The 56,069-nt window shown below is 55.8% G+C and carries 59 protein-coding genes, 2 pseudogenes and 1 riboswitch (1 of these 62 cut by a window edge); of the genes and pseudogenes, 25 read left to right on the forward strand and 36 right to left on the reverse strand.

The window, feature by feature from the left end:
- From QRD42_RS15995 to QRD42_RS16005, 3 genes are all read right to left on the reverse strand, one after another.
- Entirely contained in the window at positions 1–447 is a 447-nt protein-coding gene (locus QRD42_RS15995; RefSeq protein ID WP_318363721.1) for a YcgN family cysteine cluster protein, read from the reverse strand.
- Between the two features lie 94 nt (positions 448–541).
- Positions 542–1,201 (reverse strand): fumarylacetoacetate hydrolase family protein, encoded by a 660-nt coding sequence (locus QRD42_RS16000; protein WP_072568729.1) that lies wholly within the window; start codon positions 1,199–1,201, stop codon positions 542–544.
- A gap of 37 nt (positions 1,202–1,238) precedes the next feature.
- Positions 1,239–1,514: a YcgL domain-containing protein gene (locus tag QRD42_RS16005; protein WP_072568730.1), complete on the reverse strand. Its 276-nt coding sequence runs from the start codon at positions 1,512–1,514 to the stop codon at positions 1,239–1,241.
- Between the two features lie 122 nt (positions 1,515–1,636).
- On the opposite strand from QRD42_RS16005, the gene minC reads away from it, so the two are divergent.
- The 3 genes from minC to minE are packed head-to-tail and all read left to right on the forward strand — an operon-like array spanning position 1,637 to position 3,444.
- Positions 1,637–2,338: a septum site-determining protein MinC gene (gene minC / locus QRD42_RS16010; RefSeq protein ID WP_072568731.1), complete on the forward strand. Its 702-nt coding sequence runs from the start codon at positions 1,637–1,639 to the stop codon at positions 2,336–2,338.
- A 23-nt stretch (positions 2,339–2,361) separates the two neighbouring features.
- Complete coding sequence (minD, locus tag QRD42_RS16015; protein WP_072568732.1) at positions 2,362–3,174, forward strand: septum site-determining protein MinD; 813 nt, start codon at positions 2,362–2,364, stop codon at positions 3,172–3,174.
- A 3-nt stretch (positions 3,175–3,177) separates the two neighbouring features.
- Positions 3,178–3,444 carry a cell division topological specificity factor MinE gene (gene minE, locus QRD42_RS16020; RefSeq protein ID WP_072568733.1) on the forward strand — a complete coding sequence of 89 codons (267 nt, stop codon included), beginning with the start codon at positions 3,178–3,180 and terminating at the stop codon, positions 3,442–3,444.
- Positions 3,445–3,551: 107 nt separating this feature from the next.
- On the opposite strand, the gene rnd is transcribed toward minE, so the two are convergent.
- The 5 genes from rnd to QRD42_RS16045 all read right to left on the reverse strand — a co-directional run bounded on the left by rnd (position 3,552) and on the right by QRD42_RS16045 (position 9,933).
- Positions 3,552–4,679, reverse strand: a complete 1,128-nt coding sequence (rnd, locus tag QRD42_RS16025) for a ribonuclease D (RefSeq protein ID WP_318364248.1) — start codon at positions 4,677–4,679, stop codon at positions 3,552–3,554.
- 69 nt (positions 4,680–4,748) lie between these two features.
- The gene (fadD, locus tag QRD42_RS16030; RefSeq protein ID WP_321987606.1) at positions 4,749–6,434 is read right to left on the reverse strand and encodes a long-chain-fatty-acid--CoA ligase FadD; all 1,686 of its coding nucleotides are present in this window, start codon (positions 6,432–6,434) and stop codon (positions 4,749–4,751) included.
- Positions 6,435–6,638: 204 nt separating this feature from the next.
- A complete protein-coding gene (locus QRD42_RS16035; protein ID WP_318364246.1) occupies positions 6,639–7,220 on the reverse strand; it encodes a Slp family lipoprotein in 582 nt (193 codons plus the stop codon).
- A gap of 37 nt (positions 7,221–7,257) precedes the next feature.
- Positions 7,258–7,953: a tRNA (adenosine(37)-N6)-threonylcarbamoyltransferase complex dimerization subunit type 1 TsaB gene (tsaB, locus tag QRD42_RS16040; protein WP_321987607.1), complete on the reverse strand. Its 696-nt coding sequence runs from the start codon at positions 7,951–7,953 to the stop codon at positions 7,258–7,260.
- Between the two features lie 54 nt (positions 7,954–8,007).
- A complete protein-coding gene (locus QRD42_RS16045; RefSeq protein WP_072568738.1) occupies positions 8,008–9,933 on the reverse strand; it encodes an ATP-dependent DNA helicase in 1,926 nt (641 codons plus the stop codon).
- Between the two features lie 124 nt (positions 9,934–10,057).
- Between QRD42_RS16045 and QRD42_RS16050 the strand changes: the two genes are divergently transcribed.
- Positions 10,058–10,402 carry a RidA family protein gene (locus QRD42_RS16050; RefSeq protein ID WP_072568739.1) on the forward strand — a complete coding sequence of 115 codons (345 nt, stop codon included), beginning with the start codon at positions 10,058–10,060 and terminating at the stop codon, positions 10,400–10,402.
- Positions 10,403–10,408: 6 nt separating this feature from the next.
- On the opposite strand, the gene QRD42_RS16055 is transcribed toward QRD42_RS16050, so the two are convergent.
- Positions 10,409–10,594: a YoaH family protein gene (locus QRD42_RS16055; RefSeq protein WP_318364244.1), complete on the reverse strand. Its 186-nt coding sequence runs from the start codon at positions 10,592–10,594 to the stop codon at positions 10,409–10,411.
- 82 nt (positions 10,595–10,676) lie between these two features.
- Here QRD42_RS16055 and pabB point away from each other — a divergent pair, with 82 nt between their 5' ends.
- The 4 genes from pabB to QRD42_RS16075 all read left to right on the forward strand — a co-directional run bounded on the left by pabB (position 10,677) and on the right by QRD42_RS16075 (position 15,901).
- The gene (gene pabB / locus QRD42_RS16060; RefSeq protein WP_321987608.1) at positions 10,677–12,038 is read left to right on the forward strand and encodes an aminodeoxychorismate synthase component 1; all 1,362 of its coding nucleotides are present in this window, start codon (positions 10,677–10,679) and stop codon (positions 12,036–12,038) included.
- Positions 12,039–12,040: 2 nt separating this feature from the next.
- Positions 12,041–12,619, forward strand: coding sequence for a CoA pyrophosphatase (locus tag QRD42_RS16065; protein WP_072568742.1), 579 nt, complete (start codon positions 12,041–12,043; stop codon positions 12,617–12,619).
- Positions 12,620–12,803: 184 nt separating this feature from the next.
- Positions 12,804–14,168 carry an L-serine ammonia-lyase gene (gene sdaA / locus QRD42_RS16070; RefSeq protein WP_072568743.1) on the forward strand — a complete coding sequence of 455 codons (1,365 nt, stop codon included), beginning with the start codon at positions 12,804–12,806 and terminating at the stop codon, positions 14,166–14,168.
- 134 nt (positions 14,169–14,302) lie between these two features.
- Entirely contained in the window at positions 14,303–15,901 is a 1,599-nt protein-coding gene (locus QRD42_RS16075) for an EAL domain-containing protein (RefSeq protein ID WP_072568744.1), read from the forward strand.
- A 2-nt stretch (positions 15,902–15,903) separates the two neighbouring features.
- On the opposite strand, the gene yoaE is transcribed toward QRD42_RS16075, so the two are convergent.
- Positions 15,904–17,463, reverse strand: a complete 1,560-nt coding sequence (gene yoaE, locus QRD42_RS16080) for a CNNM family cation transport protein YoaE (protein ID WP_072568745.1) — start codon at positions 17,461–17,463, stop codon at positions 15,904–15,906.
- Positions 17,451–17,657, reverse strand: coding sequence for a protein YoaL (locus tag QRD42_RS19620; protein ID WP_072568746.1), 207 nt, complete (start codon positions 17,655–17,657; stop codon positions 17,451–17,453). The genes yoaE and QRD42_RS19620 overlap by 13 nt, the downstream gene beginning before the upstream one ends.
- A 259-nt stretch (positions 17,658–17,916) precedes the next feature.
- Here QRD42_RS19620 and manX point away from each other — a divergent pair, with 259 nt between their 5' ends.
- The 5 genes from manX (at position 17,917) to mntP (ending at position 22,068) form a co-directional block, all read left to right on the forward strand.
- Complete coding sequence (gene manX / locus QRD42_RS16085) at positions 17,917–18,882, forward strand: PTS mannose transporter subunit IIAB (protein WP_321987609.1); 966 nt, start codon at positions 17,917–17,919, stop codon at positions 18,880–18,882.
- Between the two features lie 59 nt (positions 18,883–18,941).
- Positions 18,942–19,742, forward strand: coding sequence for a PTS mannose/fructose/sorbose transporter subunit IIC (locus QRD42_RS16090; protein ID WP_072568748.1), 801 nt, complete (start codon positions 18,942–18,944; stop codon positions 19,740–19,742).
- Between the two features lie 12 nt (positions 19,743–19,754).
- Positions 19,755–20,606, forward strand: a complete 852-nt coding sequence (locus QRD42_RS16095) for a PTS mannose transporter subunit IID (RefSeq protein WP_072568749.1) — start codon at positions 19,755–19,757, stop codon at positions 20,604–20,606.
- A gap of 52 nt (positions 20,607–20,658) precedes the next feature.
- On the forward strand, positions 20,659–21,117 hold the full coding sequence (locus tag QRD42_RS16100) for a DUF986 family protein (protein WP_321987610.1): 459 nt from the start codon (positions 20,659–20,661) through the stop codon (positions 21,115–21,117).
- 197 nt (positions 21,118–21,314) lie between these two features.
- A riboswitch (yybP-ykoY riboswitch) is annotated at positions 21,315–21,424 on the forward strand.
- Positions 21,425–21,504: 80 nt separating this feature from the next.
- The gene (gene mntP / locus QRD42_RS16105) at positions 21,505–22,068 is read left to right on the forward strand and encodes a manganese efflux pump MntP (protein WP_318374306.1); all 564 of its coding nucleotides are present in this window, start codon (positions 21,505–21,507) and stop codon (positions 22,066–22,068) included.
- On the opposite strand, the gene rlmA is transcribed toward mntP, so the two are convergent.
- The 7 genes and pseudogenes from rlmA to mgrB all read right to left on the reverse strand — a co-directional run bounded on the left by rlmA (position 22,065) and on the right by mgrB (position 27,295).
- Positions 22,065–22,880 carry a 23S rRNA (guanine(745)-N(1))-methyltransferase gene (rlmA, locus tag QRD42_RS16110; protein ID WP_321987611.1) on the reverse strand — a complete coding sequence of 272 codons (816 nt, stop codon included), beginning with the start codon at positions 22,878–22,880 and terminating at the stop codon, positions 22,065–22,067. The genes mntP and rlmA overlap by 4 nt on opposite strands.
- 62 nt (positions 22,881–22,942) lie before the next feature.
- The gene (ftsI, locus tag QRD42_RS16115; protein WP_321987612.1) at positions 22,943–24,682 is read right to left on the reverse strand and encodes a peptidoglycan glycosyltransferase FtsI; all 1,740 of its coding nucleotides are present in this window, start codon (positions 24,680–24,682) and stop codon (positions 22,943–22,945) included.
- 211 nt (positions 24,683–24,893) lie between these two features.
- Positions 24,894–25,103 (reverse strand): transcription antiterminator/RNA stability regulator CspE, encoded by a 210-nt coding sequence (gene cspE / locus QRD42_RS16120; protein ID WP_001062678.1) that lies wholly within the window; start codon positions 25,101–25,103, stop codon positions 24,894–24,896.
- A 12-nt stretch (positions 25,104–25,115) separates the two neighbouring features.
- Positions 25,116–25,260, reverse strand: a pseudogene (locus tag QRD42_RS16125) (DUF2627 domain-containing protein).
- Positions 25,261–25,767: 507 nt separating this feature from the next.
- On the reverse strand, positions 25,768–26,772 hold the full coding sequence (locus QRD42_RS16130) for an MBL fold metallo-hydrolase (protein ID WP_321987613.1): 1,005 nt from the start codon (positions 26,770–26,772) through the stop codon (positions 25,768–25,770).
- A gap of 20 nt (positions 26,773–26,792) precedes the next feature.
- Positions 26,793–27,077, reverse strand: coding sequence for a YebO family protein (locus tag QRD42_RS16135; protein ID WP_318364237.1), 285 nt, complete (start codon positions 27,075–27,077; stop codon positions 26,793–26,795).
- 74 nt (positions 27,078–27,151) lie between these two features.
- Positions 27,152–27,295, reverse strand: a complete 144-nt coding sequence (gene mgrB, locus QRD42_RS16140) for a PhoP/PhoQ regulator MgrB (protein ID WP_072568757.1) — start codon at positions 27,293–27,295, stop codon at positions 27,152–27,154.
- Positions 27,296–27,451: 156 nt separating this feature from the next.
- On the opposite strand from mgrB, the gene QRD42_RS16145 reads away from it, so the two are divergent.
- Positions 27,452–27,685: a YobH family protein gene (locus tag QRD42_RS16145; protein ID WP_072568758.1), complete on the forward strand. Its 234-nt coding sequence runs from the start codon at positions 27,452–27,454 to the stop codon at positions 27,683–27,685.
- A gap of 43 nt (positions 27,686–27,728) precedes the next feature.
- Here the strand turns inward: QRD42_RS16145 and kdgR are convergent, their stop codons facing one another.
- The 5 genes from kdgR to QRD42_RS16170 all read right to left on the reverse strand — a co-directional run bounded on the left by kdgR (position 27,729) and on the right by QRD42_RS16170 (position 33,136).
- A complete protein-coding gene (gene kdgR, locus QRD42_RS16150; RefSeq protein WP_318364236.1) occupies positions 27,729–28,520 on the reverse strand; it encodes a DNA-binding transcriptional regulator KdgR in 792 nt (263 codons plus the stop codon).
- Positions 28,521–28,703: 183 nt separating this feature from the next.
- Positions 28,704–29,585, reverse strand: coding sequence for a protease HtpX (htpX, locus tag QRD42_RS16155; protein ID WP_318373672.1), 882 nt, complete (start codon positions 29,583–29,585; stop codon positions 28,704–28,706).
- Positions 29,586–29,777: 192 nt separating this feature from the next.
- On the reverse strand, positions 29,778–31,826 hold the full coding sequence (gene prc / locus QRD42_RS16160; RefSeq protein ID WP_321987614.1) for a carboxy terminal-processing peptidase: 2,049 nt from the start codon (positions 31,824–31,826) through the stop codon (positions 29,778–29,780).
- A gap of 19 nt (positions 31,827–31,845) precedes the next feature.
- Complete coding sequence (proQ, locus tag QRD42_RS16165; protein WP_318364235.1) at positions 31,846–32,541, reverse strand: RNA chaperone ProQ; 696 nt, start codon at positions 32,539–32,541, stop codon at positions 31,846–31,848.
- A gap of 97 nt (positions 32,542–32,638) precedes the next feature.
- Positions 32,639–33,136, reverse strand: coding sequence for a GAF domain-containing protein (locus QRD42_RS16170; RefSeq protein WP_072568763.1), 498 nt, complete (start codon positions 33,134–33,136; stop codon positions 32,639–32,641).
- A 130-nt stretch (positions 33,137–33,266) separates the two neighbouring features.
- Between QRD42_RS16170 and yebS the strand changes: the two genes are divergently transcribed.
- From yebS to QRD42_RS16205, 7 genes are all read left to right on the forward strand, one after another.
- Positions 33,267–34,550, forward strand: a complete 1,284-nt coding sequence (gene yebS, locus QRD42_RS16175; protein WP_318376853.1) for a membrane integrity lipid transport subunit YebS — start codon at positions 33,267–33,269, stop codon at positions 34,548–34,550.
- Positions 34,519–37,152 (forward strand): PqiB family protein, encoded by a 2,634-nt coding sequence (locus tag QRD42_RS16180; RefSeq protein WP_072568765.1) that lies wholly within the window; start codon positions 34,519–34,521, stop codon positions 37,150–37,152. The genes yebS and QRD42_RS16180 overlap by 32 nt, the downstream gene beginning before the upstream one ends.
- Before the next feature lie 78 nt (positions 37,153–37,230).
- Positions 37,231–38,670, forward strand: a complete 1,440-nt coding sequence (gene rsmF / locus QRD42_RS16185; protein ID WP_321987615.1) for a 16S rRNA (cytosine(1407)-C(5))-methyltransferase RsmF — start codon at positions 37,231–37,233, stop codon at positions 38,668–38,670.
- A 112-nt stretch (positions 38,671–38,782) separates the two neighbouring features.
- A complete protein-coding gene (locus QRD42_RS16190) occupies positions 38,783–39,022 on the forward strand; it encodes a YebV family protein (RefSeq protein WP_088218761.1) in 240 nt (79 codons plus the stop codon).
- A 102-nt stretch (positions 39,023–39,124) separates the two neighbouring features.
- A complete protein-coding gene (locus QRD42_RS16195) occupies positions 39,125–39,316 on the forward strand; it encodes a YebW family protein (protein WP_072568768.1) in 192 nt (63 codons plus the stop codon).
- A 206-nt stretch (positions 39,317–39,522) separates the two neighbouring features.
- Positions 39,523–40,467 carry a VirK/YbjX family protein gene (locus QRD42_RS16200; protein WP_321987616.1) on the forward strand — a complete coding sequence of 315 codons (945 nt, stop codon included), beginning with the start codon at positions 39,523–39,525 and terminating at the stop codon, positions 40,465–40,467.
- Positions 40,468–40,553: 86 nt separating this feature from the next.
- The gene (locus QRD42_RS16205) at positions 40,554–40,994 is read left to right on the forward strand and encodes a hypothetical protein (RefSeq protein WP_072568770.1); all 441 of its coding nucleotides are present in this window, start codon (positions 40,554–40,556) and stop codon (positions 40,992–40,994) included.
- A 40-nt stretch (positions 40,995–41,034) separates the two neighbouring features.
- Here the strand turns inward: QRD42_RS16205 and QRD42_RS16210 are convergent, their stop codons facing one another.
- From QRD42_RS16210 to yobA, 4 genes are all read right to left on the reverse strand, one after another.
- Positions 41,035–41,931: a diguanylate cyclase gene (locus QRD42_RS16210; protein WP_321987617.1), complete on the reverse strand. Its 897-nt coding sequence runs from the start codon at positions 41,929–41,931 to the stop codon at positions 41,035–41,037.
- Between the two features lie 513 nt (positions 41,932–42,444).
- On the reverse strand, positions 42,445–42,786 hold the full coding sequence (locus tag QRD42_RS16215; RefSeq protein ID WP_321988778.1) for a YebY family protein: 342 nt from the start codon (positions 42,784–42,786) through the stop codon (positions 42,445–42,447).
- 13 nt (positions 42,787–42,799) lie between these two features.
- Positions 42,800–43,669, reverse strand: coding sequence for a copper homeostasis membrane protein CopD (copD, locus tag QRD42_RS16220; protein ID WP_321987618.1), 870 nt, complete (start codon positions 43,667–43,669; stop codon positions 42,800–42,802).
- 3 nt (positions 43,670–43,672) lie between these two features.
- Positions 43,673–44,047 carry a CopC domain-containing protein YobA gene (gene yobA / locus QRD42_RS16225; protein WP_415877718.1) on the reverse strand — a complete coding sequence of 125 codons (375 nt, stop codon included), beginning with the start codon at positions 44,045–44,047 and terminating at the stop codon, positions 43,673–43,675.
- Positions 44,048–44,183: 136 nt separating this feature from the next.
- Between yobA and QRD42_RS16230 the strand changes: the two genes are divergently transcribed.
- On the forward strand, positions 44,184–44,414 hold the full coding sequence (locus QRD42_RS16230) for a DNA polymerase III subunit theta (protein WP_072568775.1): 231 nt from the start codon (positions 44,184–44,186) through the stop codon (positions 44,412–44,414).
- 29 nt (positions 44,415–44,443) lie between these two features.
- Positions 44,444–45,106, forward strand: coding sequence for an exodeoxyribonuclease X (exoX, locus tag QRD42_RS16235; RefSeq protein ID WP_321987619.1), 663 nt, complete (start codon positions 44,444–44,446; stop codon positions 45,104–45,106).
- Here the strand turns inward: exoX and ptrB are convergent.
- From ptrB to QRD42_RS16265, 6 genes and pseudogenes are all read right to left on the reverse strand, one after another.
- Positions 45,093–47,159, reverse strand: coding sequence for an oligopeptidase B (gene ptrB, locus QRD42_RS16240; RefSeq protein ID WP_321987620.1), 2,067 nt, complete (start codon positions 47,157–47,159; stop codon positions 45,093–45,095). The genes exoX and ptrB overlap by 14 nt on opposite strands.
- A gap of 87 nt (positions 47,160–47,246) precedes the next feature.
- On the reverse strand, positions 47,247–47,903 hold the full coding sequence (locus tag QRD42_RS16245) for a tellurite resistance TerB family protein (protein ID WP_321987621.1): 657 nt from the start codon (positions 47,901–47,903) through the stop codon (positions 47,247–47,249).
- 96 nt (positions 47,904–47,999) lie between these two features.
- Positions 48,000–48,347 carry a protein YebF gene (yebF, locus tag QRD42_RS16250; protein ID WP_318376845.1) on the reverse strand — a complete coding sequence of 116 codons (348 nt, stop codon included), beginning with the start codon at positions 48,345–48,347 and terminating at the stop codon, positions 48,000–48,002.
- A gap of 64 nt (positions 48,348–48,411) precedes the next feature.
- Positions 48,412–48,714, reverse strand: a complete 303-nt coding sequence (locus QRD42_RS16255; RefSeq protein ID WP_072568780.1) for a YebG family protein — start codon at positions 48,712–48,714, stop codon at positions 48,412–48,414.
- Between the two features lie 98 nt (positions 48,715–48,812).
- A pseudogene (locus QRD42_RS16260) lies at positions 48,813–49,859 on the reverse strand (NAD(P)-dependent alcohol dehydrogenase).
- A gap of 111 nt (positions 49,860–49,970) precedes the next feature.
- A complete protein-coding gene (locus QRD42_RS16265; RefSeq protein ID WP_083580930.1) occupies positions 49,971–50,372 on the reverse strand; it encodes a cupin domain-containing protein in 402 nt (133 codons plus the stop codon).
- Positions 50,373–50,472: 100 nt separating this feature from the next.
- On the opposite strand from QRD42_RS16265, the gene QRD42_RS16270 reads away from it, so the two are divergent.
- Together QRD42_RS16270 and purT are read left to right on the forward strand one after the other, a co-directional pair.
- Complete coding sequence (locus tag QRD42_RS16270) at positions 50,473–51,366, forward strand: LysR family transcriptional regulator (protein ID WP_321987622.1); 894 nt, start codon at positions 50,473–50,475, stop codon at positions 51,364–51,366.
- A 56-nt stretch (positions 51,367–51,422) separates the two neighbouring features.
- Entirely contained in the window at positions 51,423–52,601 is a 1,179-nt protein-coding gene (gene purT / locus QRD42_RS16275) for a formate-dependent phosphoribosylglycinamide formyltransferase (RefSeq protein ID WP_072568784.1), read from the forward strand.
- Positions 52,602–52,647: 46 nt separating this feature from the next.
- Here purT and kdgA read toward each other — a convergent pair whose 3' ends face one another.
- The 3 genes from kdgA to zwf form a co-directional block, all read right to left on the reverse strand.
- On the reverse strand, positions 52,648–53,289 hold the full coding sequence (gene kdgA / locus QRD42_RS16280) for a bifunctional 4-hydroxy-2-oxoglutarate aldolase/2-dehydro-3-deoxy-phosphogluconate aldolase (RefSeq protein WP_072568785.1): 642 nt from the start codon (positions 53,287–53,289) through the stop codon (positions 52,648–52,650).
- 39 nt (positions 53,290–53,328) lie between these two features.
- Entirely contained in the window at positions 53,329–55,140 is a 1,812-nt protein-coding gene (edd, locus tag QRD42_RS16285; RefSeq protein ID WP_321987623.1) for a phosphogluconate dehydratase, read from the reverse strand.
- 212 nt (positions 55,141–55,352) lie between these two features.
- Positions 55,353–56,069, reverse strand: partial view of a glucose-6-phosphate dehydrogenase gene (gene zwf / locus QRD42_RS16290; protein WP_072568787.1) — the final stretch only. It continues 759 nt past the right edge of the window; 717 of the gene's 1,476 nt are visible here — the last part of the coding sequence; its start codon lies beyond the right edge, outside the window; it ends in the stop codon at positions 55,353–55,355.

Genomic DNA, 56,069 nt, shown 5'->3' on the forward strand with positions numbered 1-56,069 from the left:
TTAATCCGCCCACTCCGGCTTATTCAATATATGATCCTGCCAGTCATTCACTTCTGACTCTTTAACCGCAATGTGACGCACGGAGATGCGTTCGGCGTGCATTGCGGCTTTCGAGCCGGTGCGCAGCGGGTGCCAGACCGGCAGGTTCTTCCCTTCGGCGAGGAGTCGATAGGCGCAGCTCGGCGGCAGCCACTCGAAGGTCGGCAGGTTATCGCGGGTCAGCTTGATGCAGTCCGGTTCAAATTCGAAACGGCGCTCATAGTTGCGGCACTGACAGGTTTTGATATTCAGTTGGCGACAGGCGACGTTGGTGAAATAGATTTCATCCGTGTCTTCGTCCATCAGTTTATGCAGGCAGCACTGCCCGCAGCCATCACACAGCGATTCCCACTCGGCGTCGGTCATCTGCTCAAGTGTTTTGCTTTGCCAGAAAGGAGTGTCAGTCATAAGCGGATCCGCCAGTAGGAAATCAAGCTGCACCTTATAACCAGTCAGGCTCGTTGATGCAAGCTTTGCCGCCCTTGCGGACGGCATTTCGCATTTAAAGTACGCGGGTATTGATGGTTAACCCGTTGAGGCTCACTTCCAGCGCATCGCCGCTGTGCAGCGGGCCGACGCCTTCCGGCGTGCCGGTGAGGATAATATCCCCGGCGCGTAAGGTGAAAAACCGGCTCATGTAGGCGATGAGCGGCACGATTTTGTGGATCATGTCGGCCGTCGTTCCCTGCTGGCGCACGTCACCGTTTACTTTCAGGCTGAGCGGGGTGTTTTGCGGATCGCCCTGGAATTCTGCCGCCGGGATAAAACCGGAAATCGGGCAGGAATTATCAAAGCCTTTCGCTTTTTCCCACGGCTGCCCCGCTTTCTTCATCTGCCCCTGAATATCACGCAATGTCAGATCGAGCGCCACGCCGTACCCGGCGATCGCCTGTTCGACGTGCGCTTCGCTCGCCTGACGCAGCGTGGCGCCAATCAGCACTGCCAGTTCAACTTCATGATGCACCGATCCCAGTCCCTGCGGCAGCGCCAGCGGCTGGCGCAGATCGCAGAGCGCGGTTTCCGGTTTGATAAACAGCACCGGTTCCGTCGGGGTGGCGCTGCCCATCTCCTGGATGTGCTTTGCGTAATTGCTGCCGACGCAGACAACTTTACTGACCGGCATTTCCAGCAGTGCGCCCTGCCAGTGATGATGTTGATACATGAGTTCCCCCTGAGTAACACCCTGAACGCGTAAGAAATTAACCTTTTCCGTTGCTCGCCAGATGTTGTTTCAGCAAATCTTCCGGCGGCGGTGGCAACTGCAAATAATAGCCCTGCGTCTTCAGCGCCTCTTTCACTTTTTCCAGATCGGCGTTGACCAGTTTTTTACGCCCGTCGAGGGGTAAGAGCATCGCCAGTTGCGGTTTACCGAACCCCTGCATCAGGGCTTCAGGCACGCGGGAAAAATCGTCTTTTTTTTCAACGTAAAGGTAGGTCTGTTCACGCCGTGGGCTTTTGTAGATCACACAAAACATTCTTTTGCTCTTATTTGTCGGGAGGTCACTTGCCTCAATATAATCCTGACTATAACATGCCTTCTGGTCTTCGGAATATTACCCGCAGTACGGGTGATAATAGCAAATTGAGTAAGGTCAGGATGTCAAACACGCCCATCGAGCTAAAAGGCAGTAGCTTCACCTTATCAGTGGTTCATTTGCATGATGCAAAGCCCGAGGTTATTCGTCAGGCGTTGAAAGACAAAATCGCTCAGGCTCCCGCGTTTTTACAACATGCGCCGGTTGTGATTAACGTCGCTGATGTGGAAGGCAATATTTCCTGGGCCACGCTGCAAAAGGTGATCGCCAGTACCGGTTTGCGCGTGGTGGGGATCAGCGGCTGCAAAGATGCCGCCCTGAAAGCCGAAATCGAACAAGCAGGCCTGCCGTTACTGACGGAAGGCAAGGAGCAGGCGGTACGTCAGGCCCCTGCCCCCGTTGCAGTGGTGGAAGAACCTGCTGTTGCGCCCCACACCATTTCACGGTTGATAGATACGCCGGTGCGTTCCGGGCAACGTATTTATGCACCTAACTCTGATTTGATTGTTACCAGTCATGTCAGCGCAGGTGCAGAACTGATTGCCGATGGCAATATTCATATCTACGGCATGATGCGTGGACGCGCGCTGGCAGGTGCCAGCGGCGATCGTGAGGCGCAAATTTTCTGTACCCATCTCACCGCGGAACTGGTTTCTATCGCGGGGGAATACTGGCTGAGCGAGAACATCCCGGCCGAATTTTATGGCAAAGCGGCGCGTCTGTTGATTGCAGATAACGCTTTGACTGTTCAACCATTGAACTAAGCCCTTTTTAACAAGGAACTCCTATGGCACGCATTATTGTTGTTACTTCGGGTAAAGGGGGCGTCGGCAAGACCACCTCCAGCGCGGCCATCGCGACAGGTTTAGCCCAGAAGGGAAAGAAAACCGTCGTTATCGATTTTGATATCGGCCTGCGTAACCTTGATTTGATCATGGGTTGCGAACGCCGCGTTGTATACGATTTCGTTAACGTTATTCAGGGCGATGCGACGTTAAATCAGGCACTTATCAAGGATAAGCGTACTGAAAACCTGTTCATCCTGCCGGCATCGCAGACGCGTGATAAAGACGCGCTGACCCGTGAAGGCGTGGAAAAAGTGCTCGACGATCTGCAGAAAATGGACTTCGATTTTATCGTCTGTGATTCACCGGCAGGTATCGAAACCGGCGCGCTGATGGCGCTTTATTTCGCTGATGAAGCCATTATCACCACCAACCCGGAAGTCTCTTCCGTGCGCGACTCTGACCGTATTCTGGGCATTCTGGCGTCAAAATCGCGCCGTGCGGAACAGGGCAAGGAGCCAATCAAGGAGCATTTGTTGCTGACCCGCTACAATCCGGGCCGCGTCAGCAAAGGCGATATGTTGAGCATGGAAGACGTGCTGGAAATTCTGCGTATCAAGCTGGTTGGCGTGATCCCGGAAGACCAGTCGGTGCTGCGCGCCTCCAACCAGGGCGAGCCGGTGATCCTGGATGCCGCGTCAGACGCGGGCAAGGCCTATGCAGATACGGTGGAACGTCTGTTGGGAGAAGATCGTCCTTTCCGCTTCATAGAAGAAGAGAAGAAAGGTTTCCTCAAACGCCTGTTCGGAGGATAAATTATGGCTTTACTCGACTTTTTTCTCTCACGAAAGAAAAGTACCGCCAACATCGCGAAAGAACGTTTACAGATTATCGTTGCCGAGCGTCGCCGTAGCGATGCTGAACCTCACTACTTACCGCAGCTGAGAAAGGACATTCTCGAAGTCATTTGCCGCTATGTGCAGATCGATCCGGAAATGGTCTCGGTGCAACTGGAACAGCGTGATGGCGATATTTCTATTCTGGAGCTGAACGTGACGCTACCGGAAACAGAAGACAGTAAATAAATCTCTCTTACTGGTTAAAATATCAGAGATAAAAAAGGCAGCCTTAACGCTGCCTTTTTATTTATCTGCCAAAAAACCCTGTAATTAATTACAGGGGTAATGAAAGATCACCGCGGATATTCTTTTAGCAGCACGTTAAGTTTTGGCGCCATTAAATCGCCGCGCCAGCCGGAAATTAATTCAGGCTGCACGCTTTGCGGTTTTAACTGCCAGTGCCAGTTGAGCAGCTGATTAATCTGGCGACGGGAAGCCAGCAGTTCGGCGCTGACGCCGCTTTCCGTACTGACCTCCTGTACCAGCGCTTTGATGGCTTTAAACGCCTTGCGGTAGCCCGGCATATCCACCAGATTCACCAGCGGCTCAGGCAGCGCCTCCTCCGGCAATTCCTGCGCTTTCGCCACCAGCGCCAGCAGGGTTTTACCGTGGAAGCGGATCTCGCTGCCTGACAAGCCAATGCTGTCCAGCTCGCCCATGCTACCGGGCATATAACGCGCCACGGCCCACAGGTGCTCTTCACGTACCACGAAGTTTACCGCCAGATCGCGCTCACGCGCTTTACGCAGACGCCAGTCCGCCAGCAGACGCAGACAGGCCAGCTGACGGGTGCGCAGCTGCCAGGCGTTGCTGATGTCGCGCCATGCCTCCTCAGGGGCCAGCACTTCCTGGCGGCGCTGCTGCATCAGGCGGCACTCGTCCAGCGCGGCGGGCAGCCAGCCTGCGGTTTCGGCTTCCGCCATCAGTTTGTGGGCGATGGGTAACAGGTACCAGACATCCGCCGCCGCATAGATGCACTGACGCTCCGTTAACGGACGCGCCAGCCAGTCAGTGCGGGATTCGCTTTTATCCAGCGCCGTGCCGGTATACTCCTCTACCATCGCGGCAAAGCCCCATGACATCGGGCGTCCGCTGAAGGCAGCGAGGATCTGCGTGTCGATCAGCGGTTCCGGCAGTTCGCCAAAGACGTTGAGGAACACTTCCAGATCTTCGCTACCCGCATGCAGGAATTTGGTGATGCTGCGATCCTGTAACAGCGCGCGGAACGGCGTCCAGTCGGTGATGGTCAGCGGATCGATCAGCGATACCTGCTCGCCGTCAAACACCTGGATCAGGCCAAGCTGCGGATAGTAGGTACGGGTACGGACAAATTCGGTATCAAGGGCGATAGCGGGAAACGCGCGCGCGGCGTCGCTCATGGCGGCCAGCGCGTCGTTGGTGGTGATCATCTGGTAATTCAAATCGGGTTCTCTCAGGTTTGCGCCCATAAAAAACGCCGGCTAACCGGCGTCGGGCGACTTACTCAAAGCTCAGACTTTATTGTCCACTTTGGCGCGGGCTTCGTCACGCAATTCTCGTCGCAAAATCTTGCCAACGTTGGATTTCGGCAGTTCATCGCGGAATTCCACCAGTTTTGGCACTTTGTAGCCGGTAAGCTGACGACGGCAGAAGGTTATCAGCGCCTCACCGGTGAGCGCCGGATCTTTCCTGACCACAAAGAGTTTGACCGTTTCACCGCTGTTGCCGGAGGGTACTCCCACCGCCGCCACTTCCAGCACGCCGGGATGCTGCATGACCACGTCTTCAATTTCGTTAGGGTAAACGTTGAAGCCGGAGACCAGGATCATATCTTTTTTACGATCGACAATACGCAGGAAGCCTTCGTCGTCCATCACCGCAATGTCGCCGGTGAGTAACCAGCCGTCTTTGAGGATCTGATCGGTATCGGCAGGACGCTGCCAGTAACCAAGCATCACCTGCGGGCCTTTAATGCACAGCTCGCCAGGCTGACCGTGCTCGACTTCGTTGCCTTCATCGTCGATCAGTTTGGCTTCGGTGGACGGCACCGGCAGACCAATGCTGCCGCTGTGATAGTCAATATCGTGCGGGTTGACGCTCACCAGCGGCGAGCACTCGGTCAGCCCGTAGCCTTCAAGCAGGTATTGTCCGGTCAGCTTCACCCAGCGCTCGGCCACCGCCTGTTGTACCGGCATGCCGCCGCCCGCGGAGAGATGCAGTGAGGAGAAGTCCAGCTGCTGGAACTCTTTGTTATTGAGCAGCGCGTTAAACAGCGTATTGACGCCGGTCATCGCGGTGAAAGGATATTTCGCCAGCTCTTTCACCAGCCCCGGAATATCACGCGGGTTGGTGATCAGCAGGTTCTGGCCGCCCAGCTCGATAAACAGCAGGCAGTTCATGGTCAGCGCAAAGATGTGGTAGAGCGGCAGCGCGGTCACCACCAGCTCTTTACCGCGATGCAGCAGCGGGCCGTAGGTGGCATTCACCTGTTCGAGGTTGGCGAGCATATTGCGGTGCGTCAGCATTGCGCCTTTCGCCACGCCGGTGGTGCCGCCGGTGTACTGTAAAAACGCCAGATCGTCAGTCACTACTTCCGGCTTGATGTACTGCATCCGGTAGCCGTTGTGCAGCGCCTGACGAAACGAAATCGCATCCGGCAGGTGATATTTCGGCACCAGCTTTTTGATGTATTTGACCACGAAGTTCACCAGCGTGCCCTTCGCCGGGGAGAGCTGATCGCCCATACGCGTCAGGATCACGTGCTGAACCTGGGTTTTTTCCACCACTTTTTCCAGCGTGTGGGCAAAGTTGGAGACGATAACAATCGCCGCCGCGCCGCTGTCATTAAGCTGATGCTCCAGCTCGCGCGGGGTGTACAGCGGGTTAACGTTCACCACCACCATACCGGCGCGCAGAATGCCGAACAGCGCCACCGGATATTGCAGCAGGTTAGGCATCATCAGCGCCACGCGATCGCCCTTCTTCAGCCCCAGCCCCTGCTGGAGATAGGCGGCAAACGCCCGGCTACGCTCTTCGAGTTTGCGGAAGGTCATCACCTCCCCCATATTCACGAAGGCAGGTTGATCGGCATAACGCGCCGTAGAGTGTTCAAACAGCTCTAGCAGTGACTGGTAGCGGTCGGGGTTGATCTCTGCTGGCACATCGGCGGGATAACGGTTAAGCCAAACCTTCTTCAATGCATCACCTCTGAAATGAGTATTTGTCGTCATCGCAACCCCGGATAATAAACAAGTCGTTAACATTATATTAACTCAGCGTACCAGTTTAATAATTAAACGGATTTAAGGTTGCGAAGCGCGTCACTATTTATTTTTCTTATGATCCTGAAAACGCAGAAACAGCGGACCGGCCGCTGTTTCTTTTGTTTCATTAACAGGAGTTTACTCGGTTACTATGGTCTGAACCTGCGCCGGCCCGGGATTGTACCAGCCGCCATAGCCGTAGCGCCACGGGTGAGGCCCTGGACCCCAGAACCACGGGTCGATGGGCTGCGGCGGCATCATCACCTGCTGGGTAATACGCCAGCGTTTATAGCCGTTCGCCTGCATCACCATATATTTATACGGCGTGTCGCCGACTTTGCCTTCGGCGGTGCCGGTAATCGGCCCGACGACGGTGACCAGCTGACCGCGGAAGTCGACCGGATCGAGGAAGCCGCTGACATCGGCATAAATACGTCCGCGTGACGGCTCGCCCAGCACCGGACGGGCAGCGCTGTCCAGCGGCACGGCGGCGATCTCAAGGCGGGTTTTGCCCTGCTCGTTTTTCACGTCGATCACTTTGCCGCCAAAACGCGCTTCCTGGCCCACATAGAGCTGCGGCGCGTTCATCACCCGCACCAGATCCTGCTGCGGCGTCGGGCTGGTGCCCTTAATGGCATCCGGTACGCTGACGCAACCGCTCAGGGCGACGGCCACCAGCGCGGCGACCGCGCCGCGTACAACTCGTTTATTCAGTGCCATGTTGCGACTCCCGTTATGAACATCCTGTATCTAAGATTCACTCGCGGCCAGGAAGTTTCTTCCATGCCACTTCGTTTCGCAAATAAACAGGTTCGGCGGTATCGGCGGTCACGGTGTTGCCCGCCGCCAGCAGCTGGCAGGCCAGCGGTAGCATATCTTCAGCTGCCGGCAGCAGAATGTCGCCGTCCGTCAGCGTGAGATCGCAGCCTTGCGCCAGATCCGGCCAGGCGGGCCAGCCGGTGCCCACGGTAGCCCAGGCGCCGTCCAGCTGCGCCAGACGCGCACGCACGGCTTCCGGTTTCAGGACGGCTTCCGTCTCTTCGCCGTGCCAGACGCCCTGCGCATCGCGCTCGTACTGCGCCCAGTAGACTTCACCCATGCGGGCGTCGATGGCAGCCAGCACGCGGGTGGCCCCGGTTTTACGGTAAGCGCCCTGCGCCATGGTGGCGAGGGTGGAGACGCCGATCATCGGCAGCTCTGCCCCCAGCGCCAGCCCCTGGGCAATGCCGATGCCGATACGCACGCCGGTGAAACTTCCTGGTCCGCGGCCAAAGGCCAGCGCGTCAAGATCGCGCAGCGTCACGCCGCCTTCGTTCAGGATCTGCTGAACCAGCGGCAGAATGCGCTGAGTGTGCTCACGCGGGCAGAGTTCAAAATGGGCATGGGTGGTGTCGTTTTGCTGTAGCGCAACTGAACAGGCTTCAGTTGCGGTATCGATAGCCAGAATTCGCATGGGTCTTCGCGCGCTCTCTTTAATAAATGGCGCGCATAATATCACAGACTGCGATTACTGTGTCGGCGGGACGGCGAGAAAGCGCACGGCGCGGGAGATGTCGCGGGTGCGCGGCGTCGGCGGCAGGCTGGCGAGGAAGGTCGCGCCATAGGGCCGCATCACCAGCCGGTTATCGCAGATCACCAGCACGCCGCGATCGTCAATATCGCGGATCAGGCGGCCGACGCCCTGTTTCAGGGTGATCACCGCATCCGGCAGCTGGACTTCATCGAAGGGATCGCCGCCGCGCAGACGGCAGTCTTCCATGCGCGCTTTCAGCAGCGGATCGTCCGGGGAAGTAAACGGCAGTTTGTCGATGATCACCAGCGACAGCGTGTCGCCACGCACGTCCACCCCTTCCCAGAAACTGCTGGTCGCCACCAGCAGCGCATTACCGGCGGTGACGAACTGCTGCAACAGCTGCCCTTTGCTGGTTTCGCCCTGCAACAGCACCGGCAGCGTCAGGGTGGCGCGGAACTGTTCCGCCAGATCGCGCATCATGGCGTGTGAGGTGCAGAGCATAAAGCAGCGGCCATTGTTCGCTTCGATCAATGGCCGCAGCATCGCCGCCAGTTGCCGCGCCGCGCCCGGTTGATTGGTCTGCGGCAGATTGCGCGGTACGCACAGCAGCGCCTGACGGGCATAGTCAAACGGGCTCGGCAGCAGCAGCGAGTGCGCCTCTTCAATGCCCAGCCGGGCGGTGAAGTGGTGCAGATCATCATTCACCGACAGGGTGGCGGAGGTAAAGACCCAGCTGCCCGGCTTCTGCGCCATCACTTCTTTGAATTTATCGGCTACCGACAGCGGCGTCAGCGCGAGGGTGAAGTGCCGCGAGGTACATTCGTACCAGTAGCTGTAGCCGGGCTGGTTGATCTCTTTCAGGCGTTTTAAGCGCGCGCGGTACAGGGTGGCGCGTTCAAAGGCGGCATCCAGCAGGGCTGAACGCCCGAGGGAGAGTTTTGCCACGTCGTAGCACAGCTCAAGGGTGTCATCGAGCAGCAAAAAAGCGCGCTGAATGTGGCTGTCCGCCAGCAGTTCGCGCAGATTCCCGCGATAGCCCGGCTCGCCGAGCTGCAACCGAAAATCCTGGGCGCTCTGCGCCAGCCGGTCGGCGCATTTTTGCAGCTGCTGGGTGTCGCGCAGTTCGGTGCGATAGGCGATGGTGAAATCTTTTGCCAGGTCGAGCAGCTGACGGCTGGAAAGGGACTGACCAAAATACTGGCTGGCGATATCCGGCAACTGGTGCGCTTCGTCGAAAATCATCACCTCGGCTTCGGGGATCAGTTCGCCAAAGCCGCTGTCTTTCACCACCATATCCGCCAGGAACAGGTGATGGTTAACCACCACCACGTCGGCATCCATGGCTTTTTTACGCGCCTTCACCACAAAACAGTCTTTGTACTGCGGGCAGTCGCTGCCGAGGCAGTTATCGTTGGTGCTGGTGACCAGCGGCCAGGCGGGAGAGTCTTCCGCCACGCTGGCGCAGGTGCTGATATCGCCGTCGACGGTCTGGTTTGACCATGAGCGCAGCAGAATAACGTCGCTCAGGGTCTGCACGGGTAGATCGCCCCCCGCCAGCGCCTGCTGTTCCAGACGTTCGATGCACAGATAGTTGGAGCGGCCTTTCAGCAGCGCCAGTTTCCCGCTGTACTCCAGCGCGCGGGAGACGGTGGGCAAATCGCGGCTGTAGAGCTGATCCTGGAGCGCTTTCGATCCGGTAGAGATAATGACTTTTTTCCCGGCGCGCAGCGCGGGGGCAAGATAGGCGTATGTTTTCCCGGTGCCGGTTCCCGCTTCCACCACCAGCGGCTGCGTTTTCGCGATGGCCTCAGCCACAGCCTGCGCCATCTGCCGCTGCGGTTCACGCGGGTTAAATCCCGGTATCGCTTTTGCTAACTGACCGTCGATCGCAAAATCGTCCGTCTCACTGTTTTTCGCCACACTACCCCCTGGTTAAATCGCCAGTGATTATGTCAGGGGCGATGGCTTTTAGCCAGCCGAAGTCGTGACAGGGTAAAAACTCTGTGGCAGTCTTGGCGCGCCAATGAAAAATAAGGAGATGGTCATGACAATCGTGCGAATTGATGCCGCAGCCCGCTGGTCTGATGCGGTGATCCACAATCAGACGCTGTACTACACCGGCGTGCCGGAGAATTTGCAGGCGGATGCCTTTGAACAAACCGCCAACACGTTGGCGCAGATTGATGCGATGCTGATAAGCCAGGGCAGCGACAAATCACGCATTCTGGACGCCACCATTTTTCTGGCGGACAGTAAGGATTTTGCGGCAATGAATAAGGCGTGGGATGCGTGGGTGGTTGCGGGTCATGCGCCGGTGCGCTGTACAGTGCAGGCCACGCTGATGAACCCGCAATATAAAGTGGAAATTAAAATTATCGCCGCCGTTTAAAGGCGATTATTCTTCCTCATCTTCTTCGTCAAAGCGTGCCAGAACCCGTTCGCCTTTATGGCTGGCGCGCAGTTCCGCAGCAACCAGGGCAATGGCTTCGCCGCTGCTCATGCCTTCAGCCATCAACGTATGAATGCGATCGACGGCCTCTTGTTGTTGCTCGTGCGTAAGGGAAGGTAAACCTGCAAACATAGTGAACTCCTGCTAAATTGTTCGCGCTGATCAAACATGCTACCCCATAAGCCGGTTACCGGATAGCAAAGAGTCTGGATTAATGAAGACGTTATCACCCGCCGTTATTTCGCTGCCGTGGCGCCCCGACGCTGCCAGCCACTGGTTTACCCCACTCAACACGCAGCCATGGGCCATGCTGTTGCATTCCGGCCATGCGGAGCATGCCCATAACCGTTTTGATATTCTGGTGGCGCAGCCCTGCTGCACGCTGGTGACGCACGGCGACAATACCACCGTGACCCGCGAGGGTGTCAGTACAGCCTCCACAGCGGATCCGCTGGCGCTGTTACAGTCTGAGCTGGACGCCATGCAGCTTGCCCCGCCCTGCGATCCTGATTTGCCGTTTACCGGCGGCGCGCTGGGTCTGTTTGGTTATGACCTGGGTCGCCGCTTTGAAACGCTGCCATCGCAGGCCGAACAGGATCTTCCCCTGCCGGATTTGGCCGTCGGGCTGTACGACTGGGCGCTGATTGTCGATCATCATCAGCAAAAAGTCACCCTGCTCAGCTATGGCGATATAGCGCAACGTCTGGCCTGGCTGGAAGCGCAGCGGGCCGAAGAGACGCAATCGTTTAGCTTAACCTCGCCCTGGCGCTCAAATATAACCCGCGAGCAGTATGGCGAGAAGTTTCGCGCGGTGCAGGCGTTTTTACACAGCGGCGACTGCTATCAGGTTAACCTTGCCCAGCGCTTTCAGGCACATTACCGCGGCGATGAGTGGCAGGCGTTTATGCAGCTGAACCGCGCCAACCGTGCGCCGTTCAGTGCGTTTCTGCGTCTGCCGCAGGGGGCGGTGCTCAGCCTGTCGCCGGAGCGCTTTATTCAGCTGGCTAACGGCACCATCCAGACCCGCCCCATCAAAGGTACGCTGCCGCGGTTGAGCGATGCGCAGGCGGATGCTCATCAGGCCGCGCGGCTGGCGCAGTCGCCCAAAGATCGCGCCGAAAACCTGATGATTGTCGATCTGATGCGCAACGATCTGGGCCGCGTCGCCGAACCGGGATCCGTACGCGTGCCGGAGCTATTCGTCGTCGAGCCGTTCCCGGCAGTGCATCATCTGGTGAGCACCATTACTGCCCGCCTCCCCGCCTCACGCAACGCCTGCGATGTGCTGCGCGCAGCCTTTCCGGGCGGCTCGATCACCGGCGCGCCGAAAGTGCGGGCGATGGAAATTATCGATGCGCTGGAGCCGCACCGCCGTAACGCCTGGTGCGGCAGCATCGGCTATATCAGTCTGTGCGGCAATATGGACACCAGCATCACTATTCGCACCCTGAGCGCCTGTAACGGGCAGCTATACTGTTCGGCGGGCGGCGGCATCGTCGCCGACAGCGAGGAGCAGGCGGAATATCAGGAAACCTTTGATAAGGTTAATCGTATTCTGCATCAACTGGAGAGCTGATTTTGGATTTACAGGCGTTGACACTGGATGATTTTCTATCGCGATTTCAACTTTTACGTCCGCAGGCGAGCCGCGCGTCGCTGAATGCCAGGCAGGCGGCGGTGCTGATCCCGGTGGTTCGCCGGGAACAGCCCGGTCTGTTGCTGACCCAGCGTTCGGCGCAGTTGCGTAAACATGCCGGTCAGGTGGCCTTCCCCGGCGGCGCGGTGGACAGCAGCGATGCGTCGCTCATCGCCGCCGCCCTGCGTGAGGCGCAGGAAGAAGTGGCGATCCCGCCGGAGACGGTGGAGGTGATCGGCGTGCTGCCGCCGGTGGACAGCGTGACGGGATTTCAGGTGACGCCGGTGGTCGGCATTATCCCCCCTGACCTGCACTATCACGCCAGTGAAGATGAAGTGGCGGCGGTTTTTGAGATGCCGCTGGCGGAAGCTCTGCGTCTGGGGCGCTATCATCCTTTAGACATCCATCGTCGCGGCAACGATCACCGCGTATGGCTGTCGTGGTATGAGCACTATTTCGTCTGGGGGATGACGGCGGGTATCATTCGTGAACTGGCGTTGCAGATTGGCATCAAACCCTGAATATTCTTTATGCAATAACCCTTCTGCCAGGAGTGGGATCCGCGTCTCGCCATTAGAAAATTAATGTTCACGCATTAATTTAATTCATGCGAATACTCCAGCCGATCCCGCAGTTCCCTCATACACTATGCGCAATTATTACATCGTTATCGGAAAGTCCGGTAACCCTGTCAGGAGTGTTAATGTGATTAGTCTATTCGACATGTTTAAGGTGGGGATTGGTCCCTCATCTTCCCACACTGTAGGCCCGATGAAGGCCGGCAAACAGTTCGTCGATGACCTGGTCGAAAAGGGATTGCTTGAGAGCGTAACCCGCGTGGCGGTTGACGTGTACGGTTCGCTGTCACTGACCGGTAAAGGTCACCATACGGACATCGCCATTATTATGGGTCTGGCGGGCAATGCGCCGGCCACCGTCGATATTGACGCCATTCCGGCGTTTATCCGCGACGTTGAAACCCGCGGTCGTCTGCTGCTGGCGCAGGGTCGTCATGAGGTGGATTTCCCGAAAGATAACGGCATGCGCTTCCAGAGCAATAACCTGCCGCTGCATGAAAACGCCATGCAGATCCATGCCTATAACGGCGACACCACCGTTTACAGCAAAACCTACTATTCCATCGGCGGCGGTTTTATCGTCGACGAAGAGCATTTCGGCAAAGAAGCCAGCAATGAAGTGAGCGTGCCTTATCCGTTCACCTCGGCAAAAGAGATGCTTGATTACTGCCATGAAACCGGCCTGTCGTTATCTGGCATGGTAATGCAGAACGAACTGGCGCTGCACAGCAAGCAGGAGATCGAAGATTACTTCGCTGATGTCTGGCAGACCATGCGCGCCTGTATCGATCGCGGCATGAACACCGAAGGCGTGCTGCCTGGCCCGCTGCGCGTGCCGCGTCGCGCCTCGGCGCTGCGCCGCCTGCTGGTGGCCAGCGATAAGCTGTCCAGCGATCCGATGAACGTTATCGACTGGGTGAATATGTTTGCCCTGGCGGTAAACGAAGAAAACGCCGCTGGCGGCCGTGTGGTCACAGCGCCCACTAACGGCGCATGCGGTATCGTTCCGGCGGTGCTGGCCTACTACGATCACTTTATTGAGCCGGTGACGCCGGATATTTATATCCGTTACTTTATGGCGTCCGGTGCGATCGGCGCGCTGTACAAGATGAATGCCTCTATTTCCGGCGCGGAAGTGGGCTGTCAGGGCGAAGTGGGCGTGGCCTGTTCAATGGCGGCGGCCGGTCTGGCGGAACTGCTGGGCGCAAGCCCGGAGCAGGTGTGCGTGGCGGCCGAAATCGGCATGGAGCATAACCTGGGTCTGACCTGCGATCCGGTGGCCGGTCAGGTACAGGTGCCGTGCATTGAGCGTAACGCCATCGCCTCGGTGAAAGCGATCAACGCTTCACGCATGGCGATGCGCCGTACCAGCGCGCCGCGCGTGTCGCTGGATAAGGTTATTGAAACCATGTACGAAACCGGTAAAGACATGAACGCCAAATACCGCGAAACCTCCCGCGGTGGTCTGGCAATCAAGGTGCAGTGCGACTAATACTTCTCATAGCCCTTCTGCGACAGAAGGGCTAAATCTCCTCCAATTCTCGTCCGATTATTTTTTCCACACTACACTTGCTGTGGTGCCGTTGCCTTTTGCGATCAACGGTATACTTACCGGACGATGACTTCATGCAGACTGCGCAACGGATCATTAGCGACTACCGGCGAAAACGCATTATCGTCTGCGTGCTTGCGGCCGTTTCCATGCTGCTGTTGACCCTCGGCGCGCGATTTATTTCGGAGCGGAATTTAAATCAGCAGCGTCTGTTATCTTTCACTTCTCATGCTGTTTCCTCACTGGAAAAAGTACTCTCCGCCCTTGAACGCGGGCGTCCCCTGCTGTTGCCGCTGGTAGGTAAACCCTGCGACGACGTGCATCTGGCGCTGCGTATTGAAGCGGCTTCTTTGCAGACTATCCGCTCCATTGGCCTGGTGGAGAACGGGATGCTGTACTGTTCAAGCATTTTTGGTTTTCGCAATGTGCAGGTGCGTCAACTTCAGCCTTTGCTGCCCGCCAGCGAAGCACAGCTGATCCTGTCCACCGATAAATCGTTACTTAAAGGCAGCCCGATACTGATCCAATGGTTTCCTTCTGCGCAAGGGGATGACAGCGGGGTGATGACCATTGTCAATATTACGCTGCTGACCGACCTGATGCTGGAACCGCAAAAACCGCTGATCACCGGCGCCAGTCTGTCGGTCAATAACCGGCATCTACTGTATGGCGGTGGGGTGGCGGACGCCCTGCCCGCGCTGACGGATGAAAAACGCTTTTCGCAAACGTCACAGCGCTACCCTTTTACGGTTAACGTCCGCGGGCCGGGCGCAACGGAGCTGGCGCTGCGGCATCTGCCCTCCCAGTTTCCGCTGGCGCTGCTGCTGAGCCTGCTGGTGGGTTATATCGCGTGGGTGGCGACCGCCAGCCGCATGAGCTTTGCGTGGGAGATCCATATGGGGCTGGCGGAAAATGAGTTTGAGCTGTTTTGTCAGCCGTTGCTGGACGCACAATCCCAGCAGTGCGTGGGAGTGGAAATTCTGCTGCGCTGGAATAATCGCCGTCAGGGCTGGATCTCGCCGGATGTGTTTATTCCTATCGCCGAAAACCAGGGTTTGATCGCCCCGCTGACGCGCTACGTGCTGACGGAAACCCATCGCCAGCTCGCCCTCTTCCCGCCCTCGCCGCACTTTCATATCGGCATTAACGTCGCCGCCAGCCATTTCGGCCACGGAGAGCTGATTGCCGATCTGAACCAGCACTGGTTTAACATCCGTCCGGTGCAGCAGCTGGTGATAGAACTCACCGAGAGGGACAGCCTGAGCGAGGCGGATTTCCGCATGGTGCGTGAACTGCATCGTATGGGCGTGAAAGTGGCGATTGATGATTTTGGCACCGGCAACACGTCCCTCTCGTGGCTGGAAAAGCTAAGCCCGGACATTCTTAAGATCGACAAATCCTATATTGCGGCCATTGGTACGGATGCGGTGAATTCGACGGTGACGGATATGATCATTGCGCTGGGCAAACGTCTTGCGCTGGAAATGGTGGCAGAGGGGGTGGAAACCCCGCTGCAGGCGGCACATCTGCGCCAGCGCGGGGTGCATGTGTTACAGGGGTTTCTCTATGCGAAGCCGATGCCGCTGAAAGATTTCCCCGGCTGGCTGGCGGGAAGTACCCCGCCGCCAGCCCGGCATAACGGGCGGATGATGCCGTCAATGCCGTTACAGTAGCCTTACTCTTCTTCGTCGTGCTCCGGACGCTCTTTAACAACCCGAACCAGATCGACCCGGTAGTCGTTGGCTTCCAGCACGGTAATGGTCAGCGGCGCCAGTTGCAGCACGTCACCCGCGCGTGGGATCTGACCGTTAATGGCGATCACCAGACCGGCAACGGTCGCGATATCTTCGCTGTCGTTAACCAGGTTATCCAGCCCCAGCGCATGTTGCAGGGCGTGCAGATCGGTGGTGCCTTTTACCAGCCAGCCGTCGGCATCGGCGATGATTTCCGGCGTTTCGTCGGCATCCGGGAATTCACCGGCAATAGCTTCCAGCACGTCGAGCGGCGTCACCAGGCCCTGCACCACACCAAATTCGTTGGTGACGATAACAAAGCTGCCGCGGGCGCGGCGCAGCACGCCAAGCAGTTTGATCGGATCCAGGGTTTCCGGCACCACAATCGCCGGGGACGCGGACGCTATCGCCGCCACATCGCCGCCCTCTTCCAGCGCTACCAGCATCTCTTTGGCGCGCACGATACCGATCACTTCATCCAGCTCGCCACGGCAGACCGGGAACAGGCTGTGCGGCGACGAGAGCAATTGCTGACGGATAGTGTCCTTATCCAGGCTGGCATCCACCCAACTGATGTCGCCGCGCGGCGTCATAATGCTGCGCAGCGAGCGCGACGCCAGCGTCAGTACGCCGTTGATCATATAACGCTCTTCATCGGCGAAGGCCCCTTCCGGCACCTGCACCGGCGCTTCGCTGTCCGGCTCATGCTGTTGATTATCTTTGCGGCGACCGCCCATCAGACGCAGAATGGCGTCCGCGGTACGGGCACGCAGCGGCAGCGTTGACTGATGGCGAATAAAGTTGCGGCGAGCAATCTGGTTAAAGAACTCAATAATGATTGAGAAACCAATCGCGGCATACAGGTAGCCTTTCGGAATATGAAAGCCGAAGCCTTCCGCCACCAGACTCAGACCAATCATCAACAGGAAGCTCAGACAGAGCACCACCACCGTCGGATGCTGATTGACGAATCGCGTCAACGGTTTTGAAGCCAGCAGCATCACCGCCATGGCGATCACTACCGCCGCCATCATGACCGGCAGATGGTTCACCATACCGACCGCCGTGATCACCGCATCGAGTGAGAAGACCGCATCAAGGATGACGATCTGTACCACCACGACCCAGAAGCTGGCATAGCCTTTCGTCTGTCCGGTGTCATGTTCACGGTTTTCAAGTCGCTCGTGTAATTCTGTTGTCGCTTTGAACAGCAAGAATAGTCCCCCGAGCAGCATGATTAAGTCACGGCCGGAGAAGCTTAAATCCATCACGGTAAACAGCGGCTTTGTCAGCGTTACCATCCACGAGATCACCGACAGCAGGCCGAGTCGCATGATCAGCGCCAGTGACAGGCCGATCAGACGGGCTTTATCACGCTGTTTAGGCGGGAGTTTATCCGCAAGGATGGCAATGAACACCAGGTTATCGATACCGAGAACGATTTCAAGAACAACAAGCGTCAACAACCCCACCCAGATCGAGGGGTCCATTAAGAATTCCATGACAGGCTCCTGTTTACGGAATGGCAAAACGGTGCGTTAAGCACAGGCGTGATGACAGCAGATGAAAATGAAAGGTGGCGGAAAACGCCGGATTGCGAGGCACGAAACGGCCAATGGGTTAACTGACGTCGGTGACGGTCCATACACGGGGCTACTGCCCTATACTCCTTGATAATTAAACGGATGGTAAACATAGCAGAGAGAATTAATGTTTTGCAAAGATTTACCGGAATTTGCAATTGGAATTTTGTGGTTATTTCGCGGGCCGAAATTTCTGATCGACGAAAGCTAAATTACGGATGCGCATCACAAAAATTATTTTTTCGATGTCTAAAATAATTCACGGAAGTTTTAACTTTTCTTTCAAACCCTTATCTGAATCGATTCGCTGGTAAAGATTGATTCACAACACATCTGTTACAGAGGTGTTAACGATAATAACGGAGGTAGCAAGTGACCATTGCTATTGTAATAGGCACACATGGCTGGGCTGCAGAACAATTGCTCAAAACAGCCGAAATGCTGTTGGGTGAGCAGGAAAACATCGGCTGGATCGATTTCGTTCCCGGCGAGAACGCCGAAACGCTCATCGAAAAATACAACGCCCGGCTGGCAAATCTCGACACCAGTCAAGGGGTGCTGTTTCTCGTCGATACATGGGGTGGCAGTCCGTTTAACGCCGCAAGTCGAATTGTCGTCGATAAAGAGCATTATGAGGTGGTTGCTGGCGTCAACATTCCGATGCTGGTTGAAACGCTCATGGGGCGTGATGACGATCCGAGTTTTGACGATTTGGTCGCCGTGGCGGTTGAGGCGGGACGTGAGGGGGTGAAAGCCCTGAAGGCAAAAGCGCCGGAAGCGGTAACGCCTGCGCCTGCTGCTGCGGCAAAACCCGCCGCACCGGTTAAGCCCATGGGCGCAGATGATTACATGGTGATCGGCCTTGCGCGTATCGATGACCGTTTGATCCACGGCCAGGTGGCAACACGCTGGACCAAAGAAACCAACGTGCAGCGCATTATCGTGGTCAGCGACGAAGTGGCCGCTGATACCGTGCGTAAAACGTTGCTGACGCAGGTTGCGCCGCCCGGCGTGACGGCGCACGTGGTGGATGTCGCTAAGATGATCCGCGTTTATAACAACCCGAAATACGCGGGTGAACGCATCATGCTGCTGTTTACCAACCCTACCGATGTTGAACGTCTGGTGGAGGCCGGGGTGAAGATCACCTCCGTCAATATCGGCGGTATGGCTTATCGTCAGGGCAAAACCCAGGTAAACAACGCCGTTTCGGTGGATGAGCAGGATATTGAGGCCTTCAAAAAACTCAATGCCCGCGGTATTGAACTGGAAGTCCGTAAAGTCTCAAACGATCCGAAACTGAAAATGATGGACTTGATCAGCAAAGTGGCGAAGTAGCCGGCACGAGCTGATTTACTCAGTTTTCACAACTACGTCTTAGTTATAGGAGAAGTACAATGGAGATCACCCTTCTTCAGATTGTGCTGGTGTTTGTCGTGGCCTGTATCGCCGGTATGGAGTCGGTACTGGATGAATTTCAGTTCCACCGTCCGCTGGTGGCCTGTACGTTAATTGGCATGGTGCTGGGTGATATGCAAAAAGGCATCATCATCGGCGGTACCCTGGAAATGATCGCCCTCGGCTGGATGAACATCGGGGCCGCCGTGGCGCCGGATGCCGCGCTGGCGTCGATCATCTCCACCGTGCTGGTCATTGCCGGAGGCCAGAGCATCGGCGCCGGGATCGCGCTGGCTATTCCGCTGGCGGCGGCAGGCCAGGTGTTAACCATCATCGTTCGTACCATTACCGTGGCATTCCAGCACGCGGCGGATAAGGCGGCCGACAACGGCAACCTTACGGCGCTGTCCTGGATCCACGTTTCTTCTCTGTTCCTGCAGGCGATGCGTATTGCGATCCCGGCCGTCATCGTTGCGGTTTCTGTGGGCACCAGCGAAGTGCAGAATATGCTTAACGCCATTCCTGAAGTAGTAACCAGCGGTCTGAACATCGCCGGGGGCATGATCGTGGTAGTGGGTTATGCGATGGTCATCAACATGATGCGCGCGGGCTACCTGATGCCGTTCTTCTACCTGGGCTTCGTCACTGCCGCCTTCACCAACTTCAACCTGGTGGCGCTGGGCGTGATTGGCGCCGTAATGGCCATCCTTTATATCCAGCTGAGCCCGAAATACAACCGTTCAGCAGGTGGCCCGGTACCGGCCGCGGGTGCAAACGATCTTGATAACGAACTGGACTAGCAGGTGAGCGACATGGTTGATATGACAAAAACTACCGCAGTGAAAAAACTCACTCCGGGTGATATTCGTGGCGTGTTCATTCGTTCAAACCTGTTCCAGGGGTCGTGGAACTTCGAACGTATGCAGGCGCTGGGTTTCTGCTTCTCAATGGTACCGGCGATCAAACGCCTCTATCCGGAAAACAACGAAGCGCGCCGCCAGGCCATTAAGCGCCATCTGGAGTTCTTCAACACCCATCCTTACGTGGCGGCTCCGGTACTGGGCGTGACGCTGGCGATGGAAGAGCAGCGTGCTAACGGCGCGGAGATCGACGACGGCGCCATCAACGGGATCAAGGTTGGTCTGATGGGGCCGCTGGCAGGCGTGGGTGACCCGATTTTCTGGGGTACGGTGCGTCCAGTGTTTGCGGCGCTGGGTGCCGGGATCGCGATGAGCGGTTCTCTGCTCGGGCCGCTGCTGTTCTTCATCCTGTTTAACGCCGTGCGCCTGGCAACCCGTTACTACGGTGTGGCCTACGGCTACCGTAAAGGCGTGGACATCGTTAAAGACATGGGCGGCGGCTTCCTGCAAAAACTGACCGAGGGGGCGTCAATTCTCGGCCTGTTTGTTATGGGGGCGCTGGTTAACAAGTGGACGCACGTGAATATCCCGCTGGTGGTGTCGGAAATTACCGACCAGACCGGGAAAACCAACGTCACCACCGTACAGACCATCCTCGATCAGCTGATGCCGGGGCTGGTGCCGCTGCTGCTGACCTTCGCCTGTATGTGGCTGCTGCGTAAGAAAGTGAACCCGCTGTGGATCATCGTCGGCTTCTTTGTTATCGGTATTGCCGGTTACGCTGTTGGCCTGCTGGGTCTGTAAAAGTTAGTTATTGCGCCGGGGCCTTTGCCCCGGCTTTTTTTCGGGAGGATGAATGACGATCACGGATATCGTGTTGATTTTGTTTGTTGCTGTACTGCTGGCTTACGCACTCTATGATGAATTCATCATGCCCCGCCGCCATGGTCAAACGCTGCTCAGCGTCCCCCTGTTGCGCCGCAGCCGGGTCGATGGCTTCATTTTCGCCGGGTTGCTGGTGATCCTTATTTATAACAACGTGACCAATAATGGTGCTGTTTTAACCACATGGTTATTATGTGCTCTGGCGCTGATGGCTATTTATCTGTTCTGGGTTCGCGCGCCGAAAATCATCTTCAAACAGGATGGCTTTTTCTTCGCCAATGTCTGGATTGCTTATAACCGCATTAAAGAGATGAATTTATCTGAAGATGGTGTGCTGGTGATGCAATTAGAGCAGCGCCGTCTGCTTATCCGGGTGCGAAATATCGACGACCTGGAAAAGATCTACAAAGTTATGGTTAAAACTCAATGAGTTAAAATATAGCGAAGGCTATATTTCTGCACATAAAATCGCCGCAGTTATAGCCACTGCTATATTATTTTCTACGGAATAACTTATATTTTTTAACCTGATTATTACCAATAAAGACAAATGCAAATCGTTATCAGCCTGACAAAAAAGTAATGAATTTCTGTGATTGTTCTCACCTTGCGAAATATGGTAAGGTTGCGCCCGTCGTTGGGGAGTAGCCGATTTCCATTCACCCCGGAAATGTGCGCGTCAACATACTCGTTGAAAAACGTGGCGCGTACGAATCAAATCGCATAGACGTTTGATTAGGCGAGACCATTGACACATCAACTGCTGATTACTGGGGGCAGTGATGTGTTATATGGATACCCCGGTCAGGACGCTCTTATGAATTTATCTGCCACTCTCCTGCTCGCTTTTGGCATGTCGATGGATGCCTTCGCCGCTTCCATCGGGAAAGGCGCTACCCTGCACAAACCCAAATTCTCCGAGGCCCTGCGCACCGGTCTGATCTTTGGCGCGATTGAAACCCTGACGCCGCTGATAGGCTGGGGACTGGGCATGCTCGCCAGCCAGTTCGTGCTGGAGTGGAATCACTGGATCGCCTTTTTGCTGCTGGTTTTTCTCGGCGGACGAATGGTGCTGGAAGGGGTACGGGGAAATGATGATGAAGATACGCCCCTGCAGCGTCACGGCTTCTGGCTGCTGGTGACAACCGCGATTGCCACCAGCCTGGATGCCATGGCGGTTGGCGTCGGGCTGGCCTTCCTGCAGGTCAATATTATCACCACCGCGCTCACCATTGGCTGCGCGACCCTGGTGATGTCGACGCTCGGGATCATGATTGGCCGCTTTATAGGCCCGCTGTTAGGAAAACGGGCTGAAATTCTCGGCGGGATCGTGCTGATCGGTATTGGCTCGCAGATCCTCTGGAGCCACTTCGCCGGTTAAGGATCACGCTGCCAGCACTGGATGCTGAAATCCGTCTGACAGCTGAACTGCGCCATATCCGCCAGCGCTTCCCATACCTCCGGTTTCGCCCGCCACGCGAAGGGCGTCATCTGCAACAGCGCCACCGCTTCCGCCCCGCTCAGGGTCATGCTGTATCCCAGCGCATGCTGCTCTGCCAGCGTAAAACCTTCAATCTGCTCGCGTTGCGGCGCGTGAAGCTGAACTTCATCGTAGATCAGCCCTTTCAGCTCCTGTAAGTGATGCGGGCCGGGAGCGGCGGTGATCACCCAGCCACCGGCTTTCACTACCCTTGCCAGCTCCTGCGCTTTGCAGGGCGCATAAATGCGTACAATCGCATCCAGCGTACTGGCTTCAAACGGCAGCCGGTGGCTTGACGCCACACAGAAAATTACCTGCGGATAACGCTTTGCCGCGGCGCGTATTGCGGGCTTTGACACATCCAGCCCGAAAGTCTGCGCCCCGTGCTGCGCGGCGATCTGCGCGAACGCATCGGTGTAATAGCCTTCGCCACAGCCAATATCCAGCAGCGCACTGGCCTGCGCCGGTAAACGGGCGTCCAGTTGCTCGCAGATAGCATCCCGTAATGGCTGATAGTGCCCCGCATCCAGAAAGGCGCGGCGCGCCTGCATCATCTCTGCGCTGTCCCCCGGCTCGCGGGAGCGTTTATGCTGAACGGGCAGCAAATTGACGTAGCCCTCTTTCGCCAGATCAAACTGATGCCGTTGCGGGCAGACGAGGCTATTTTCCTGACGGCGCAACGGCGCATGGCAAAGGGGGCAACTGAAGGACATATCAACTCCGGGCGATAATAAAGGGCGAAAGTGTAACGCCAATCGCCCCTGCGGGAAATGATTTAGCGCGTTGCCGCCACGCCGGAAGAAGAATTGAGCACCAGCAGATGATCGTCGCCGGGGCGCAGACCGTCGGGTTCGATATTTTCGACACGCAGTACACGGGTCATGATCTCGCTGAATACCGGCGCCGACACGGCACCGCCGTAATAGGCACCGTTTTTGGGATCGTCGATCACCACCACCAGCGCATATTGCGGATGACTGGCTGGCGCGACGCCTGCCGTGTAGGCGACGTATTTATCGACATATTTCCCGTCATCGCCGATTTTCTTCGCCGTGCCGGTTTTGACCGCCACCCGGTAATCACGTACCGCCGCTTTGGTGCCGCCGCCGCCCGGCAGCGCGACGCTCTCCATCATATGCTCCACCTGATGAACAATGTCAGCAGGCATCACCTGCGTACCCATCACCGGCGGATCGACGCGGGTAATAGACAGCGGCCGCGCCAGACCAAAACTGCCGATAGTGGCGTAGACATGTGCCAGCTGTAGCGGCGTGACCATCAGGCCATAGCCAAATGAGAAGGTGGCGCGATCTAACTGCCCCCAGTAACGGCGCACCGGCAGGCTGCCACGGCTTTCGCCGGTCAGACCCAGCCCGGTGGGGATACCAAAGCCAAAGCTTTTATAAGTATCCAATAGCTTCTGGATGGGCATCGCCAGCGACAGTCTGGACACGCCGGTATCGCTCGATTTCTGCAGAATGCCGGTCAGCGTGAGTTCCGGGTAATAGCCCACGTCGCGAATACGGTGTCCGTCAATGACATACGGGTGGGTATCCACCACGCTGTCAGGTTTGACTATCCCCTGCTGTAGCGCAGTCATCAGCACCATCGGCTTAACGGTCGAGCCGGGTTCAAAGGTATCGCTGATGGCGCGGTTACGGAAATCATCCAGGGTCGCGCCGCTGCGATTATTGGGATTAAAATCGGGATAATTGGCCATCGCCAGAATTTCACCGGTGTCTATTTTTATCAGCACCGCCGCGCCTGACTCCGCCTTATTCCAGGTAACGGCGTTATTCAGCGCATCTTCCGCCAGGGTTTGCAGCCGTTTATCGATGCTCAGCGCCAGGGTTTGTGCCGGTACCGCGGGCGTTTCGGTGATATTTTCAATCACGTGCCCATAGCGATCTTTACGCACCTCGCGCAGACCGGGCTTGCCGGTCAGCTGCGCGTTAAAGCTTTTCTCAACGCCTTCGATCCCCTGCCCGTCGATATTAGTAAAACCGATCAGATTGGCGGCAACGTGCCCGCCGGGATAAAAGCGGCGTGATTCCGTTTGCAGATTAATGCCCGGCAGATTGAGGCGATCTATCCACTGCGCCTGTTGGGGATCAAGCTGCCGCGCCAGATAGACAAAGCGCGACGATGCATGTTGCCGGAGCATGGCGGCCAGATCGCTCAGCGGCATTCCCAGCGCTTTCGCCAGCGCCTGCCAGCGTCCGTTATCCACCGGGCCGCCCTTTTCACGGATAACCTTCGGATCGGCCCAGACAGCATCAACGGGCACACTGACCGCCAGCGGTGATCCATTGCGATCGACAATCATGCCGCGCGGCGACGACACTTTCACTTCGCGCAGGGAACGCCTGTCTTCCTGCCTGACCAGTTTGTCCGGTGCAATAATCTGCAGCCAGGCGGTGCGGCCCAGTAGTATGCCCAGCGAGAAAAGAATGGCGATGCAAAGCAGGGTAAAACGCAGAGGGGTAAAATTGCGGGTAAGGCTGTTCTTTTTCACCGTGGCTCCTGTAATGAATTAACCCGCTGATTTAACGGGAAACAGGCGCAGAAAGGGAAAAAACTGTGCTAATAACAGTATGGCTTTGCTACAAAAGGATAATGAGGAAGCAGGAGGTAACACTTTGAAATGAAGGCATTAAAAAGCCCCGCACCGGGCGAGGCTTGATGCTGACATTGACCGCCTGTGGCGTTCAAGTCGGTGGCAGAAATCAGATAGCGGTAACGTTAACTGCTGCCGGGCCTTTCTGGCCGTCCTGAATTTCAAACTCAACGTTCTGGCCTTCAGCCAGAGTTTTGAAGCCGTTACCCTGGATTGCAGAGAAGTGTACGAACACATCTTTGCTGCCGTCAGCAGGAGTAATGAAGCCAAAACCTTTAGACTCGTTGAACCACTTAACTTGACCTTTAATCTTTGCCATTTGCAAAATTCCTTAGAGTGTTTTCTTAGCCCGCAGGCATTAACTGAGATAAAACTGAGACATTACTGCTTGAGGCACTAATATAAGGTTCGGCAGAGAAGCGGTATTCAACGACAACGTGTTTACTCAGGACTTCTTTACTGAAAATGCCACACATAAACAGAACTGTACCTCGTTCGACTCACGACGTGTTATCACATACAACATGAAATATGGCAAGCCATTTTTAAACATGTCTGGATCCGCCGCACAAATTCTGCAAATGCCTTCACTACCCGCTTTCGATAAGACCTGACTTTGCAGATCAGGGCGCTTTAACGGCAGTTATGGGCACGTGCGGATCCTGTGAAAAACACGACTTTATAACCATAGCTTAATATGATGGATTGATCCAGCCTAAGCTAAGCGATTGATATAATATAAAATATATCCTTATAACTTTTTCTTCTGGCTTATAAAGTTAACAAATGAATCATCAATAAAGCGTAATTTTACCTGGTTATACAAAGGTGCTGAGTAAGTGAATAAAAGTTGCACAAATAATAATGTGCCTGCACCAAAATAATGAAAGTTTAATGACATTGCATCATCGTAAAGCAATAAAAACGTTTCGCTGGTGCAAAAAATAATAGCATTTGCTGTTAATGCGGGAATAAGGAAAAGCTTATGCGAATATTTTCGCTGGAAAGGATAAATACTGACCGATTTTCAGGATGCGAAAGTTATCACGCCGCCCTCCCGCTTCGTTTAATTCCTGCACCAGTTCCCGGACAGGTTCATCGAGCCCTTCATCCGCCAGTTCAAAAACGCCCCAGTGCACCGGAAAAGCCAGCGGTTCCCCGGCCTGCTGCCAGAGTCGCACCGCCTGCTGAGGATCCATATGATGTGAGGCCATAAACCAGCGTGGCGCATAAGCGCCAGCCGGCAGCGCCACGATGTCGAATGGACCCAGACGCTGCGGGATGTCAGCCAGCGTCGGCGTGTAGCCTGTATCGCCGGTAAACCAGAAACGCTGGTGCGGGGATGTCACCACCCAGCCACACCAAAGCGACCGATTGCGATCCCACAGGGTACGCATACTCCAGTGCTGGGCGGGAGCGGCGGTTATCGCCAACCCATGGAAGCTGCGGTGCTCCCACCAGTCAAGCTCAACGATATGCTGTACACCGCGACGGCGACACCAGTCGCCCAGACCGAGCGGTACGAAGAGGGTGACATCAGGAAAACGCTTTAGCAGCGCACGCAGGGTACGCTTATCAAGATGATCATAATGGTTGTGGGAAATCAGGATGGCGTCGAGGACGGGCAGATCGTTGATGTTCAGCGCCAGGGGCGTTTTGCGCCGCGGCCCGCTGAAACTCACCGGCGAGGCGCGATTTGAAAATACCGGGTCAATCAGCAGATGCTTGCCGTCAAGTCGCAACAGCATACTGGTATGACCAAGCCACCAGACGCGATCGTCTTCTCCGGAAATAACGGCGCGTTGCCACCATTTGTCGATAAAAGCGTCATAGCCACCCTGCGGTGCTAAGGGTAACCCGGCGGCACGACGTTCTTTACGCCAGCGCTCCACGTCGCCAGGTTTATGTCCGGTTTCGGACAGATTACGAAAACCTTCAGGGGAATGATGCGGCAGATCAGGATTATACCAGGGGTTTTTCCATGCCATGCTGCACCCTCCCCTGACGATTAGCGCTCGGCGACCAGACGAATAAAATCATCGCCATCGGCCTGAACGTTCACCGCTTTCTCCGGCGCTTCTTTTTCAGGTTCGTTTGCTTCGCACAGTCGGCGCAGCAAGGCCGTCTGCCGCTTTTGCTGATCGAGCAGCGCTTCAAGCAGTTCGATCTGTTCACGGGTACGTGAGCTCAGACGATTAACAAAAAACCACAGGATCAGACCTGCGACCAGCACCACCAGCGATACGACCAAAGACGCAAGATTAAACACGCCTGAATTCAGTACTTCGTTCATTTCACCACCTCAATGTTAACGCGCTATCTTACCACTGGCATTAAGGAAGGAAATCATTGTCTGAAAAAATGCCGTCACCAGGGAATAAATTTATTGATAACGCAGATACCGCTGAAAAACTGCACATCCTGATCGCACATAACATTCAGCATCTGGGTCCACATCAACAGGCAGACAACCAGCGCGGCGATCACGATAAGCCACCGAAATTTTCTCACTACACTCTCCGAATTAATACCCTGTCTCAAGGTTATCACGCGCTTGTTAAACCGCGGCTAACTGTAGCGCTATCCGGCCTTTTTAGGAATGCGTGACTTGTTTCATTGCGTAAAAACCGCCAGGATTTTACGCACAGGATAATAAAAGGAGTTTATATGCGCATGACAGTTCGCACGATTATGATCATCGCTCTGCTGTGGATTGGCGTATTACTGAGTGGTTACGGCGTACTGGTTGGCAGCAAAGAAAATGCCGCCGGACTCGGTTTGCAGTGCCGCTATCTGACGGCGCAGGGCTTCAGCACAGCGCAATATATTCATACCGACAGTGGAATTATTGGTTTTACGAATTGCCCGGTACTGCGCAAAAGCAATACGGTAATTGATTAAGCGATTGCCCGGTCAGCAGCGGCTGCCGGGCAACGATTTTTATTCAGAACGGGTAGTCGTTGTAGCCCATTTGCTCAGAGATTTTACGCGCGGCAGTGTGCAGCATGGCCACGTAATCGTGCAAATGCTCCTCAGAGAAACGCAGCGTCGGGAAAGAAATACTCAGACCAGCAATCACCACGCCAAAACGGTCAAATACCGGTACGCCAATGCAGCGCAGGCCTTCTTCCTGTTCTTCGTTATCTTCGCCGTAGCCCTGCTCACGTACGATATCCAGCATCGGCAGCAGATCTTCAGTCGTGGTTATGGTGCGATCGGTACTGCGCTTATACTCAACGCCTTCCAGGATCTGCTTCACTTCTTCACGATCGCGCCACGCCAGCAGCACTTTGCCAATCGCCGTGCTGTACAGCGGATTACGACGCCCGATACGGGAATACATGCGCAGGTTGTACATGGAATCGATTTTGTGGATGTAGACGATACTGTCTTCATCCAGCGCGCCCAGGTGGATCGTCTCTTTGGTCAGACGGGACAGTTCGCGCATCTGAATATCCGCGCTGCGGATCAGATCCACATTCTGTAGCGCACGCGCGCCAAGTTCAAAAAGTTTCAGCGTCAGCGAATACTTTTCTGACTCACCTTCCTGCGCCACATAACCCAGCGATTTCATGGTCTGCAAAAAGCGATAAACAGTGCTTTTTGACATCATGACCCGCTGCGACAGTTCGGTGATACCAATTTCACGCTCTTCGCCGAGCGCCTGCAGGATGCCAAAAACTTTCAGAACTGAAGAGACAGAATCTGGCTGTTTATCCAAATCTGCGATTGCCATTAATCACCTCATCGCCAGTGTTTTATAAAAATTAGAACCGGTTTTTATTATAAATTCGCGGCGGGCTGCCCGCAATGCGCGTTTGGCATCTTCTTTACAAATCTGCGACATAAAACCGAATATCCTGCCGGACGGCATAAAAAAAGCGCGCCGGGTGGCGCGCCTGATGTATCAAATGACGGCTTATTTAAGATAAGCGCCGCTACGCAACGCTTCAATGCGTTTATCCAGCGGCGGGTGAGTCATAAACAGCTCGCTGAGCGATTTGGACTTACCGTTGATGCAGAAGGCCATCATGCTGCTGGCTTCCTGCGGCTCATAGCTGGTTTTCAGACGCTGGAGCGCCGCAATCATTTTCTCACGCCCAACCAGACGCGCAGAACCGGCGTCAGCGTGGAATTCACGGTGGCGGGAGAACCACATGGTAATAATGCTGGCCAGGATACCAAACACCAGTTCCAGCACCATCGCCACCACGAAATAGATCATCGGGTTGCCGTTGCTCTCTTCGCCCTCGTCGCGGTTACCGCCAAGGAAGCCCGCCGCCAGCTGCGCCAGGATACGGGAGATGAAGATAACGAAGGTGTTCACCACCCCCTGCACCAGCGTCATAGTAACCATGTCACCGTTGGCAACGTGGCTGATTTCATGGGCGATAACCGCTTCCGCTTCGTCGCGGCTCATGTTCTGCAACAGCCCGGTGCTCACCGCGACCAGCGAAGCGTTACGGCTGGCGCCCGTGGCGAAGGCGTTAATATCCGGCGCGTGGTAAATAGCGACCTGCGGCATGGCGATCCCGGCCTGGCGGGACTGCTGCTCGACGGTCTGCATCAGCCAGCGTTCCATATCGTTACGCGGCTGCTCGATGACTTCGCCACCCACGGATTTCAGCGCCATCCATTTCGACATCATCAGTGAAATGATGGATCCGCCAAAACCGAAAAGCAGCGCCATGATTAACAAGCCCTGAATACTGCTGGACTGAATGCCTGTCAGGCTGAGCACCAGCCCGAAAACCACCATCACGGCCAGGTTGGTCAGCAGGAAAAGCGCGATCCGCATCATAATTTTCTTTTAACCCCAGTTTAACAAAACGCACTATGCGATTACCCACATCGTATGGGTATACGCGGCATTTTCAAGGATCCAGGCTTCGTAAGTCACCAGAAAGACACAACTTTACATTGAGAATGACATTGCTGACGTGAATACGCGTTTGTTAAAAAAAACAGGCACAATTTCTTGTGCCTGTGGTTTTTATTTTGCGGGAGCGGGCTTCGCCGCCGGTTGATCTTTTGTTAGATGGGCAAGATCAAGGGCGATATGCACCGTTTCATCCAGATACGGATCCGGCTCCTTGTAATCTTTTGGCAGGTCATCCAGCTTCTTGAGTAACGGCTTGCCTTCGCGCTTAAAGCGATCGTTCAGACGCGCCAGACGAATGGCATCGTCTTCGGCGTTCTCTTTCTCGCGCTGCGCCTCATTCAGCGACACGATATCCCGTTTTTCCTTCATGGCGTTGAAACGGGCAATGTCCTTCATGATGTACTGGAACTCAGGATCTTTTGCGATACGCTCGTTATGATCTTTCAGCAACTGCGGCCCGTGCGGCGTTAAATCGCCATACTTCACAAAGGTCGCGGCGTTGATGCTGTCCCACGGCAGGGCGTTATCCTCGAACTTCTCGCCGGTTTCCGTCTCTTCATTACCTGTCGGCATGATGATGTCCGGCGTGACGCCTTTACGCTGCGTACTGCCGCCGTTAACGCGGTAGAATTTCTGGATGGTGTACTGGACCGAGCCCAGCGCTGGCCATTCCGGACGCAGCATCTGATCGTAAATACGGTTCAGCGAACGATACTGCTGCACGGTACCTTTACCGAAGGTCGGTTCCCCGACAATCAGCGCACGGCCATAATCCTGCATGGCGGCGGCGAAAATCTCCGATGCCGAGGCGCTGAAGCGGTCAACCAGTACCGCCAGCGGGCCTTTGTAGTACACAATGCCGTCGTTATCGCTGTCTTCGCGCACTTTACCGTTGTTATCACGCACCTGCACCATCGGGCCGGACGGGATAAACAGACCCGAGAGCGATACCGCTTCGGTCAGCGCGCCGCCGCCATTGGTACGCAGATCGATAATGACGCTGCTGACGTTCTGTTTTTCCAGCTTCTGCAGCTGCACCTTGACGTCATCCGTCAGGCCAACGTAGAAGCCCGGAATATCCAGCACGCCGACTTTTTCTTTGCCCACGGTTTTCACGGACATTTTCACCGCGCGATCTTCCAGGCGAATGCGTTCACGGGTCAGGGTAACAATGCGCGTTTTGGTGCCCTTACCTGCCGGCAGGATCTCCAGACGCACTTTGCTGCCCTTCGGCCCTTTAATCAGCGCGACGACGTCATCCAGACGCCAGCCGATCACGTCCACCATGTTCTGCCCGGTCTGACCAACGCCAACAATGCGATCGCCCACGGTAATGGCTTTGCTTTTCGCCGCCGGACCGCCTGCCACCATCGAATTAATGACGGTGTAGTCATCGTCCATTTGCAGCACGGCGCCGATCCCCTCAAGGGAGAGGCTCATTTCCGTGTTGAACTGTTCGGTGTTACGCGGCGAAAGATAATTGGTGTGCGGATCGATTTCGTGCGCGAAGGCGGTCATCGCCAGTGAGAAAACATCTTCACTGTTGGTCTGCACCAGACGACGGATCGCAAACTTATAGCGACGCGTCAGGGTCTCGCGGATCTCTTTTTCGTTTTTACCGGTCAGCTTCAGGCTCAGCTCGTCAAACTTAACCTTGCCATCCCACAGGGCGTTCAGCTCGGCTTCGTCTTTCGGCCACGGCGCTTTGCTGCGATCGACGTTGAAGGAGTCGTTGCCGGTAAAGTCCATCGGACGCTCCAGCACTTTCAGCGCGTACTGATAACGCTCAAAGCGACGCTTCTGCGCCAGATTGTACAGATCGTAGAAAACGTCGAGTTTACCGGTGCGTAACTCATCGCCGATCACGCCCTTTTTCTGGGCAAACTGGGCGACATCGCTGGCTAACAGCACGTTGTGGCTGTAATCCAGCAGGTTCAGGTAGCGATCGAAAATTTTGGCGGAAAACGCCTGATCCAGATCGAACTGGCGGTAGTGGGAGCGAGTGAAGCGCGAAGTCACGCGTTCACTCACTGTGGCATGCTGCGTCTCTTCCTTTAACACCGGAATTTGATCAGCACGCGTAATATCTTCGACGGCGAAAGCCTGCCCTGTGATCAGGAGCAGGCCAGCCAACGCGGTGCGCTTAAACAAAGTGTTCATGCCAGGCCTGGCCTCCGTTTCAGAACAACAGGTGTTCTGCGCGTACAATCATCGACATACCAGAAGTCAGCTGCACACGAACGCCATCTTTGGTGATTTCCGTTACAGTGGCATCCATGGCATTGTTGCCCGCTTTCACCTTGAGGTTCTGCCCCACACTCAGCGCAGTGATATCTGACACTGGAGTATGCTGCGGCTCTTCACGCGGTGCGCGCTGTGGCTTAGCGGCTGGCTTATCGGCACGCGGTTTACGCTCGCCGCCTTCTTTGCGACGAGGCGTCGCCGGGCGCGGTTTACGTTCACGACGCGGTGCGTCTTCTGCCGAATCCCCGGCGGCGGCGGCAGCTTCGCGCTTTTTCGCCTGCTGCTCGGCACGTTGTGCCTGCACGCGGGCTTTGGCTTCTTCCAGCTGCTTACGGGCGTGCTCTACGTGCTGCTCGTCCAGCACACCGCAAGGGTTGCCGTCGAGATCGACGCGCGCTGCGCCCGCTTTGATACCGTACAGGTAGCGCCAGCTGGAGGTGTAAAGACGCAATGCAGAGCGCAGTTGGGTTTTGCTGAGATTCATCTCACCATCAACACGCTCGACGAGATCCTGAAAAATACCGATTTTCAGGGGGCGCGCTTCGCCTTCAGCACTGAAACAGAGCGGAAAACGTTCGGCCAAAAATGCGATAACTTCTTTACTACTGTTCAACTTAGGTTGATTTTCCATGAAATTTCCTGATTACAACGGACGTAGCCAACTAGCCGCAGGCATGAACAGGCGTCATTATAATGACGCTATCAGTAAATGCTACGTTATCCGTTGATTATCCTGCGACGGCTGCAAAGAATTTACGGTAATCGGTCGCCGCCAGAACGGTTTCAAGCTGCGAAACCAGCTGGCGCAGGCCCTCTTCGTCCTCAGCAGTAAAGCGGGAAAAGACCGTACTGTCGATGTCGAGCACGCCAATAATCTGATCGTTCACTACTAGCGGCAGAACAATTTCAGCATTACTGGCGGAATCGCAGGCGATGTGGCCATCAAAGGCATGCACATCATCCACCCGCTGCACACGGTTTTGCGCCACCGCGGTGCCACACACGCCGCGACCGACAGGAATACGTACACAGGCGATTTTGCCCTGGAACGGCCCTAACACCAGCGTCTCGCCTTCCAGCAGGTAAAACCCTGCCCAGTTAACCCCGTCCAGACGCTCAAACAGCAGCGCGCTGGTATTGGCAAGGGTGGCTAAGAAACTGCTTTCGCCTGTCATCAACGCCTGAAAATCGCGGTTCAAATCCGCATAGAAATCTGCTTTGTTCATTATTTAATCACTTGGTTGTCTTACAAAATTCCTGCACAGCCTAATAAAATAAGCATTAAATGCGTTCTTGCTCAAGATGATTCCATTCATGAGTTAATATAGATGCATTCCAACACTGGCTATTGAAACCATGGCTTTAAAAATCTCGCAGGTAACACCAGACAAAAAAATCACCGTACATTCTGTTGGTGATGCTTTGCCTCGTGCACATTATCAGCGTTGCCCGCAGTGCGATACGCTTTTTGCGTTACCGGTGATGAAATCGCACCAGAGCGCCTGGTGTCCGCGGTGTGACGCCAAAATTCGCGATGGACGCGACTGGTCGCTGACGCGCCTGGCGGCGATGGCCGTCACCATGCTGTTGCTCATGCCCTTTGCCTGGAGCGAACCCTTGCTGCGCTTCTATTTGCTGGGCACGCGCATCGACGCCAACCTGTTGATGGGTATCTGGCAGATGACCGCCCAGGGGGATCCATTGACCGCAGCAATGGTTTTGTTCTGTACCGTCGGCGCGCCGCTGGTGCTGGTCGCCGCCATTGCCTATCTGTGGTTCGGTAATATTCTCGGTATGAACCTGCGCCCGGTGCTGCTGATGATCGAGCGGCTGAAAGAGTGGGTGATGCTGGATATTTATCTGGTCGGCATTGGCGTTGCCTCTATCAAGGTGCAGGATTACGCCTACCTGCAACCGGGCGTCGGGCTGCTGGCATTTATCGCGCTGGTGATCCTCAGCATCCTGACCATTATCCACCTCAACGTGGAACAGCTGTGGGAGCGTTTTTATCCCCAGCGGCCGGCGACCCGCCCGCATGATAACCTGCGCGTCTGCCTCGGCTGCCATTTCACCGGTTTGCCCGATGCCCGCGGTCGCTGTCCGCGCTGCCATATTCCGTTACGTTTTCGCCGTCGGCAGAGCATTCAGAAATGCTGGGCGGCGCTGCTGGCGTCCATGGTCTTTCTGTTACCTGCGAATCTGTTGCCCATCTCGGTGGTTTACATTAATGGCGCGCGACAGGAAGACACCATTATGTCGGGGATTATTTCACTGGGGAGCAGCAATATCGCCGTCGCCGCCATCGTGTTTATCGCCAGTATTCTGGTGCCTTTCACCAAGGTTCTGGTCATGCTGACGCTGCTTATCAGCATTCATTTTAAATGTGAGCAAGGATTACGGACTCGTGTATTGTTATTGCGGCTGGTGACCTGGATCGGGCGCTGGTCGATGCTGGATTTGTTTGTAATTTCACTCACCATGTCTTTGATTAATCGCGATCAATTGCTCGCGTTTACCATGGGGCCAGCTGCGTTTTATTTCGGCGCAGCGGTAATTTTGACTATTCTTGCTGTGGAATGGCTGGACAGCCGCTTACTTTGGGATGCACATGAGTCAGGAAACCCCCGCTTCACCGACTGAAGCGCGCATTAAAACTAAACGTCGTATTTCACCTTTCTGGCTGCTGCCGGTTATCGCGCTGATGATCGCAGGCTGGCTTGTCTGGAGCAGTTTCGAAGATCGCGGTAATACCATTACCATCGACTTCGTTTCCGCCGATGGCATTGTGGCGGGACGCACGCCGGTCCGTTATCAGGGGGTTGAAGTCGGCACGGTGCAGGACATTCGCCTGAGCGAAAAACTCAATAAAATTGAGGTGCGGGCGAGTATAAAAGCCGACATGAAAGATGCGCTGCGTAGCGATACCCAGTTCTGGCTGGTGACGCCCAAGGCATCGCTGGCCGGTATTTCAGGTCTGGATGCGCTGGTGGGCGGTAACTATATCGGCATGATGCCGGGCAAAGGCGAACCTCAGGATCATTTTACCGCGCTGGATACGCAGCCAAAATACCGTCTTAACAACGGTGAGCTGATGATCCACCTCCATGCGGCGGATCTGGGCTCCCTGAGCAGCGGCTCGCTGGTCTACTTCCGTAAAATCCCGGTGGGCCGCGTCTATGACTACGCCATCAACAAAGACAAACAGGGCGTCACCATCGACGTGCTGATTGAACGCCGTTTCACTAACCTGGTGAAAAAAGGCAGCCGCTTCTGGAACGTCTCCGGCGTGAAGGCGGACGTGGGCCTGAGCGGTGCGAAAGTGGAGCTGGAAAGCCTCGCCTCGCTGGTAAACGGTGCCATCGCTTTTGACTCGCCGGACAGCTCCAAACCCGCAGAGCCGGACGATGAATTTGGTCTGTACGAAGATTTAGCCCACAGCCAGCGCGGCGTGCTGATCAAACTCGATTTGCCGGGCGGCCAGGGGCTGAAAGAGAACTCTACGCCGCTGATGTATCAGGGGCTGGAAGTGGGCGAGCTGACCAAAATTAACCTTAATCCAGGCGGCGGCGTCACCGGCGAAATGACGGTGGATCCGAGCGTGGTCAATCTGCTGCGTGACAATACGCGCATTGAGATGCGCAGCCCGAAAATTTCCCTGAACGATACCAGTCTCAGTTCGCTGTTAACCGGCAATACGCTGGAGCTGGTGCCGGGTGAAGGCGAGCCGCGGGATCACTTTGTGGTGCTGCCCGCCGATAAAACCCTGTTGCAGGAGCCGGGCGTGATCACCACCACCCTGACCGCGCCGGAAAGTTACGGCATCGATGCCGGTCAGCCGGTGATCCTGCACGGTGTGCAGGTGGGTCAGGTACTGGAGCGTAATCTGACGGCGAAAGGCGTGACCTTCGCGGTGGCGCTGGATCCGCAGTATCGCGATCTGCTGCATGGCGACAGCAAATTTGTGGTCAACAGCCGGGTGGACGTGAAGCTCGGTCTGGACGGCGTGGAGTTTCTCGCCGCCAGCGCCAGCGAGTGGATCAGCGGCGGGATCCGCATCCTGCCGGGCAATAAAGGCGAGATGAAATCCACCTATCCGCTGTTTGCTAACCTCGACAAGGCGCTGGAAAACAGCCTCGGCGATCTGCCCACCACCACGCTGACGCTCTCCGCCGAAACCCTGCCGGACGTACAGGCCGGATCGGTGGTGCTGTATCGTAAGTTTGAGGTGGGTGAAGTCATCACCGTGACGCCGCGCGCCAATGCTTTCGACATTTCGCTGCATATTAAGCCGGAATACCGCTCGCTGCTGACCAGCAATAGCGTGTTCTGGGCGGAAGGCGGCGCGAAAGTGCAGCTCAACGGCAGCGGACTGACGGTACAGGCCTCACCGCTGTCCCGCGCGCTGAAAGGCGCCATCAGCTTCGATAACCTGCCGGGAGCGGGCGCGTCTACGCGTAAAGGCGACAAGCGGGTACTCTTCCCGTCAGAAACCGCCGCCCGCGCCGTCGGCGGGCAGATCACCCTGCACGCGTTTGATGCCGGAAAACTGTCCGCCGGGATGCCGATCAAATACCTTGGCATTGATATTGGCCAGGTGCAGGATCTGAAGCTCATCACCGAGCGCAACGAAGTGCAGGCAAAAGCGGTGCTTTATCCGGAATATGTGCAGACCTTTGCCCGCACCGGGACACGCTTCTCGGTGATCACGCCGCAGATTTCCGCGGCGGGCGTGGAGCATCTTGATACCATTCTGCAGCCTTATATCAACGTCGAGCCGGGACGCGGCAACGCACGCCGCGACTTCGAGTTACAGGAAGCGACTATCGCCGACTCCCGTTATCTGGACGGGCTGAGTATCGTGGTGGAAGTGCCGGAAGCAGGCGGGCTGAATATCGGTACGCCGGTGCTGTTCCGTGGCATGGAAGTGGGTACGGTCACCGGCCTGACGCTGGGCACGCTGTCAGATCGCGTGATGGTCGGCCTGCGGATCAGTAAGCGCTATGAACATCTGGTGCGGAATAACTCGGTATTCTGGCTTGCTTCCGGCTATTCACTGGACTTTGGCCTGACCGGTGGCGTGGTGAAAACCGGCACCTTCAATCAGTTTATTCGCGGTGGTATTGCCTTCGCCACCCCGCCGGGCACGCCGCTGGCGCCGAAAGCGCAGGTCGGTAAACATTTCCTGTTACAGGACAGTGAACCGAAAGAGTGGCGTCAGTGGGGCACCGCCCTGCCGCGTTAACCAACCGGGGCTCCGGCGTGTCTGCGCCGGGGCCTTTATGCTACACTGCGCGCCTGTTTTTTTGCTGGTGATACGCGAGTGGCACACAATTCTGTTTATCTTCCCGATGATTTTCTTACGCAAATGCGCCAGGCCATGCCGTCGCATCTCTCCTTTGACGACTTTATTGCCGCCTGTCAGCGTCCGTTGCGCCGCAGCATTCGCGTCAACACCCTGAAGATCAGCGTGGAAGATTTTCTCACGCTGGTGGCGCCCTATGACTGGCATCTGACGCCGGTGCCCTGGTGTGGCGAAGGTTTCTGGATCGAGCGTGAAGATGAAGATACCGTGCCGCTCGGCAGTACTGCCGAGCACCTGAGCGGCCTGTTTTATATTCAGGAAGCCAGTTCCATGCTGCCGGTCGCCGCGCTCTTTGCCGGGGATGAACAGCCGTTACGGGTAATGGATGTGGCCGCCGCCCCGGGATCCAAAACCACGCAAATCGCCGCCCGTATGCAGAATCGCGGGGCGATCCTCGCCAATGAATTTTCTGCCAGCCGCGTAAAAGTGCTGCACGCCAATATCAGCCGCTGCGGTATTCATAACGTCGCCCTCACCCATTTCGACGGGCGGGTGTTTGGCGCAGCGCTGCCGGAAGCCTTTGATGCCATTCTGCTGGACGCGCCCTGCTCCGGCGAAGGCGTGGTGCGTAAAGATCCCGATGCGCTGAAAAACTGGTCGGTGGCGAGCAATCTGGAAATCGCTGCCACCCAGCGCGAACTTATTGACAGCGCTTTTCACGCCTTGCGGCCCGGCGGGACGCTGGTCTATTCCACCTGCACGCTTAACCTGGACGAGAACGAAGCCATCTGCCACTGGCTGCAGGCGCAATATCCTGACGCCGTGGAATTTGAATCGCTGACAAGTCTGTTTCCGGATGCCGGCGCCGCGCTTACCGCAGAGGGTTTCCTGCATGTTTTCCCGCAGATTTACGACTGCGAAGGCTTTTTCGTCGCGCGACTGCGTAAAACCGCCTCCGTGGCCCCTTTACCGGCCCCGACCTACAAAGTAGGTAATTTCCCCTTCGCGCCGATGAAAACCCGTGAAAGCGCAAACATTATGCAGGCGGCGGCCAGTGTCGGGCTGCGCTGGGACGAGCAGCTGCGGCTGTGGCAGCGGGACAAAGAAATCTGGTTATTCCCGGCGGCCATCGAACCAATGATCGGTAAAGTGCGCTTCTCCCGTCTGGGCATCAAACTTGCCGAGATGCATAACAAAGGTTTCCGCTGGCAGCACGAAGCCATTATTGCGCTGGCCGGTACTGCAAATCCGCTGGCTTTTGAGCTGACCCGTCAGGAAGCCGAAGAGTGGTATCGCGGGCGTGATGTCTATCCGCAAACCACACCCTCGCAGGATGATGCGATCGTGACTTTCCAGGGACAACCGCTGGGACTGGCGAAAAAAATTGGCTCGCGGCTGAAAAACAGTTATCCACGTGAACTGGTGCGGGACGGGCGTTTATTTGCGGCCAGAGACTGACGGCTTAAAAAAATAAGCACATTCTGACTGGCATATTCCGCTTAAGTGAACCAGGCTAAAAAATGGGTGACTTTACTGGTCGTACCACTATAGCAACTTAACGGAGAGCATTATGACGAAAACCAGCGTGCGTATTGGCACCTTTGAAATCGATGATGCTGAGCTGCAAGGCGAACAGCAGGGTGAACGAACATTGCGTATTCCATGCAGTTCCGATCCGGATTTATGTATGCAACTGGATGCCTGGGATGCGGATACCAGCATTCCGGCGCTGCTTGATGGTGAGCACTCAGTGTTGTACCGCGAACATTATGATGAGCAGTCTGATACCTGGATTATGCGTCTTGCCTGATCCGAAGAACCCGTCTTCCGGACGGGTTATTTACTCCGCGAATTTCCCCCGCTCTGTTTCATCCCCTACACTTACTCTACGTTAGCCCGATCTGAGGATGGAATGTTCGCACTGGTATTATTTGTTTGTTACCTGGATGGTGGGTGTGATGACATTGTGATTGATGTCTATAACACTGAACAACAGTGCCTGGTGGCCATGGATGAGCAACGTTTGCGGCACGGCGGCTGCTACCCGGTAGAAGATTTTATCGATGGCTTCTGGCGTCCGGCTCAGGAGTACAGCGATTTCTGATGACCTTTTTCATATATTGCGCTGCGGGTGCTCCGCAGACGCAATAATACCCTCGCCCGCGTCCCTGTTTATTGCCCTGCCGGTCTGTTTATTTAAATCAGATTAACCTCAATCAAACCTAAACAAAGCGGAAATAAAACAGCCGCAGCCATTAACATATTTTTGTCAGGCCTCCAGAATAGTCGGAAATTAGAGAGGTCATTATTGTGACAAACACTACCCTGCAAATTGATGCGCCCTCATCGCCGCATCCACACCTTATTTCTGACCTGATCCATGGCCGTCTGACGCCCGGGCCGATCTGGCAAAAGCGCGATTATCGCATCAAATTTCTCCTGCGTTCGCTGCTCTTCTGGCCGTCGACCGTTAAGATGCTGAACAGCCTGTCCAGCCGTCCGGGCTTCGATCGCCTGCTCAGCGCCCAAATCACGCTGCCCAGTAAATCGCACCGCCAGTATCTGATGCGGGGCCTGCGTGCCGGACAGCGCGCCGACGCTATCATCAGCCACTATGACTATATCGACAGTCTGACCTCCGCACCGCTTGCGGAGGCGCTGACCGCTGCCGCGCCGGTACCTCTACTGGAATTTACCGGCAAAGACGATGCGCCTTTTACCGTCTACGCCTCCTGCGCCAGCAAAGCCGAGCGTGAAGGTGAAAGCACCCTGTGGCTGTATGGCGCAGATAATACGCTGCTGGCAAGCGCCACTTTCAGCGTGGTGACGGAAAAGGGAGCGCGCGCGCTGATGGTGGGAGGATTACAGGGACCGCGCCGCTCGGTTTCTCACGACGTCATTAAACAGTCCACCCGCGCCTGCTACGGTATCTTTCCGAAACGTATGCTGATGGAAATATTCTGGCAACTGGCGGCGCTTACTGGCATTACGGCGGTCTATGGCGTCAGCGATAAAGGCCATGTGTTCCGTGCCCTGCGCTATCGTTTCAGTAAGGGCCGGCATTTTCATGCCAGCTACGATGAATTCTGGGCCTCCGTGGATGGCTCGCCTGACAACGCCTGGCGCTGGAAGTTGCCGTTACAGCTTGAGCGTAAATCACTTGAAAGCATTGCCAGCAAGAAACGCGCTGAGTATCGCCGCCGCTTTGCGCTGATGGATGATGTTCAGGCCCGTCTGCGGGCGCTGTTTGATTAATCATCACCTGCCGGGCAGCGTCTGGCGGGGTGGCAGGCTCTCTGTTATTGTCTTAAGGCCAGGAACACTTAAGACAAGGTAGCGGTATGCAAAAGTTTGATGAATTGTGGAATGCTATAGCCACGCGGGTGCGTGAAAACAACGACATTCCCTTTGCGGAAATGGAAAACGAAGAGAGTCCCCTGGGGAATGCCACCCGACAGCGTATCGCGCAAATATTTATTCTGGAAGTGCTGCTCGCCAGGCATCGTGATAAATACGCCAGCATGTTTGTTCCGCTGTCCGGCGAAGAAGCGCTTTATCACCTGATTTTCAAGCGCACCGGCTGGAAGCCTTTCGAGATTAAGCAGCTTTCCTTCAATGATGCCATGTTTGTGATGGCTGAATTATTCCGTGAAGAAAACCTGCCCGTCGAGGCGCGTGAAATGCTGCTCGCCCAGGGTGTGCGTGACACCGCTTTCCCGGTTTTTGATTTCTCAGAAAAAGACTGGTCGCCACGCGAAAACGCCCTCTTTCTGCAACGCTGATATTCCCCTTCCCGCGGTGCCGCGGGGAGTGGTAGTTTTTTTAAACCTCGATTTTTTGCATTATTTTTTCGCGATCAACATATATACAGCGATTACGACCGGTTTCCTTGCCGTGGTATAACGCCTTGTCGGTTCTTTCCAGCACTTCGCGTAATACTTCATCTTCATCGATACGGGTTAACCCGGCGGTAAAGGTGATCTTAATTTCATGCCCGGCCACGAGCATTAATGTTCTGGCAATCAGGTTGCGGATCCGTTCAGCAGCAATGCAGGCTTCTTTTTTGGTGGCGGCGTGCAACACAATAATAAACTCCTCGCCGCCATAGCGATATACGGTCTCACACTTTCTGACATTATCTTCCAGCGTCAGCGCCAGACAGCGTAATACCCCGTCCCCCACCAGGTGTCCGTAGTTATCATTTATTTTTTTGAAGTGATCAATGTCCATCAGTAATAAATACAATCCCTGTTGACTGTATTGATCGACCATCCCGCTAAAGGAATCATCCAGCGTGCGTCGTAAAGGTAAACCGGTGAGCGTGTCGTAACTGCTGCGCAACTGTAAAAGATGGGTTTTATAGTCGGTCACCGAGGCATTGAAGGCAATGAGCGCATTTTCAAAGCTATCAAAACGCGCGTCGCTCACCTCCCCCTTGCGCACCGCCTCCACCAGCGCCCGGCAGGTGATATGAATGTCGTGATGCTTACGGTGGATGTCCTGAAGAAAACTGCCGTCATTGCGCTCTTCTGTCAGCCGCTCGTCGATCCACTGACCGAATTCGCAAATTTTATGGGCGTCTTCATAAGTAAGCTCAGGCATCAGCGCCGATTTATTCGCGATAAAATGGAGTACTTTTACCAGCCATTTAAAATGGGCTTCGGATGAATTATTGAGCCCAAGAATAGTTGAATCAATATAACTGTGTTTTTTGTTCATATATATAACCTTCGTGAATATTTTAGCGCAAAATAAATATTTAAATAGCCTGATACGATACTACACTTTAATTAGTTTTATTTAACCTTCACGTGCCCGCTAATATCAGCATGAGGGCGACCCCACAAAGTGCGGACAAAAAGCGTCGAAAAGGGGTTGGATACACTCCCAAAAACGTTTACCTTGTAACCTGAGTCAGGCAAAAGGCGCGGGATCGGCACCTGCTGGCTAAGTTTTTGATGGAAAACAGAATAAAAAAAGACCGAATACGATTCCTGTATTCGGTCCAGGGAAATGGCTCTTGGGAGAGAGCCGTGCGCTAAAAGTTGGCATTAATGCAGGCAAACTACGCCTGGCACTTTAAGAATAGATGACAGCGCCAGCTTTTCCAGTCTGCCGCAGGAGTGGCCTGGAAAATCCGGTTAAGGTCGCAGCCGAAAAGCAAAAAACCGCAGCACTTCAGTATGAGGGCTGCGGTTTTTTTATTGGAAATCAGAAAGATATTTTTGGTATTTAGCAGAGCTTTTCAGCACGCTCGATAAACGGAGCGAGGCTCATTTTTTCACCGCTTTTGTGCGGATTATCGACCTGGATCACACTGACGGACGTACCCTGCGCCTGACCGCTGTCGACCTGCTTTTGTGCCGCTTCGTTCAGCGGATACTGCACCAGCGTAGACGGATTAATCGCAAAGAGCGCATGTCCCGGACGGCAGGTTAACATCACCTCCTCGCGGTTAAAGGCCCAGTTATCTTTTCCGACTTCAAAACGGCTTACCGTGATCACTTTCGGGGCTGCCAGCGCGGCGGCGGAACAGGTAAGTAACAGCAGGGAGAGAATACTTTTCTTCATTATCTTCGCCAGTTATTCAGAAAGGTTCAAGCGTTGCGAACAGGCTGACCAGGGCCAGCACCAGTGTACCCAGGATCACTTCGGCCTGCGTCATGCGAATAAAGTGTGTTTGCGCCTGACGACCATGGGTGCGAAAGCGCGGCACCAGAACATAACGATTCACGACCGCAATTACCAGCATCAGCAGCACCAGCGCACATTTGCACAAAAGCAGACGACCATAATCGCTCTGCCAGGGTAGTGCAACGCCCTGGATCAACAGCGCATTAACAATACCCGTCAGGAATACCAGCGCCACCGCCAGATGCGTGGCGCGGGAAAAACGCATCAGCGTAGTGATTGCCGCTTCGCGCCTGTGACCTCCGGCTTGTCGGGTACAGAAAATCACGGGCAGGAGGCCGCCAAACCACGCGGTTGCGCAGATCAGATGCAGGGCGTGATTCAGGCGCTGCAACATGCCGGGCAGCCCGTCATGCATCGCCGCATGACCGACCATGGCCTGTAACATGAGCTGTGCGAGGAGCAACGCAAACAGGCGCCCCTGACAGCGTGGCTGCACCATCACCATAACCAGCGTGATGAGCGCCAGCAGCATCTGCCACAGCCAGACGCTGCCAAACTGCGTCTGCGCCACCGCCAGCCAGATATCAGGGCGAAGCGTATCCGCAAAGCCATTGCCCATCATCCCGCCCTGTACGGCAAACATCAGCAGCGCGCTGCCAGCGCACAGGGTCAGGCAGAGGCGCTGTATACGCTTAAAGCGCCGGATGATCACCGGTTGCAGATCTGCCGGCGCCAGCACGGCGCTGAACCAGGCGCTGCCTGTCGCCAGCATCAGAGTGGCAAAATGGATAAACCGCAACGTGATATAGAGAAAGGCCAGCATCGGTTATCTGACGCTGAAGTGATAATTACCTGTGGTTTTGTGTCCATCGACCGACACAACGTGCCAGTCTACGGTATACTCTCCCGGCGTCAGCGCCTGCTCAATGGGCACAATCAACTGCGTTTTGTCGTTGTCATTACGTTTCACCGGCCCGGTTTTCACGTCCTGCTGTTTGCTGCCGGTAATTTTCACGCCGCTGAATTTTGGCTCGATCCCTTCCGAGAAATTGAGCGTCAGCGCCTGGGGTGCCGCATCGACCTTCGCATCTGCTGCCGGATACTGATGTTTCAGATGGGCATGCGCAAAAACAGCAGGCGTTGCGAGCATTCCGCCTGCAAGCAGCAAGGCAGAACAGAGACTGGATACCATGAAAGTCATTTATTCCATTCCTTTTTGTTATATCTCAGTAATGAGAATAACCCCGATGAATGTATGAGTCGAGTCTGCCGGCAGTCGGGCTTGCCTTTCCGGGGCAGGCTTAGTAAGTTTTGCGCCGAACACTCAGGAGAAGTTTATGAACAAAAATCTCGCTACCCTTCCTCAGGATGAGATGGACAAAGTGAATGTCGATCTGGCGGCGGCTGGTGTAGCCTTTAAGGAGCGCTATAACATGCCGGTGATCGCGGAAGCCGTAGAGCGCGAGCAGCCCGCGCATCTGCGTGACTGGTTCAGGGAGCGCCTGATTGCCCATCGTCTGGCCTCGGTGTCGCTCTCACGGCTGCCTTATGAACCGAAAATGAAATAAATTTGCATCACCTGCTAAGGGAAACCCACATGTTACGCGTGATAGACACCGAAACCTGCGATTTGCAGGGCGGCATCGTAGAAATTGCTTCCGTCGATATTATTGACGGCCAGATAGTGAATCCGATGAGCCATCTGGTGCGCCCGGATCGCCCTATCAGTCCGCAGGCGATGGCTATCCACCGTATTACGGAAGCGATGGTGGCGGATCAGCCATGGATCGAAGAGGTTATTCCCCATTATATGGGCAGTGAGTGGTATGTCGCCCACAACGCCAGCTTTGACCGGCGTGTGCTGCCGGAAATGCCCGGCGAGTGGATCTGCACCATGAAGCTGGCGCGTCGGCTGTGGCCTGGGATCAAATACAGCAATATGGCGCTGTATAAATCCCGTAAACTGAATGTCCAGACCCCGGCCGGGCTGCATCATCACCGGGCGCTGTATGACTGCTACATTACCGCCGCGCTGCTGATTGATATTATGAATACTTCAGGCTGGACGCCGGACCAGATGGCGACCATTACCGGCCGCCCTGCCCTGATGACCACTTTTACCTTCGGTAAATATCGCGGTAAAGCGGTGTCGGAAGTGGCTGAACGCGATCCGGGTTACCTGCGCTGGCTGTTTAATAACCTGGAACGCATGAGTCCGGAGCTGCGCCTGACCCTTAAGCACTACCTTAACGATCAGTAGCCTGACGTCCCGGTAACGTACCCTGCGCAAGGCCAATGAGAAACGCATATTCCAGCGCCACCCCTTCATAAGATTTGAAGCGGCCCGATTTCCCGCCGTGCCCGGAATCCATATCGGTGCACAGTAACAGCAGGTTGTCGTCGGTTTTCATTTCACGCAGCCTGGCGACCCATTTCGCCGGCTCCCAGTATTGCACCTGTGAATCGTGCAGCCCGGTGGTTACCAGCAGATGCGGATAGGCCTGCCGCTGGATATTGTCATAGGGGCTGTAGCTCTTCATATAAGCGTAATATTCCGGATCCTGCGGGTTGCCCCACTCCTCAAACTCACCGGTGGTGAGCGGAATGGATTCGTCCAGCATGGTGGTCACCACATCCACAAAGGGTACCTGGGCTATCACACCGTGGAACAGATCCGGCCGCTGGTTAATCGCCACCCCCATTAACATGCCGCCCGCGCTGCCGCCCATGCCATAGCAATAGTGCGGCGAGCCGTAGCCCTGCGCGATAAGCGCGTCGCAGACGTCGATATAATCGTTGAAAGTGTTTTTCTTGCGCAGGAATTTGCCGTCCTCATACCAGGACTGTCCCAGTTCGCCGCCGCCGCGCACATGGGCGATGGCGTAAACAAAGCCGCGATCCAGCAAGCTGATACGGCTGCTGCTGAAATCGGCATCCATACTGGATCCGTAGGAGCCGTAACCATAAATCAGGATCGGGTTTTCCCCTTTACGGAAATGTTTGCGGTGGTAGACCAGCGATACCGGCACTTCCACACCATCCCGTGCTTTGATCCACAGATGTTCACTGCGGTAGTCGCTGGCCTCGAAACCCTGCACTTCCGTCTGCTTAAGCACGCGGCGCTCGCCGGTATCCATATCCAGTTCAAACAGCGTATCGGGCGTGGTCAGCGACGAATAGCCATAGCGCAGGCGCGACGTTTCCGGCTCAGGATTATACGCAAGCCACGTGACATAAGCGGGATCGTCAAAAGCAATGCCGGTGACTTCGCGGGTTTTGCGGTTGATCTGCCGCAGACTGGTCAGCCCGCGCTGGCGCTCTTCCACCACCAGCCAGTCGGTAAACAGCGTAAAGCCTTCCAGCATAATGGCGTCCCGCGGCGGGATCAGCACTTCCCATTTCGCCTCGCTGCGCACTTTGGTGCGGTAAAGGCCAAAGTTTTTGCCTTCGCGGTTAGAGCGCAGGTAAAAGGTATGCTGATAATGATCAAGATTGTACTCATGATCTTTACGCCTGGGCAAAAAGCGCAGCGGCTGGGCGTCCGGCAGCTCTGCATCCAGCAGTAACGACTCGCTGGTGGTGGCGCTGGAAAGCGAAATCACCACGTAGTGCTGTGAAGTGGTTTTGTGCAGGCTGACGTAAAAGGTCTCGTCCTGCTCTTCATAAACCAGTTCATCCTGACAGACAGGCGAGCCGACGGTATGACGCCAGACCTGATACGGCAGCAACGTCGTCGCGTGTTTGCGTACGTAGTACAGCGTTTCAGAGTCATTAACCCACACAAAGTCCGGCGTGACGTTGGCCAGCATCTCCGGATACCAGTTGCCGGTTTGCAGATTACGAAAGCGAATACCGTACTGGCGACGCGACAGATAATCTTCCGCCAGCGCCATAATATTATTGTCCGGCGAGATCGCCAGTCCGCCAAGGGTGTAGAACTCGCTGTGCGCGGCGCGTTTGTTGGCATCAAGCAGCACCTGCCACTCATCCCATTCGGAACTGAGCACCGACTGGCGCTGATAAATAGCGTATTCACAGCCCGGCTCATAGATATGCCGGTAACGGTAGCCGTTGCGGGTATAAGGCGCAGATACTTCGCGCTGGGGGATACGCCCGACGATTTCAGCCAGCAGACGCTCTTCCAGCGCCTGCTGCGATGCCATGACCTCGCGGCCATAGTCATTTTCCTGTTGCAGGTAATCCAGCACTTCCGGCTGCGAGCGCGAGTCGTCCCGCAGCCAGTAGTAGTCGTCGATGCGTGTGTCGCCATGCGTGGTGATGGCGTGAGGAATTTTTCTGGCTTTTGGTGGCATAGCGTCTGTCTTTTGCAGTTTACACCCTATAAGGGTGGCAAAAGACACGCATGTTGCAAGCGCAGCGTGCCACCAGGGCGCAGATGATTAGCCGGGAAGCGCCAGCTTTTGCTGTTTGAGATCCTGTTCGATACCCTCGCGCACCTCCTGCGGGATCTTCAGGGCATCCCCCAGTGCATTCAGATAGCTGCGCTCCATAAAGTGGTCGACATCAATGGCCGCACAGCTCAGGAAATAAACTTCCAGCGCTTCTTCTTCGTTTTTGATGCCGCGCGCCAGACGTTCAGGATCCAGCGGCTGTTCGATGGCCTGGGTGACCAGCGCTCTGCCCTGCTCTTCGACGCCCGCTTCGCGCATCTGGGCGTCGATGGCGGCACGTTCTTTGTCGTCGATATGTCCGTCGCTTTTAGCAGCGAAGACCAGCGCAAGGATCAGACGTTCAGTACGCACGTCCAGCGGTGAGCTTTGCACGCCATACTGCGGCTCATCCTGATGGGCAGCGCGCACCTTGTCTTTGTATTTGTTCCACAGCACGCTACCGGCGACGGCACCGCCGCCCACCAGCAGCGCGCTGCTACCGTATTTGGTTAACAGCTTGCGGGACGATTTGCTGGCAACCAGCAGCCCCGCCAGACCGCCCAGCGCGCCGGGCAGCATCTTGCTGAAACCCTGATCGCCCGACGACGTTGCCGATGCGCCTTTTTGCTTCAGCAGCGACTGTAATTGATCCATCCAGTTAGCCATGATTCCTCTCAAATAGCTGATGACAGTTGCCACAGCGTAAGCGAGGGGATGTCAGGAAACGTCTGTATCAGCAAAAGATGCGCAAATTCACGGGCGTTACTGCGCCTGGTAATCCGCCCGCCCGGCTTTGCAGTCGACCTTCACCCGATAGTGGATATCGGTATTTTTACCGCGCACGGTCAGGGGCACGTTCCAGTTATCGTCCTTACCGGAAATCTCTTTGACGTTAATCCACGCCACCGGATCCGCCTGACCCAGTTTTTCCTGATCGTCTGCCCAGCGTGCTATGCGATTTTGCAGATAATCACGCTTCACCGCGGCGGCGATGCCGTCTTCTTTCAGCCCTTCGCAACCCGGAAACTTCACCGACTTTTCATTGGCTGCCTGCGCCGCCATGCTGCCCGCCAGCAACACCAGACCAAATACTACCCCTGCTGTTTTCATGCTTTTCTCCTGTGAGCTAACCCACACAAAGCATGGTACAAATTGCCGGCAGCGCAAGGACGGATCAGGCGGCTTTGGTGCGCTTCGGCGTCGGAATATCGGTCACGTTGACGTCAGACGGCGCGTCGTCGGTTTGTAACTTACCGGATTTGATGATGGTATTGAGCGTATCTTTCTGCTCCGCCATCCACATCGCCATTTGCTCGCGCTGTGCCTCATCCAGGGCTACCGGCCCCTGCGCCAGCCAGCTCTCCAGCACTTCCGCCAGATCGAGCATTTTGTCATAAGCATCGGCTTCCTTTTTGCTGGCAAAAGACATTTTTTCCTCACCTTCACGAATGACTACGTATTTAACTTCAACCGCCATGATGCAGCCTCACATTACTGGTTATTTATACAGTATATGATAACTGAACGCCCGGCTTAAGGCAAGCCGGGACGGAAGGAAAGGTCAGAACAGGATCATCAGGCCAGGGTGGCGTTATCAATCACAAAGCGGTAATGCACATCACCTTTCAGCATGCGCTCATAGGCCTCGTTGATCTCTTCGGCGCGGATCATTTCCACATCGGCGACAATCCCGTGTTCCGCACAGAAATCGAGCATCTCCTGGGTTTCCGGAATACCGCCAATCATCGATCCGGCTATGGCCCGGCGCTTCGTGATGAGGTTGAACACTTCCGGCGGAGCGTGCGGCGTGGCGGGCGCGCCTACCAGTGTCATGGTGCCGTCGCGTTTGAGCAGCGTGATAAACGCGTCGAGGTTGTGCGGCGCTGCCACGGTATTAAGGATAAAGTCGAAGCTTTTAAGATGCGCTTCCATCTCGCTGGCGTTACGTGACACCACCACTTCATCCGCACCCAGCGATTTTGCCGCCTCGCGCTTGGATTCGGAGGTGGTAAAGGCCACCACATGCGCCCCCATCGCGTGGGCCAGTTTTATGCCCATATGTCCCAGGCCGCCGATGCCCACGACGCCAACCTTTTTACCGGGGCCCGCCTGCCAGTGACGCAACGGCGATTACGTGGTGATCCCGGCGCACAGCAGTGGCGCCACCGCAGCAAGTTGCTCTTCCGGATGGGTGATGCGCAGGACGTAGCGCTCATGCACCACAATCTGCTGAGAGTAACCGCCCAGCGTGTGGCCCGGCGCGTCCTGGGTTGGTCCGTTGTAGGTGCCGACCATGCCGTCGCAGTAGTTCTCCAGCCCCTCCTCGCAATCTTCGCACTGCTTACAGCTGTCGACAATACAGCCGACGCCCACCAGATCCCCCGCTTTAAAAGCAGAGACATGCTCGCCCACGGCGGTCACACGCCCGACAATTTCATGCCCCGGCACGCAGGGATATTGCGTCCCTGCCCATTCGGAGCGCACCTGGTGAATATCGGAGTGGCAGACGCCGCAAAAAGCGATATCGATTTTAACGTCATGGGCGCCAGGCTGACGGCGGGTAATTTCCATTGGTTCAAGAGGCTGCGTGCCGGTATGGGCACCATAAGCTTTGACAGTCATGGTAGAACTCCAGATTATAAAGGGCTCAGGCAGAGGGTTCTGCACGTGAGGTCAGGAAAATCGGTCAAATAAACTCTCCTGATTGTAGATGCGAGTGTGTCAGATAGCAGGTTAATTGCCTGTGTACTGCTCGTCGCTGACCTTTTCCATCCACTCCACGACCTTGCCGTCTTCCGCTTCGGCAATCGCGATGTGGGACATACTGTTTTCCGGCGCGGCCCCATGCCAGTGCTTCACCCCTGCCGGGATCCAGACAATATCGCCGCTACGTATCTCACGCTGCGGACCGCCCCACTCCTGCACCCGTCCGGCACCGGCGATAACAATCAGCGTCTGTCCGAGAGGATGAGTATGCCATGCTGTGCGGGCTGAAGGTTCAAAGGTCACTGTGGCACCGCCTGATTTCGCAGGCTCAGTGCCCTGAAACGGCGCATCAATACGAACGTTGCCGGTGAAATACTCGGCCGGGCCTTTTACGGAGGGACTGGTAGTTGGGGTTAAGATCGTGATCATGGTGTTCTCCTGAAAATAACGGGGAGTGAAAAGTGTAAGTTGCCAGCGATTGATTGATAAGATATGCAAATCAGAATGCTCATGTGCATGGTATGCAACAATGACGACAGAAAACCTCAACGATCTGCGCGCGTTTGCGCGGGTGGCTCAGGAGAAAAGCTTTACCCGGGCGGCGGCGCAGCTGGGTATGTCGCGCTCAGGATTGAGCCACGCGATAACCGCGCTGGAAGAACGGCTGGGGGTCCGGTTACTTATGCGTACCACACGTAGTGTGTCGCTGACGGAAGCAGGCCAGCGGCTTATCAATACGCTTGGACCAATGCTTGATGATCTTGAACAGGAACTTAAAGCCCTGCGCTCATTCAACATCAATCCCGCTGGTACGGTACGCATCACCGCCCACGACCACGCCATTGCATCTGCTATCTGGCCACGTTTAACGCCGTTGCTGGTGAAGAATCCTGAGATTACCCTGGAGCTAAGCGTGGATTATGGGCTGACGGACATTGTTGCCCAGCAGTTTGACGCCGGGGTCCGGGTGGGCAATATCGTGGATAAAGACATGATTGCGGTTCGTATCGGCCCGGATTTCCGGATGGCGGTGGTGGCGGCCCCCGCATTCCTTCAGGGCAAAACGCTGCCGCTCACTCCCGGGGAATTAACTTCATACGCGTGCATCAATCTTCGCCTGCCGACACACGGGGGCCTTTATGCCTGGGACTTTGAAAAAGCAGGCAAATCACTGTCAGTACGCGTGGCAGGACAGGCAATCTTCAACAATACCTACCTGATGTTGCAGGGTGCCATTGACGGGCTGGGTTTCGCCTATGTCCCCCGTGATCTTGCCCTTCCGCATATCGAGGAGCAACGGCTGATCCCGGTACTGGAAGACTGGTGTCCTCTTTTACCGGGTTATCATCTCTACTACACCAGCCGCCGTCAGGTGGCACCCGCCCTGCAGTGCGTTATCAATGCGCTACGCTACCAGTCTTAACAGACGCAAACGTTTTCGTTTATACTGCTGCCAACTTTTTTCAAGGGCAGATTGTTATGACTTTATTAGGTACTGCGCTGCGTCCCGCAGCCACACGCGTGATGTTATTAGGCTCCGGTGAACTGGGCAAAGAGGTGGCAATCGAGTGCCAGCGGCTGGGCGTTGAGGTGATCGCCGTTGACCGTTATGCCGACGCCCCCGCCATGCACGTCGCTCATCGCGCCCACGTGATCAATATGCTGGATGGCGAGGCGTTAAAAGCGCTGGTCGCACAGGAACAACCGCACTTTATCGTGCCGGAAATCGAAGCCATCGCCACTGATATGCTGGTGGCGCTGGAAGCCCAGGGGCAGCGCGTGGTGCCCTGCGCCCGCGCCGCGCAGTTAACCATGGATCGCGAAGGCATTCGTCGCCTGGCAGCCGAGGAATTAAAGCTGCCGACCTCCCGCTACCGCTTTGCCGATAACGAAGCGGCGTTCAGGGAGGCGGTGAATGAGATCGGTCTGCCGTGCATCATTAAACCGGTGATGAGTTCATCCGGCAAAGGCCAGAGCCTGATCCGTCATGCCGATCAGCTGGCCGATGCCTGGCGTTATGCGCAGCTGGGCGGCCGTGCCGGCGCGGGCCGGGTGATTGTCGAAGGGGTGGTGAATTTTGATTTTGAAATTACCCTGCTGACCATCAGCGCCGTTGACGGCGTACATTTTTGCGCGCCGATTGGCCATCGTCAGGAGGACGGCGATTATCGCGAATCCTGGCAGCCGCAGCAGATGAGCGCACTGGCGCAGCAGCGTGCCGAAGCGGTGGCCCGCGAGGTGGTGCTGGCGCTGGGCGGCCACGGGCTGTTTGGCGTTGAGCTGTTTGTGTGTGGCGATGAGGTGATTTTCAGTGAGGTGTCGCCGCGTCCGCACGATACCGGTATGGTGACGCTGATTTCGCAGGATCTCTCCGAATTCGCCCTGCATGTGCGCGCGTTTCTTGGTTTACCGGTCGGCGGTATTCGTCAGTATGGCCCGTCGGCGTCCGCTGTTATTCTCCCCACACTTACCAGCCAGAATGTGACCTTTGATAACGTCGATGCCGCCACTGGCGCTGGGCTACAGGTGCGTTTATTTGGCAAACCGGAAATTGACGGTTCGCGTCGTCTGGGTGTGGTATTAGCGACGGCAGAAAATGTTGATGATGCGGTGGCGCGAGCCAGGACAGCAGCAGCCAGTGTGATGGTAAAAGGATAAAGCGCCCACATGCCCGGCAGCTTGCGCCGCCGGGCATGACGTCAGATTACTGCTTCGCGCCTTCAACGGCTTCGCGGGCCAGTCTGGTGATACGGTCGTAATCACCGGCTTCCAGCGCATCGGCCGGCACCAGCCAGGATCCACCGATGCAGAGCACGCTTTTCAGCGCCAGGTAGTCACGGTAGTTAGCTGGTGAGATACCGCCGGTCGGGCAGAAACGCACCTGCGAGAACGGACCTGCAATGGCCTGCAGCGCTTTGGTGCCGCCGTTGGCTTCCGCCGGGAAGAATTTGAACTCTTTCAGTCCATAGTCCATACCCAGCATCAGTTCGGAAACGGTGCTGATGCCAGGGATCAGCGGAATGGTGCCTTCGGTTGCCGCTTTCAGCAGCGGCTCCGTCAGACCCGGGCTGATGGCAAACTGGGCGCCCGCTTCAGTGACTTCCGCCAGCTGTGCCGGATTCAGTACGGTGCCTGCGCCGATGATTGCGTCCGGCACTTCTTTTGCAATGGCGCGGATAGCATCCATGGCGCATTCAGTGCGCAGGGTGACTTCCAGCACGCGAACGCCGCCAGCCACCAGGGCTTTCGCCATAGGTACTGCGTGTTCCAGTTTGTTAATCACGATCACCGGCACAACCGGGCCAGTTTTCAGGATTGCTTCTGCACTCGTTTTCCAGTTTTTCATCAGAGTTTTTTCTCTCGCCAGATCTACAATTTTTAAGTCTTAGAAAGTGATACAGGTCGCGCCCTGCTCCGCACCGGAGAGATTCTCGCGCAATGCGCTGAACATCTCGCGCCCTGTTCCCACGCGCGATGCGCTGAGGTCAGGAATGTGTGGCTGACGTGCGGCCAGTTCGTTTTCATCCACCAGCAGGGTTAATTCCCCTGTCTGTCCATTCACGCGGATGATGTCGCCATCACGTACTTTTGCCAGCAATCCGCCATCGTAGGCTTCCGGGGTGACATGAATTGCTGACGGCACTTTACCTGATGCACCTGAGAGCCGTCCATCAGTAACTAATGCAATTTTGAAACGGCGGTCCAATAATACACCAAGTGGCGGCATCAGTTTATGTAATTCTGGCATTCCGTTTGCTTTTGGTCCCTGATGACGGACAACAACCACGCAGTCACGATCCAGAAGACCCGCGTCAAAGGCAGGTAAGACGTCGTGCTGGCTTTCAAATACCACGGCCGGGGCTTCGATGATCTGGTTTTCCACCGGCACGGCGGACGTCTTCATCACCGCGCGCCCAAGGTTGCCGCTCAGCACTTTGGTGCCGCCATGGTGAGAGAAAGGTTTGTCGATGGTGGCGATCACATTCTCATCCAGTGAGCTGTCAGCCCCTTCGCGCCAGTCCAGCTCGCCATTGTTCAGCCACGGCTCCAGGGTGTAACGGGAAAGCCCGAAACCGGCGACGGTGTTCACGTCTTCATGCAGCAGACCGCCTTTCAGCAGTTCACGCATCAGCAGCGGCACGCCGCCCGCCGCCTGGAAGTGGTTAATATCCGCCGGGCCATTCGGGTAGAGACGGGTCATCAGCGGCACGATGTCAGAGAGATCGGAGAAGTCATCCCAGTTGATGATAATGCCGGCCGCCCGCGCCATCGCCACCAGATGCATGGTGTGGTTGGTGGAGCCGCCGGTTGCCAGCAGCGCAATAATGCCGTTGACGACAACTTTCTCGTCGAGCATTTTGCCGAGCGGCATCCATTCGTTGCCGTTACCGGTCAGACGCGTCACCTGACGCGCCGCAGCGGCGGTCAGGGCTTCACGCAGCGGCGCGTCCGGGTGCACGAACGAGGAGCCGGGCAGTTGCATGCCCATAAATTCCACCACCATCTGGTTGGTGTTGGCAGTGCCGTAAAAGGTACAGGTACCCGGCGCATGGTAGGACGCGGCTTCGGACTCCAGCAGCGCCATGCGATCCACTTTGCCTTCCGCATACAGCTGGCGGATGCGAACCTTTTCTTTATTTGGCAGGCCGCTGGCCATCGGGCCTGAGGGCACAAAGATTGCCGGAAGATGGCCGAACGACAGCGCTGCCATGACAAGGCCGGGGACGATCTTATCGCACACGCCCAGGTAGAGCGCGCCATCAAACATATTGTGCGACAGCCCTACCGCCGCCGACATGGCGATCACTTCGCGGCTGAGCAGCGACAGTTCCATGCCATCCTGCCCCTGGGTGACACCGTCACACATGGCCGGGACACCGCCCGCCACCTGGCCGACGGCGTTTGCCTCATGCAGCGCTTTACGAATAATGTCCGGATATTTTTCATAAGGCTGATGGGCGGACAGCATGTCGTTATAGGAGGTAATAATCGCGATGTTATTGCGCAGCATGCTTTTCAGCGACGCTTTGTCATCCGGCTGGCAGGCGGCAAAACCGTGCGCCAGGTTGCCACAGGCCAGTGATGAACGGTGCACCGTTTCGCTTTTCGCCTGCTCAATACGGGCAAGGTAGGCGGCGCGCGTCTTGCGGGAACGTTCGATAATTCGTTCTGTTACCCGTAACATTTTTGCATTCATAGAAGCTCCTGAAATTATCTGTCATGGGCGGGGGTAAACATTCGACATGTTCCGGCATTAAACCTGCGATACGCCGTCGCCCGGTGGCAAAATCGCTTCAGCCAGTGTAATAAAAAAAGCCCCGTGGGTGAATCCACACGGGGCTTAAAAGCTGAAATATTACTCAGGAGTCTGAGTCAGATCATGTTACCGGTAAAATGAGAGCCTTCCGGTTACTCAAACTCATTCCATGAACGACCATCACGGGTGATCATCGCAACTGAGGCCACCGGCCCCCAGGTGCCTGCCTGATACGGCTTAGGCGCATCGTTGTCCATCGCCCAGGCTTCAGTGATGGAGTCCACCCACTTCCAGGCTTCTTCCACTTCATCACGACGCACGAACAGCGCCTGGATGCCACGCATGGTTTCCAGCAGCAGACGTTCGTAAGCATCGGCAAGATGCGTCTGGTTAAAGGTTTCGGAGTAGCTCAGATCAAGCTTGGTGGTTTGCAGGTTATGCTTGTGATCCAGACCCGGTACTTTATTGAGGATCTGAATATCCACACCTTCATCCGGTTGCAGACGAATGGTCAGCTTGTTCTGCGGCAGATCCTGCCAGGAGTCTTTGAACAGGTTCAGCTGTGGCGTGGTGAAATAGACCACCACTTCCGAGCACTTCGCCGGCAGACGCTTACCGGTGCGCAGGTAGAACGGCACGCCCGCCCAGCGCCAGTCGTCAATGTCCACACGGATCGCCACGAAGGTTTCGGTGTTACTGGATTTGTTCGCGCCCTCTTCTTCCAGATAGCCCGGCACTTTTTTGCCCTGAGCGAAACCGGCGGTGTACTGGCCGCGCACGGTTTTTTCACGCACGTTGGAGCGATCGATACGGCGCAGGGATTTCAGCACTTTCACTTTGGCGTCGCGGATGCTGTCGGCAGAGAGATC

This window comes from Enterobacter sp. PGRG2, assembly GCF_030291195.1.
Taxonomy (GTDB): Bacteria; Pseudomonadota; Gammaproteobacteria; order Enterobacterales; family Enterobacteriaceae; genus Enterobacter_D.

What these genes read in the sequence shown, in the direction of transcription:
- QRD42_RS16210 (WP_321987617.1), bottom strand. Translation starts at nt 41,931, where the DNA reads ATGAACAAAAAACACAGTTATATTGATTCAACTATTCTTGGGCTCAAT.
- QRD42_RS16180 (WP_072568765.1), top strand. Translation starts at nt 34,519, where the DNA reads ATGAGTCAGGAAACCCCCGCTTCACCGACTGAAGCGCGCATTAAAACT.
- kdgR (WP_318364236.1), bottom strand. Translation starts at nt 28,520, where the DNA reads ATGGCAATCGCAGATTTGGATAAACAGCCAGATTCTGTCTCTTCAGTT.
- QRD42_RS16270 (WP_321987622.1), top strand. Translation starts at nt 50,473, where the DNA reads ATGACGACAGAAAACCTCAACGATCTGCGCGCGTTTGCGCGGGTGGCT.
- QRD42_RS16195 (WP_072568768.1), top strand. Translation starts at nt 39,125, where the DNA reads ATGTTCGCACTGGTATTATTTGTTTGTTACCTGGATGGTGGGTGTGAT.
- QRD42_RS19620 (WP_072568746.1), bottom strand. Translation starts at nt 17,657, where the DNA reads ATGTTTACCATCCGTTTAATTATCAAGGAGTATAGGGCAGTAGCCCCG.
- QRD42_RS16135 (WP_318364237.1), bottom strand. Translation starts at nt 27,077, where the DNA reads ATGAACGAAGTACTGAATTCAGGCGTGTTTAATCTTGCGTCTTTGGTC.
- minE (WP_072568733.1), top strand. Translation starts at nt 3,178, where the DNA reads ATGGCTTTACTCGACTTTTTTCTCTCACGAAAGAAAAGTACCGCCAAC.
- rlmA (WP_321987611.1), bottom strand. Translation starts at nt 22,880, where the DNA reads ATGTCCTTCAGTTGCCCCCTTTGCCATGCGCCGTTGCGCCGTCAGGAA.
- QRD42_RS16230 (WP_072568775.1), top strand. Translation starts at nt 44,184, where the DNA reads ATGAACAAAAATCTCGCTACCCTTCCTCAGGATGAGATGGACAAAGTG.
- QRD42_RS16000 (WP_072568729.1), bottom strand. Translation starts at nt 1,201, where the DNA reads ATGTATCAACATCATCACTGGCAGGGCGCACTGCTGGAAATGCCGGTC.
- QRD42_RS16205 (WP_072568770.1), top strand. Translation starts at nt 40,554, where the DNA reads ATGCAAAAGTTTGATGAATTGTGGAATGCTATAGCCACGCGGGTGCGT.
- QRD42_RS16130 (WP_321987613.1), bottom strand. Translation starts at nt 26,772, where the DNA reads ATGGCATGGAAAAACCCCTGGTATAATCCTGATCTGCCGCATCATTCC.
- yebS (WP_318376853.1), top strand. Translation starts at nt 33,267, where the DNA reads ATGGCTTTAAAAATCTCGCAGGTAACACCAGACAAAAAAATCACCGTA.
- exoX (WP_321987619.1), top strand. Translation starts at nt 44,444, where the DNA reads ATGTTACGCGTGATAGACACCGAAACCTGCGATTTGCAGGGCGGCATC.
- purT (WP_072568784.1), top strand. Translation starts at nt 51,423, where the DNA reads ATGACTTTATTAGGTACTGCGCTGCGTCCCGCAGCCACACGCGTGATG.
- QRD42_RS16055 (WP_318364244.1), bottom strand. Translation starts at nt 10,594, where the DNA reads ATGTTTGCAGGTTTACCTTCCCTTACGCACGAGCAACAACAAGAGGCC.
- QRD42_RS16050 (WP_072568739.1), top strand. Translation starts at nt 10,058, where the DNA reads ATGACAATCGTGCGAATTGATGCCGCAGCCCGCTGGTCTGATGCGGTG.
- pabB (WP_321987608.1), top strand. Translation starts at nt 10,677, where the DNA reads ATGAAGACGTTATCACCCGCCGTTATTTCGCTGCCGTGGCGCCCCGAC.
- cspE (WP_001062678.1), bottom strand. Translation starts at nt 25,103, where the DNA reads ATGGCAAAGATTAAAGGTCAAGTTAAGTGGTTCAACGAGTCTAAAGGT.
- mntP (WP_318374306.1), top strand. Translation starts at nt 21,505, where the DNA reads ATGAATTTATCTGCCACTCTCCTGCTCGCTTTTGGCATGTCGATGGAT.
- minD (WP_072568732.1), top strand. Translation starts at nt 2,362, where the DNA reads ATGGCACGCATTATTGTTGTTACTTCGGGTAAAGGGGGCGTCGGCAAG.
- kdgA (WP_072568785.1), bottom strand. Translation starts at nt 53,289, where the DNA reads ATGAAAAACTGGAAAACGAGTGCAGAAGCAATCCTGAAAACTGGCCCG.
- minC (WP_072568731.1), top strand. Translation starts at nt 1,637, where the DNA reads ATGTCAAACACGCCCATCGAGCTAAAAGGCAGTAGCTTCACCTTATCA.
- ptrB (WP_321987620.1), bottom strand. Translation starts at nt 47,159, where the DNA reads ATGCCACCAAAAGCCAGAAAAATTCCTCACGCCATCACCACGCATGGC.
- copD (WP_321987618.1), bottom strand. Translation starts at nt 43,669, where the DNA reads ATGCTGGCCTTTCTCTATATCACGTTGCGGTTTATCCATTTTGCCACT.
- prc (WP_321987614.1), bottom strand. Translation starts at nt 31,826, where the DNA reads ATGAACACTTTGTTTAAGCGCACCGCGTTGGCTGGCCTGCTCCTGATC.
- QRD42_RS16075 (WP_072568744.1), top strand. Translation starts at nt 14,303, where the DNA reads ATGCAGACTGCGCAACGGATCATTAGCGACTACCGGCGAAAACGCATT.
- QRD42_RS16255 (WP_072568780.1), bottom strand. Translation starts at nt 48,714, where the DNA reads ATGGCGGTTGAAGTTAAATACGTAGTCATTCGTGAAGGTGAGGAAAAA.
- yebF (WP_318376845.1), bottom strand. Translation starts at nt 48,347, where the DNA reads ATGAAAACAGCAGGGGTAGTATTTGGTCTGGTGTTGCTGGCGGGCAGC.
- QRD42_RS16090 (WP_072568748.1), top strand. Translation starts at nt 18,942, where the DNA reads ATGGAGATCACCCTTCTTCAGATTGTGCTGGTGTTTGTCGTGGCCTGT.
- QRD42_RS16005 (WP_072568730.1), bottom strand. Translation starts at nt 1,514, where the DNA reads ATGTTTTGTGTGATCTACAAAAGCCCACGGCGTGAACAGACCTACCTT.
- yoaE (WP_072568745.1), bottom strand. Translation starts at nt 17,463, where the DNA reads ATGGAATTCTTAATGGACCCCTCGATCTGGGTGGGGTTGTTGACGCTT.
- yobA (WP_415877718.1), bottom strand. Translation starts at nt 44,047, where the DNA reads ATGACTTTCATGGTATCCAGTCTCTGTTCTGCCTTGCTGCTTGCAGGC.
- QRD42_RS16170 (WP_072568763.1), bottom strand. Translation starts at nt 33,136, where the DNA reads ATGAACAAAGCAGATTTCTATGCGGATTTGAACCGCGATTTTCAGGCG.
- QRD42_RS16035 (WP_318364246.1), bottom strand. Translation starts at nt 7,220, where the DNA reads ATGGCACTGAATAAACGAGTTGTACGCGGCGCGGTCGCCGCGCTGGTG.
- QRD42_RS16245 (WP_321987621.1), bottom strand. Translation starts at nt 47,903, where the DNA reads ATGGCTAACTGGATGGATCAATTACAGTCGCTGCTGAAGCAAAAAGGC.
- proQ (WP_318364235.1), bottom strand. Translation starts at nt 32,541, where the DNA reads ATGGAAAATCAACCTAAGTTGAACAGTAGTAAAGAAGTTATCGCATTT.
- QRD42_RS16145 (WP_072568758.1), top strand. Translation starts at nt 27,452, where the DNA reads ATGCGCATGACAGTTCGCACGATTATGATCATCGCTCTGCTGTGGATT.
- tsaB (WP_321987607.1), bottom strand. Translation starts at nt 7,953, where the DNA reads ATGCGAATTCTGGCTATCGATACCGCAACTGAAGCCTGTTCAGTTGCG.
- QRD42_RS16100 (WP_321987610.1), top strand. Translation starts at nt 20,659, where the DNA reads ATGACGATCACGGATATCGTGTTGATTTTGTTTGTTGCTGTACTGCTG.
- QRD42_RS16190 (WP_088218761.1), top strand. Translation starts at nt 38,783, where the DNA reads ATGACGAAAACCAGCGTGCGTATTGGCACCTTTGAAATCGATGATGCT.
- QRD42_RS16265 (WP_083580930.1), bottom strand. Translation starts at nt 50,372, where the DNA reads ATGATCACGATCTTAACCCCAACTACCAGTCCCTCCGTAAAAGGCCCG.
- htpX (WP_318373672.1), bottom strand. Translation starts at nt 29,585, where the DNA reads ATGATGCGGATCGCGCTTTTCCTGCTGACCAACCTGGCCGTGATGGTG.
- QRD42_RS16095 (WP_072568749.1), top strand. Translation starts at nt 19,755, where the DNA reads ATGGTTGATATGACAAAAACTACCGCAGTGAAAAAACTCACTCCGGGT.
- edd (WP_321987623.1), bottom strand. Translation starts at nt 55,140, where the DNA reads ATGAATGCAAAAATGTTACGGGTAACAGAACGAATTATCGAACGTTCC.
- QRD42_RS15995 (WP_318363721.1), bottom strand. Translation starts at nt 447, where the DNA reads ATGACTGACACTCCTTTCTGGCAAAGCAAAACACTTGAGCAGATGACC.